Source organism: Actinocatenispora comari (assembly GCF_017312725.1).
Lineage (GTDB): Bacteria > Actinomycetota > Actinomycetes > Mycobacteriales > Micromonosporaceae > Actinocatenispora > Actinocatenispora comari.
Genome location: NZ_BOPO01000127.1, coordinates 1 through 54,891 on the forward strand (window position 1 = coordinate 1; position 54,891 = coordinate 54,891).

General features: G+C 72.2%; 62 protein-coding genes and 1 tRNA gene (1 of these 63 only partly in view). 40 read left to right on the plus strand and 23 right to left on the minus strand.

What is annotated here, in order from left to right; genetic code table 11:
• The 4 genes from NUM_RS30385 to NUM_RS30400 all read left to right on the plus strand — a co-directional run.
• Positions 1–1,020 (plus strand): HAMP domain-containing sensor histidine kinase (locus tag NUM_RS30385; RefSeq protein WP_207128352.1); only part of this gene is annotated, 1,020 nt, incomplete at its 5' end.
• A 173-nt stretch (positions 1,021–1,193) separates the two neighbouring features.
• Positions 1,194–1,739 (plus strand): hypothetical protein, encoded by a 546-nt coding sequence (locus NUM_RS30390; protein WP_207128353.1) that lies wholly within the window; start codon positions 1,194–1,196, stop codon positions 1,737–1,739.
• Between the two features lie 157 nt (positions 1,740–1,896).
• Entirely contained in the window at positions 1,897–2,490 is a 594-nt protein-coding gene (locus tag NUM_RS30395) for a hypothetical protein (RefSeq protein WP_207128354.1), read from the plus strand.
• Between the two features lie 135 nt (positions 2,491–2,625).
• Positions 2,626–3,456: a hypothetical protein gene (locus NUM_RS30400; protein ID WP_207128355.1), complete on the plus strand. Its 831-nt coding sequence runs from the start codon at positions 2,626–2,628 to the stop codon at positions 3,454–3,456.
• 36 nt (positions 3,457–3,492) lie between these two features.
• Here NUM_RS30400 and NUM_RS30405 read toward each other — a convergent pair whose 3' ends face one another.
• A complete protein-coding gene (locus NUM_RS30405) occupies positions 3,493–4,065 on the minus strand; it encodes a GNAT family N-acetyltransferase (protein WP_207128356.1) in 573 nt (190 codons plus the stop codon).
• Positions 4,066–4,210: 145 nt separating this feature from the next.
• On the opposite strand from NUM_RS30405, the gene NUM_RS30410 reads away from it, so the two are divergent.
• From NUM_RS30410 to def, 7 genes are all read left to right on the plus strand, one after another.
• The gene (locus NUM_RS30410; protein ID WP_207128357.1) at positions 4,211–7,627 is read left to right on the plus strand and encodes a UvrD-helicase domain-containing protein; all 3,417 of its coding nucleotides are present in this window, start codon (positions 4,211–4,213) and stop codon (positions 7,625–7,627) included.
• A 265-nt stretch (positions 7,628–7,892) separates the two neighbouring features.
• Positions 7,893–8,825, plus strand: coding sequence for an LppU/SCO3897 family protein (locus NUM_RS30415; RefSeq protein WP_207128358.1), 933 nt, complete (start codon positions 7,893–7,895; stop codon positions 8,823–8,825).
• Positions 8,826–8,980: 155 nt separating this feature from the next.
• The gene (locus NUM_RS30420) at positions 8,981–9,817 is read left to right on the plus strand and encodes an LppU/SCO3897 family protein (RefSeq protein ID WP_207128359.1); all 837 of its coding nucleotides are present in this window, start codon (positions 8,981–8,983) and stop codon (positions 9,815–9,817) included.
• Positions 9,818–9,904: 87 nt separating this feature from the next.
• Positions 9,905–11,164, plus strand: coding sequence for an MFS transporter (locus tag NUM_RS30425; protein WP_207128360.1), 1,260 nt, complete (start codon positions 9,905–9,907; stop codon positions 11,162–11,164).
• A gap of 42 nt (positions 11,165–11,206) precedes the next feature.
• On the plus strand, positions 11,207–11,641 hold the full coding sequence (locus tag NUM_RS30430) for a DUF6314 family protein (RefSeq protein ID WP_207128361.1): 435 nt from the start codon (positions 11,207–11,209) through the stop codon (positions 11,639–11,641).
• 48 nt (positions 11,642–11,689) lie between these two features.
• Positions 11,690–12,253 carry a winged helix-turn-helix domain-containing protein gene (locus tag NUM_RS30435; RefSeq protein ID WP_207128362.1) on the plus strand — a complete coding sequence of 188 codons (564 nt, stop codon included), beginning with the start codon at positions 11,690–11,692 and terminating at the stop codon, positions 12,251–12,253.
• Positions 12,254–12,311: 58 nt separating this feature from the next.
• Positions 12,312–12,851, plus strand: coding sequence for a peptide deformylase (gene def / locus NUM_RS30440; RefSeq protein ID WP_207128363.1), 540 nt, complete (start codon positions 12,312–12,314; stop codon positions 12,849–12,851).
• Between the two features lie 116 nt (positions 12,852–12,967).
• On the opposite strand, the gene NUM_RS30445 is transcribed toward def, so the two are convergent.
• Entirely contained in the window at positions 12,968–13,306 is a 339-nt protein-coding gene (locus tag NUM_RS30445) for a hypothetical protein (RefSeq protein ID WP_207128364.1), read from the minus strand.
• A gap of 119 nt (positions 13,307–13,425) precedes the next feature.
• Between NUM_RS30445 and NUM_RS30450 the strand changes: the two genes are divergently transcribed.
• The 5 genes from NUM_RS30450 to NUM_RS30470 are packed head-to-tail and all read left to right on the plus strand — an operon-like array spanning position 13,426 to position 17,223.
• Positions 13,426–14,112 carry a RibD family protein gene (locus NUM_RS30450; protein WP_207128365.1) on the plus strand — a complete coding sequence of 229 codons (687 nt, stop codon included), beginning with the start codon at positions 13,426–13,428 and terminating at the stop codon, positions 14,110–14,112.
• The gene (locus NUM_RS30455; RefSeq protein ID WP_225918947.1) at positions 14,105–14,593 is read left to right on the plus strand and encodes a cytidine/deoxycytidylate deaminase family protein; all 489 of its coding nucleotides are present in this window, start codon (positions 14,105–14,107) and stop codon (positions 14,591–14,593) included. The genes NUM_RS30450 and NUM_RS30455 overlap by 8 nt, the downstream gene beginning before the upstream one ends.
• Positions 14,594–14,625: 32 nt before the next feature.
• Positions 14,626–15,426, plus strand: a complete 801-nt coding sequence (locus NUM_RS30460) for an alpha/beta fold hydrolase (RefSeq protein WP_207128367.1) — start codon at positions 14,626–14,628, stop codon at positions 15,424–15,426.
• A complete protein-coding gene (locus NUM_RS30465; RefSeq protein WP_207128368.1) occupies positions 15,419–15,988 on the plus strand; it encodes a TetR-like C-terminal domain-containing protein in 570 nt (189 codons plus the stop codon). Before NUM_RS30460 ends, NUM_RS30465 begins: the two co-directional genes overlap by 8 nt.
• Before the next feature lie 44 nt (positions 15,989–16,032).
• On the plus strand, positions 16,033–17,223 hold the full coding sequence (locus NUM_RS30470; protein WP_207128369.1) for an ATP-binding protein: 1,191 nt from the start codon (positions 16,033–16,035) through the stop codon (positions 17,221–17,223).
• A 96-nt stretch (positions 17,224–17,319) separates the two neighbouring features.
• Here the strand turns inward: NUM_RS30470 and NUM_RS30475 are convergent, their stop codons facing one another.
• Both NUM_RS30475 and NUM_RS30480 read right to left on the minus strand, forming a co-directional pair.
• Positions 17,320–18,036 carry an alpha/beta hydrolase gene (locus NUM_RS30475; protein WP_207128370.1) on the minus strand — a complete coding sequence of 239 codons (717 nt, stop codon included), beginning with the start codon at positions 18,034–18,036 and terminating at the stop codon, positions 17,320–17,322.
• 71 nt (positions 18,037–18,107) lie between these two features.
• Positions 18,108–18,974, minus strand: coding sequence for a fructosamine kinase family protein (locus tag NUM_RS30480; protein WP_207128371.1), 867 nt, complete (start codon positions 18,972–18,974; stop codon positions 18,108–18,110).
• Between the two features lie 142 nt (positions 18,975–19,116).
• On the opposite strand from NUM_RS30480, the gene NUM_RS30485 reads away from it, so the two are divergent.
• Both NUM_RS30485 and NUM_RS30490 read left to right on the plus strand, forming a co-directional pair.
• The gene (locus tag NUM_RS30485) at positions 19,117–19,650 is read left to right on the plus strand and encodes a GNAT family N-acetyltransferase (RefSeq protein ID WP_084131047.1); all 534 of its coding nucleotides are present in this window, start codon (positions 19,117–19,119) and stop codon (positions 19,648–19,650) included.
• Between the two features lie 166 nt (positions 19,651–19,816).
• Positions 19,817–20,851 carry a DUF4192 domain-containing protein gene (locus tag NUM_RS30490; RefSeq protein ID WP_207128372.1) on the plus strand — a complete coding sequence of 345 codons (1,035 nt, stop codon included), beginning with the start codon at positions 19,817–19,819 and terminating at the stop codon, positions 20,849–20,851.
• Here NUM_RS30490 and fdhD read toward each other — a convergent pair.
• Positions 20,773–21,675: a formate dehydrogenase accessory sulfurtransferase FdhD gene (fdhD, locus tag NUM_RS30495; RefSeq protein ID WP_370467086.1), complete on the minus strand. Its 903-nt coding sequence runs from the start codon at positions 21,673–21,675 to the stop codon at positions 20,773–20,775. The genes NUM_RS30490 and fdhD overlap by 79 nt on opposite strands.
• 690 nt (positions 21,676–22,365) lie before the next feature.
• Between fdhD and mobA the strand changes: the two genes are divergently transcribed.
• The 3 genes from mobA to NUM_RS30510 all read left to right on the plus strand — a co-directional run bounded on the left by mobA (position 22,366) and on the right by NUM_RS30510 (position 24,866).
• Complete coding sequence (mobA, locus tag NUM_RS30500; RefSeq protein ID WP_207128373.1) at positions 22,366–23,049, plus strand: molybdenum cofactor guanylyltransferase; 684 nt, start codon at positions 22,366–22,368, stop codon at positions 23,047–23,049.
• 45 nt (positions 23,050–23,094) lie between these two features.
• The gene (locus NUM_RS30505; protein ID WP_370467087.1) at positions 23,095–23,481 is read left to right on the plus strand and encodes a DUF6457 domain-containing protein; all 387 of its coding nucleotides are present in this window, start codon (positions 23,095–23,097) and stop codon (positions 23,479–23,481) included.
• A gap of 341 nt (positions 23,482–23,822) precedes the next feature.
• Positions 23,823–24,866, plus strand: coding sequence for a YbjN domain-containing protein (locus NUM_RS30510; RefSeq protein ID WP_225918948.1), 1,044 nt, complete (start codon positions 23,823–23,825; stop codon positions 24,864–24,866).
• A 287-nt stretch (positions 24,867–25,153) separates the two neighbouring features.
• Here the strand turns inward: NUM_RS30510 and NUM_RS30515 are convergent, their stop codons facing one another.
• Complete coding sequence (locus NUM_RS30515) at positions 25,154–25,771, minus strand: superoxide dismutase (RefSeq protein ID WP_207128374.1); 618 nt, start codon at positions 25,769–25,771, stop codon at positions 25,154–25,156.
• Positions 25,772–25,864: 93 nt separating this feature from the next.
• Entirely contained in the window at positions 25,865–26,323 is a 459-nt protein-coding gene (locus NUM_RS30520; protein WP_207128375.1) for an Lrp/AsnC family transcriptional regulator, read from the minus strand.
• Positions 26,324–26,423: 100 nt separating this feature from the next.
• On the opposite strand from NUM_RS30520, the gene ddaH reads away from it, so the two are divergent.
• Positions 26,424–27,293 (plus strand): dimethylargininase, encoded by an 870-nt coding sequence (ddaH, locus tag NUM_RS30525; protein WP_370467091.1) that lies wholly within the window; start codon positions 26,424–26,426, stop codon positions 27,291–27,293.
• 69 nt (positions 27,294–27,362) lie between these two features.
• On the opposite strand, the gene NUM_RS30530 is transcribed toward ddaH, so the two are convergent.
• Complete coding sequence (locus tag NUM_RS30530; protein WP_207128376.1) at positions 27,363–28,112, minus strand: Crp/Fnr family transcriptional regulator; 750 nt, start codon at positions 28,110–28,112, stop codon at positions 27,363–27,365.
• 22 nt (positions 28,113–28,134) lie between these two features.
• On the opposite strand from NUM_RS30530, the gene NUM_RS30535 reads away from it, so the two are divergent.
• From NUM_RS30535 to NUM_RS30545, 3 genes are all read left to right on the plus strand, one after another.
• Positions 28,135–28,395, plus strand: a complete 261-nt coding sequence (locus NUM_RS30535) for a YciI family protein (protein WP_207128377.1) — start codon at positions 28,135–28,137, stop codon at positions 28,393–28,395.
• 98 nt (positions 28,396–28,493) lie between these two features.
• The gene (locus tag NUM_RS30540; protein ID WP_207128378.1) at positions 28,494–28,991 is read left to right on the plus strand and encodes an NUDIX hydrolase; all 498 of its coding nucleotides are present in this window, start codon (positions 28,494–28,496) and stop codon (positions 28,989–28,991) included.
• Between the two features lie 121 nt (positions 28,992–29,112).
• The gene (locus NUM_RS30545) at positions 29,113–29,670 is read left to right on the plus strand and encodes a GNAT family N-acetyltransferase (RefSeq protein ID WP_207128379.1); all 558 of its coding nucleotides are present in this window, start codon (positions 29,113–29,115) and stop codon (positions 29,668–29,670) included.
• A 2-nt stretch (positions 29,671–29,672) separates the two neighbouring features.
• Here NUM_RS30545 and NUM_RS30550 read toward each other — a convergent pair whose 3' ends face one another.
• On the minus strand, positions 29,673–30,071 hold the full coding sequence (locus NUM_RS30550; RefSeq protein ID WP_207128450.1) for an NUDIX hydrolase: 399 nt from the start codon (positions 30,069–30,071) through the stop codon (positions 29,673–29,675).
• A 169-nt stretch (positions 30,072–30,240) separates the two neighbouring features.
• Here NUM_RS30550 and NUM_RS30555 point away from each other — a divergent pair, with 169 nt between their 5' ends.
• Positions 30,241–30,615 carry a hypothetical protein gene (locus NUM_RS30555; RefSeq protein WP_207128380.1) on the plus strand — a complete coding sequence of 125 codons (375 nt, stop codon included), beginning with the start codon at positions 30,241–30,243 and terminating at the stop codon, positions 30,613–30,615.
• Between the two features lie 4 nt (positions 30,616–30,619).
• Here NUM_RS30555 and NUM_RS30560 read toward each other — a convergent pair whose 3' ends face one another.
• On the minus strand, positions 30,620–31,174 hold the full coding sequence (locus tag NUM_RS30560; RefSeq protein WP_207128381.1) for a histidine phosphatase family protein: 555 nt from the start codon (positions 31,172–31,174) through the stop codon (positions 30,620–30,622).
• A 61-nt stretch (positions 31,175–31,235) separates the two neighbouring features.
• Here NUM_RS30560 and NUM_RS30565 point away from each other — a divergent pair, with 61 nt between their 5' ends.
• From NUM_RS30565 to NUM_RS37490, 7 genes are all read left to right on the plus strand, one after another.
• Positions 31,236–31,835: a hypothetical protein gene (locus tag NUM_RS30565; RefSeq protein ID WP_207128382.1), complete on the plus strand. Its 600-nt coding sequence runs from the start codon at positions 31,236–31,238 to the stop codon at positions 31,833–31,835.
• Positions 31,836–31,860: 25 nt separating this feature from the next.
• The gene (locus tag NUM_RS30570) at positions 31,861–32,412 is read left to right on the plus strand and encodes a YciI family protein (protein WP_207128383.1); all 552 of its coding nucleotides are present in this window, start codon (positions 31,861–31,863) and stop codon (positions 32,410–32,412) included.
• A 74-nt stretch (positions 32,413–32,486) separates the two neighbouring features.
• The gene (locus tag NUM_RS30575; protein ID WP_207128384.1) at positions 32,487–33,044 is read left to right on the plus strand and encodes a hypothetical protein; all 558 of its coding nucleotides are present in this window, start codon (positions 32,487–32,489) and stop codon (positions 33,042–33,044) included.
• A 100-nt stretch (positions 33,045–33,144) separates the two neighbouring features.
• Positions 33,145–33,804 carry a hypothetical protein gene (locus tag NUM_RS30580; RefSeq protein ID WP_207128385.1) on the plus strand — a complete coding sequence of 220 codons (660 nt, stop codon included), beginning with the start codon at positions 33,145–33,147 and terminating at the stop codon, positions 33,802–33,804.
• Between the two features lie 190 nt (positions 33,805–33,994).
• The gene (locus tag NUM_RS30585) at positions 33,995–34,804 is read left to right on the plus strand and encodes a class I SAM-dependent methyltransferase (protein ID WP_207128386.1); all 810 of its coding nucleotides are present in this window, start codon (positions 33,995–33,997) and stop codon (positions 34,802–34,804) included.
• A 61-nt stretch (positions 34,805–34,865) separates the two neighbouring features.
• Complete coding sequence (locus NUM_RS37485) at positions 34,866–35,213, plus strand: hypothetical protein (protein WP_225918949.1); 348 nt, start codon at positions 34,866–34,868, stop codon at positions 35,211–35,213.
• Positions 35,150–35,440, plus strand: a complete 291-nt coding sequence (locus NUM_RS37490) for a sensor domain-containing protein (RefSeq protein WP_263975157.1) — start codon at positions 35,150–35,152, stop codon at positions 35,438–35,440. Before NUM_RS37485 ends, NUM_RS37490 begins: the two co-directional genes overlap by 64 nt.
• Positions 35,441–35,447: 7 nt before the next feature.
• Here the strand turns inward: NUM_RS37490 and NUM_RS30595 are convergent, their stop codons facing one another.
• Positions 35,448–36,437, minus strand: a complete 990-nt coding sequence (locus tag NUM_RS30595; RefSeq protein ID WP_207128388.1) for an aldo/keto reductase — start codon at positions 36,435–36,437, stop codon at positions 35,448–35,450.
• A 100-nt stretch (positions 36,438–36,537) separates the two neighbouring features.
• Here NUM_RS30595 and NUM_RS30600 point away from each other — a divergent pair, with 100 nt between their 5' ends.
• A complete protein-coding gene (locus tag NUM_RS30600; RefSeq protein WP_225918951.1) occupies positions 36,538–37,383 on the plus strand; it encodes a helix-turn-helix transcriptional regulator in 846 nt (281 codons plus the stop codon).
• A 256-nt stretch (positions 37,384–37,639) separates the two neighbouring features.
• Here the strand turns inward: NUM_RS30600 and NUM_RS30605 are convergent, their stop codons facing one another.
• Positions 37,640–38,566 carry a phosphotransferase gene (locus tag NUM_RS30605; RefSeq protein WP_225918952.1) on the minus strand — a complete coding sequence of 309 codons (927 nt, stop codon included), beginning with the start codon at positions 38,564–38,566 and terminating at the stop codon, positions 37,640–37,642.
• A 72-nt stretch (positions 38,567–38,638) separates the two neighbouring features.
• Here NUM_RS30605 and NUM_RS30610 point away from each other — a divergent pair, with 72 nt between their 5' ends.
• Positions 38,639–39,568 carry an aminoglycoside phosphotransferase family protein gene (locus NUM_RS30610; protein ID WP_207128389.1) on the plus strand — a complete coding sequence of 310 codons (930 nt, stop codon included), beginning with the start codon at positions 38,639–38,641 and terminating at the stop codon, positions 39,566–39,568.
• Positions 39,569–39,678: 110 nt separating this feature from the next.
• Here NUM_RS30610 and NUM_RS30615 read toward each other — a convergent pair whose 3' ends face one another.
• The 3 genes from NUM_RS30615 to NUM_RS30625 form a co-directional block, all read right to left on the minus strand.
• Positions 39,679–40,272, minus strand: coding sequence for a DUF2625 family protein (locus tag NUM_RS30615; RefSeq protein WP_207128390.1), 594 nt, complete (start codon positions 40,270–40,272; stop codon positions 39,679–39,681).
• Between the two features lie 113 nt (positions 40,273–40,385).
• Positions 40,386–40,892 carry an NUDIX hydrolase gene (locus tag NUM_RS30620; RefSeq protein WP_207128391.1) on the minus strand — a complete coding sequence of 169 codons (507 nt, stop codon included), beginning with the start codon at positions 40,890–40,892 and terminating at the stop codon, positions 40,386–40,388.
• A 757-nt stretch (positions 40,893–41,649) separates the two neighbouring features.
• Positions 41,650–42,276 (minus strand): NYN domain-containing protein, encoded by a 627-nt coding sequence (locus NUM_RS30625; RefSeq protein ID WP_207128392.1) that lies wholly within the window; start codon positions 42,274–42,276, stop codon positions 41,650–41,652.
• Positions 42,277–43,075: 799 nt separating this feature from the next.
• On the opposite strand from NUM_RS30625, the gene NUM_RS30630 reads away from it, so the two are divergent.
• From NUM_RS30630 to NUM_RS30640, 3 genes are all read left to right on the plus strand, one after another.
• Positions 43,076–43,603 carry a hypothetical protein gene (locus NUM_RS30630; protein WP_207128393.1) on the plus strand — a complete coding sequence of 176 codons (528 nt, stop codon included), beginning with the start codon at positions 43,076–43,078 and terminating at the stop codon, positions 43,601–43,603.
• 64 nt (positions 43,604–43,667) lie between these two features.
• Positions 43,668–45,926: a hypothetical protein gene (locus NUM_RS30635; protein ID WP_207128394.1), complete on the plus strand. Its 2,259-nt coding sequence runs from the start codon at positions 43,668–43,670 to the stop codon at positions 45,924–45,926.
• A gap of 329 nt (positions 45,927–46,255) precedes the next feature.
• The gene (locus NUM_RS30640) at positions 46,256–46,648 is read left to right on the plus strand and encodes a hypothetical protein (protein ID WP_207128395.1); all 393 of its coding nucleotides are present in this window, start codon (positions 46,256–46,258) and stop codon (positions 46,646–46,648) included.
• 15 nt (positions 46,649–46,663) lie between these two features.
• Here NUM_RS30640 and NUM_RS30645 read toward each other — a convergent pair whose 3' ends face one another.
• Both NUM_RS30645 and NUM_RS30650 read right to left on the minus strand, forming a co-directional pair.
• Positions 46,664–47,140 carry an NUDIX domain-containing protein gene (locus NUM_RS30645; protein ID WP_225918953.1) on the minus strand — a complete coding sequence of 159 codons (477 nt, stop codon included), beginning with the start codon at positions 47,138–47,140 and terminating at the stop codon, positions 46,664–46,666.
• 19 nt (positions 47,141–47,159) lie between these two features.
• Positions 47,160–48,557 carry a helix-turn-helix domain-containing protein gene (locus NUM_RS30650; RefSeq protein WP_225918954.1) on the minus strand — a complete coding sequence of 466 codons (1,398 nt, stop codon included), beginning with the start codon at positions 48,555–48,557 and terminating at the stop codon, positions 47,160–47,162.
• Between the two features lie 87 nt (positions 48,558–48,644).
• On the opposite strand from NUM_RS30650, the gene NUM_RS30655 reads away from it, so the two are divergent.
• Positions 48,645–48,947 carry a hypothetical protein gene (locus tag NUM_RS30655; RefSeq protein WP_207128396.1) on the plus strand — a complete coding sequence of 101 codons (303 nt, stop codon included), beginning with the start codon at positions 48,645–48,647 and terminating at the stop codon, positions 48,945–48,947.
• A 626-nt stretch (positions 48,948–49,573) separates the two neighbouring features.
• Here NUM_RS30655 and NUM_RS30660 read toward each other — a convergent pair.
• The 3 genes from NUM_RS30660 to NUM_RS30670 all read right to left on the minus strand — a co-directional run bounded on the left by NUM_RS30660 (position 49,574) and on the right by NUM_RS30670 (position 50,852).
• Positions 49,574–49,644: transfer RNA gene (locus tag NUM_RS30660), tRNA-Gly, on the minus strand.
• Positions 49,645–49,752: 108 nt separating this feature from the next.
• The gene (locus NUM_RS30665) at positions 49,753–50,274 is read right to left on the minus strand and encodes a hypothetical protein (protein ID WP_207128397.1); all 522 of its coding nucleotides are present in this window, start codon (positions 50,272–50,274) and stop codon (positions 49,753–49,755) included.
• Positions 50,271–50,852, minus strand: a complete 582-nt coding sequence (locus NUM_RS30670) for a pyridoxamine 5'-phosphate oxidase family protein (RefSeq protein WP_207128455.1) — start codon at positions 50,850–50,852, stop codon at positions 50,271–50,273. Before NUM_RS30670 ends, NUM_RS30665 begins: the two co-directional genes overlap by 4 nt.
• A 228-nt stretch (positions 50,853–51,080) precedes the next feature.
• On the opposite strand from NUM_RS30670, the gene NUM_RS30675 reads away from it, so the two are divergent.
• Positions 51,081–52,298, plus strand: a complete 1,218-nt coding sequence (locus NUM_RS30675) for an alpha-hydroxy-acid oxidizing protein (protein WP_225918955.1) — start codon at positions 51,081–51,083, stop codon at positions 52,296–52,298.
• A gap of 21 nt (positions 52,299–52,319) precedes the next feature.
• Here the strand turns inward: NUM_RS30675 and NUM_RS30680 are convergent, their stop codons facing one another.
• From NUM_RS30680 to NUM_RS30690, 3 genes are all read right to left on the minus strand, one after another.
• Positions 52,320–52,712, minus strand: a complete 393-nt coding sequence (locus NUM_RS30680; protein ID WP_207128398.1) for a VOC family protein — start codon at positions 52,710–52,712, stop codon at positions 52,320–52,322.
• Between the two features lie 451 nt (positions 52,713–53,163).
• Positions 53,164–54,438 (minus strand): MFS transporter, encoded by a 1,275-nt coding sequence (locus NUM_RS30685; protein ID WP_207128399.1) that lies wholly within the window; start codon positions 54,436–54,438, stop codon positions 53,164–53,166.
• A protein-coding gene (locus NUM_RS30690) for an ArsR/SmtB family transcription factor (RefSeq protein WP_207128400.1) crosses the window boundary here: on the minus strand, positions 54,435–54,891 show its 3' portion. The gene runs 122 nt beyond the window's last position; only the last 457 of its 579 coding nucleotides appear in the window; the start codon falls outside the window, past its right edge; the stop codon is at positions 54,435–54,437. The genes NUM_RS30685 and NUM_RS30690 overlap by 4 nt, the downstream gene beginning before the upstream one ends.

Below are 54,891 nucleotides of genomic sequence, written 5' to 3' on the forward strand. Positions count from 1 at the left end.
GGCGGGCGGCGGGTGCTGCTCGCCGGCCGGCCCACCGGCACCGGTGACGGCGTCGTGCTGGCTCAGCCGGTACCGCGGCTGCTGCCGGCGGCGGCAGTGCTGCCGCTGGCGTTGGCGCTGGTCGCCGGGCTGATCGCCGGCCTGCTCGCCGGGGTGTTGCTGGCCCGCCGGCTGTCCGGCCCGATCCGACGGGCGGCCGGTGCGGCGCGGCGGATGTCCGCCGGGGACCGGAGCGTACGGCTGCCGGTGGAGGATCCGGCCGAGGTGGCGGAGCTGTCGTCGGCGCTGAACCAGCTGGCCGGCGCGCTGACCGAGAGTGAGGGCCGGCAGCGCGAGTTCCTGCTGTCGGTGTCGCACGAGCTGCGTACCCCGCTGACCGCGATCCGCGGCTACGGCGAGGCGCTCGCCGACGGCGTACTGCCGGACGAGGCCGCGGTGCGTTCCGCCGGCGCCACCGTGCTCGCCGAGTCGGCCCGGCTGGACCGGCTGGTGACCGACCTGCTCGCGCTGGCCCGGCTGGCCGCGCAGGACTTCCCGATCGAGCTGGTCGACGTCGACCTGGTCGACCTGATCACCGCGGCGTCGACCGCCTGGGCCGCGCGGTGCCGGACCAGCGGCCTGGTGCTGCGCACCGAGGTACCGCCGGGTCCGGTCGGCGTGCGCACCGACCCGGGCCGGCTGCGGCAGGTGCTGGACGGCCTGGTGGAGAACGCGTTCCGGGTGGTACCGCCCGGCGGGCCGGTGGTGCTCGCGGTGCGCACCGACGGCCGGCAGGCGGTGCTGGAGGTACGCGACGGCGGGCCGGGGTTGTCCGACGACGACCTGGCGACCGCGTTCGAGCGGGGCCGGCTGTACCGCAAGTACCGCGGGGTCCGCCGGGTCGGCACCGGGCTGGGGCTCGCGCTCGCGGCCCGGCTGGTGGACCGGCTTGGCGGCCGGATCACCGCCGGCCACGCCCCCGAGGGCGGTGCCGCCTTCACTGTGACCCTGCCGGTCACCGCGCCACCCGCGGCACGGTGACGCAGCCCTTCCCCGCGCCGGGTGTGCGGCGCCGCCACCGCCCCGGCCGATCCTTACCTGATCCGAACATTCGCCTGACGCCAGCCGCGTCCGCGGGCGGCAGGCTGTCGCTGTCGTGTTCGGCTACGAGGTGTCGACAGCCCTTCCTGTCGGCGCCCGGCGAAGGAGGAACGGTGCGGGACAGGAATCGTACGGGTCGGCGCTGGGCACTCGCCGCGACCGCGGGCGTGGCCGGGTTGGTCGTCCTCACCGGCTGCGGTGCGGCCGCGACCACCGCCGGCGACGTGGACTCGGTGGACCAGCAGGCGATGTCCGCGCTCGGCATCTCGACGACGGACACCTCGGACGTGTCCACCACGACGAGCCCCAGCGCGTCCGCCACTCCGGGCGGCCAGCAGGCCCGGCACAAGCATCCGCGGCTGCGCCGGTACCTGCGGAAGCACACCCTGCACGGCAGCGTCACGGTGCAGACCAAGAAGGGCCCGCAGACGGTCGCGGTACAGCGCGGCACCGTGGTGTCGGTGACCTCGACGGAACTGACCGTCAAGTCCTCCGACGGCTTCACCGAGACCTGGCGGCTGACCGACAAGACCCGGGTACGCGCCCACCAGCAGCGCACCGCGGCGTCCGCGGTGAAGCCGAACGAGCAGATCGGCGTCGCCGGCCGGGAGCAGGGCAAGACCGACACCGCCCGCCTGGTCGTGGTGGTCGACAAGTAGACCACCGGTCGCCCGACCGGCCACCGCCGGCGGGTACGACGGGGGCTCGGGGCCGAGCCGGTGTCGGCGACGTTGGTGGACGCCCACAGCGCGATCGGAGATTTCTTATCCGGCTCCGTCTCCGTCGGTGCCGGGCATGCCGCGGGACAATCGGTCGATGAGCCGCCCGACCGGCGCGAAGGCACGAGACCCGGCCAAACCGGATCCGACGATCACCGGTGCCAAGATCGCGCTGGTCGGCGCCATCGCGGCGGCCCTGATCGGGGCGGCGAGCACGATCACCGTGGCGCTGGTGCAGCGGCGCGGCTCCGACGCCGCGCCGGGGGCCGTCGACGCGGCGCCGTCCGGCCGGTCGACGGCGCCCCGGACGCCGACGGCCGGGACGACGCGTGCCGCACCCGCCGACCCGCACGGAGCGTCACCATCGGCAACCGGGACGGCCCCCGACGGCGTGACCTACCGCTGCACCGGCTCGGCGCCGGCCGGAATCGACATCTCCTACGGGCCGTCCACCGGAGGATCGCAGGCGGCCAGCCTCCCCTTCACCGCGCGCGAGCGGCTCACGGTGTCGGCGCGGTACTACTCGATCACCGCGCAACTGAACGGCAGTGGCCACGTCAGCTGCACGATCACCCTGACCGACGCCGGCCGTACCGTGTCCGCCAGCGGTACCGCCCGGGGCGGCTTCAACAGCGCGCGCCCACAGATCTGCTCCGGCTTCGACGAGCACCGCTGGAACACCTGCGGCTGACCCACGGTGCGGGGTACGTCGGGCCGCGCCGGATTCGGCTTCCCGAGGCCCCGACGGAACGGCGTGGGGACCTCTTATCCGAATGAGATCGGTGCGGTCTTTTCGGTTCGGCGTGGATTGCGGTACACACAGGGCATGGCAGGCGGAGTCCGGCGGGCGGCACTGTGCGCGGTGTCGCTCGGCGCCGTGCTGTTCGCCGCCGCCGGCTGCGTCCGTACCTACCTGCCCGAGGCGCCGGTCGTCAGCAAGTCACCCACGCCGGTGGGCAGCAGCTGCAGCGCGTCATCGACCGGCCTGCCCGGTCTCGGAGTCACCCCCGACGGCTCGACCCCCGGGGCGTACGGCGGACTGCCGACGGCCGGGGCGCAGCCGGGTGCCGGTGCGCCGACGACCGGGGCGCCCGGCGCCGGCGGCGGGGAAACCGACGGACCGGTGCCGCCGACCGCCACCGCCCCGCCGTACCCGACCGGCACCTACCGGCCGCCGGGCGGGGCCACCGGAACGCCCGGCACCGGGCCGCCCACCGGCGGCATCGGCACCCCCAACCCCGGCGTGCCCGGCGAGACCGGCTGCCCGAGCACCTCGCCGGCGCCCAGCCAGCCCGGTACGGGCCTGCCACCCGGCCCGGGGACCACGGTCCCGCTGCCCACCGGTACCGGACCGATCGGCGGTGCGCCGGCGCCCGCGGTGACGGCGTGCCCGGCGTACGCGCCGAGCGACCGGACGATCCTCACCCTCGCCGCGCTGAAGGCGACGGACGGGCTGCCCACCGGTACCACGGTGGCGGCCCGGCGCTGCGCCGACGAGTACCTGGTCGCGGACCTGTCCGCGCCGAAGGTGGGCACCATCCGGGCGGTGCTCCAGCACGGCACCGGCGGCTGGCACGCGGTGGCGGTCGGCTCGTACCCGTGTCACGCGCTGAGCACCGCCCCACCCGCCGCCCGCAACCTCCTCGACTGCACCTGACCCGTCGAACGCCGTCGCCGGCGGCGGTCGGATCGATCAGGACGGGGCGGCGTAGGAGTGGCGGTCGGCGACCATGAGCCACTCGTCGCGGGCGACGCCCTCGTGCACTTCGGCGTCGGGTACCAGGCGGACCCGGCGGAAGCCGGCCTTCTGGTAGGCGCGCTGCGCCCGGTAGTTGTGTGACATCGCGGACAGTGCCACGCGCCGGGCGCCGAGGGTGCCGAACAGGTGGTCGAGGGTGAGCCGGAGCATCCGGGTCCCGAGGCCGGCGCCCCAGAGCTCGGGCCGGCCGACGAACAGATCCATCCCGTACGGGTTGTCCAAAGTGGACAGTCGCAGCACCGCGGCGTCCGCGGCGAAGTCGCGCCAGCGGTAGAACTGCAGGTAGCCCACCGGCATCCCGTGGTACTCGGCGATCAGGCAGTGGATCGGCACCGTGCCGGCGAGCCGCGGTGTGTACTTCGCGGTGACGTCGAGCAGTGACATCGGGCGATCCCGGCCGCCGAACCAGCTCAGCACGCGCGGGTCCGACAGCCAGCCGGCCATCGTGGCGAAGTCGCCCTCGCCCATCGGCCGCACCGCCAGGTCCCCGTCCACCAGCACATCCACCCCACCCATGCTCTCGTACCGGCACCACGCCGCCGGCAGCCACCCGCGGGTGTCCCGGTCCGGTACCGGGGGAAACGAGCGTCCGGCCGGGCCGGCCGCGCCCTACCGGCGAGCCCCGGTAGGTGACGCAGAGTTTCATGGCAGGATGCCGGGCGTGCCGCACGACAGCGCCCCACCCTCTGGTCGTCAGGGCTCTTCGGAGCGCTGTCGGTTCCATGCTGATCTGCACGTGCATTCGAAGTACTCGCGGGCGTGCAGCCGGGACTGCGATCTGGAGCACCTGGCGTGGTGGGCACGGCGCAAGGGCGTCGCCGTCGTCGGTACCGGTGACTTCACCCACCCGGCGTGGCACGCGGCGCTGACCGAGCAGCTCGTCGAGGCCGAACCCGGCCTGTACCGGCTGCGGCCGGAGCTGGAGCGCGCGGTTGACCAGAAGCTCGCGCCGTCCTGCCGGGGCGCCACCCGGTTCATGCTGAGCGTGGAGATCTCCACGATCTACAAGCGGGACGGCGCCACCCGCAAGGTGCACCACCTGGTGTACCTGCCGGATCTGGCCGCGGTGGCCCGGTTCAACGCGGCGCTGGGCCGGATCGGCAACCTCGGCTCGGACGGCCGGCCGATCCTCGGCCTGGACTCGCGCGACCTGCTGGAGATCACGCTGGCGGCGTCGCCGGACGGCTACCTGGTGCCGGCGCACGTGTGGACGCCGTGGTTCGCCGCGCTCGGTTCGAAGTCCGGGTTCGACGCGATCGCCGACTGCTACGCCGATCTGGCCGACCACATCTTCGCGATCGAGACCGGGCTGTCGTCGGACCCGCCGATGAACTGGCGGGTGTCCGCGCTGGACCGGTACGCGCTGGTGTCGAACTCGGACGCGCACTCGCCGCCGGCGCTGGGCCGGGAGGCGACGGTCTTCCACACGCCGTACGACTTCTTCGCGATGCGCGACGCGCTGCGCACCCGGGACGGGCTCGCCGGCACGATCGAGTTCTTCCCCGAGGAGGGCAAGTACCACCTCGACGGGCACCGCAAGTGCGCGGTACGGCTGGAGCCGGAGCAGACCCGCAAGCTCGACGGCCGCTGCCCGACCTGCGACAAGCCGCTGACCGTCGGCGTACTGCACCGGGTCGAGGCGCTCGCCGACCGGCCCGACGGGCACCGGCCGGAGCGGGCCGCGCCGTTCCGCAACCTGGTACCGCTGCCGGAGATCCTCGGTGAGATCCACGGCGTCGGGCCGAAGAGCAAGACCGTGGACGGCAAGGTCGTGTCGCTGGTCGCCGAGCTGGGCTCGGAGCTGTCCATCCTCACCGAGGTGCCGATCGACGAGGTGACCCGGGTCGGCGGCGCCGAGCTGGGCGAGGCGGTGGCCCGGCTGCGCCGCGGCGAGGTGCGCCGCGAGGGCGGGTACGACGGGGAGTACGGCAGGGTGAAGCTGTTCGAACCGGGCGAGCTGACCGACGGGTCCGCGGGCGCGCTGTTCGACCTGGCGCCGGACCCGAACGCGGTGCCGCGCAAGCGGTCCGCCGGTGGTACGAAGGCGCGTCCGGTGCCACGGCAGCGCGCGGTGCCGGCACAGGACGAGCTGCTCGCCGCGGACGGGACGGCGCCGCCGGAGGCGCTCGCCGGGCTCGACCACGTGGAACCGGTGATCACCGGGATGGAGCGGCTCGGTACCGGGCTGCTCGACCTGCTCGACCCGGACCAGAAGGCCGCCGCGCAGGTCACCGACGGCCCGGTGCTGATCATCGCCGGCCCCGGTACCGGCAAGACCCGGACGCTGATCCAGCGGCTCGGTCACCTGATCGCCGAGTGCGGGGTGCCGGCCGAGCGGTGCCTGGCGATCACGTTCACCCGGCGGGCCGCGGACGAGATGCGGGAGCGGCTGCGGTTCCTGCTGGCGGCGGCGCAGCCGGAACCGCGCGACGCGGCCACCGGTGCCGGCGCGACGGTCAGTACGTTCCACGCGCTCGGCCTGTCGATCGTGCGGGAACACGCGGGCCGGTTCGGGCTGACCGCCGGGTTCCGGATCGCGGATGCGGACGAGCAACTCGACGCGGTCGGTGAGGCGGCCGGCCTGCCGGACGACGAGACCGCGCAGGCCCGGCGGCTGCTTCGGCAGTTGCAGGAGTTCCGCCGTACCTCCGGCCGGCTCCGCGTCGATGCGCGCGACGCGGCACCGAGCGACGGCCGGCCCGACCCGGTCGCGGTCGACGCCGGCGGCGACCGTCCCGAGCCCGCCGACGACCTGACCGACCTGGTCAAGGACTACACCGCGGCGCTGCGCGCTCGCGATCTGGTCGATCTGGACGAGCTGGTCCGGCTGCCGGTGCAGCTGCTCGGCAAGGACGCCGGGCTGGCCGCCGCCTACCGGCAGCGGTACACGCACGTGTTCGTGGACGAGTACCAGGACGTCGACGACACCCAGTACGCGCTGCTGCGGCTGCTGTGCCCGCCGGACGGCAACCTGTGCGCGATCGGCGACCCGGACCAGTCGATCTACTCGTTCCGCGGCGCCGAGGTCGGCTACTTCCTGCGGTTCGCGGAGGACTTCCCGACCGCGACCGTGGTCCGGCTGACCCGCAACTACCGGTCCACCGCGCCGATCCTGGCCGCGGCGGTACAGGCGATCGCGCCGGACACCCTGGTCGCCGGGCGCAGCCTGGCGCCGGCCCGGCGCGGTGCGATCAACGGTGCCCGGATCACCCGGTACTCGGCGTCGTCACCGGCGGACGAGGCCGATTTCGTCGCCCGTACCGTGGACGCGCTGGTCGGCGGGTCGTCGTTCCACGCGCTCGACTCCGGGCGGGTCGACTCGCGCGAGCACGGGCCGCTCGGCGGCGTGTCGTTCGCCGACATCGCGGTGCTGTACCGCACCGACGCGCAGGCCGGTCCGATCATCGACGCGCTGTCCCGCTCCGGCGTACCGGTACAGAAGCGCTCGCACGACCGGCTGCTGGACCGCCCCGGGGTCGCCGCCATCGTCGACGAGATGCGGTACGCGACGGGCATCGACGGCGCGATCGCGGCCCGGGTCCGGCTGACCGCGCAGGTACTCGTCGGTCGCGGTGACCGGCCCGACGAGAACCTGACCGACGCGGACATCCACACCGCGGTCGAGCTGCTGATGCCGCTCGCCGCCCGCTGCGGCGCCGACCTGGAGACGTTCCTGGCCGAGCTGGCCACCGGCGCCGAGGTGGACACCTGGGACCCGCGCGCCGACCGGGTCACGCTGCTGACCCTGCACGCCAGCAAGGGGCTGGAGTTCCCGGTGGTGTTCCTGGTCGGCTGCGAGGACGGGCTGCTGCCGCACCGGCTGCCCGGCCGGCCGCCGACCGACGAGCAGCTCGCCGAGGAACGCCGGCTGCTGTTCGTCGGGATCACCCGGGCGAAGGACCGGCTCTACCTCTCGCACGCGGCCCGGCGGCAGCGCCGCGGTGACACCGAACCGCGACCGGTGGCCGACTCGCCGTTCCTGGCCGCGATCGACCACCGGCTGTACGACCGGCTCGGCGACGTGCCGGAGCCGGCGAAGCCGCGGGCCCGTCAGCTCCGGCTCATCTGAGCAACGGCCGGCGCCACCAGCCGAAGCCGGAACGGGGTGTGGTTGAGCGCACCGTCGACCGCGGTGACGACGCGGTGGCCGGTCGATGCAGCCCATCCTGCCCACGGTGCGTAGCCGGAAACGGTTCGGGTTGCGCCGCCCGTACGGCTGGGGCGCGTTCTCCGGTTACCGTGACGGGGACAACGGTCGCACGCCTCGCGCTGGTGACGACCGACGCGGGGTGCGGCGGGGTGCCTCGGGCCGGCGACCGTGGCGAGGAGGAACGATGTCGAACTACGGACCGCCCGGCGGCTACCCGGGAGCGCCGCAGGACCCGTGGCAGCAGGGTGGCGGCCAACCCGGCGGTTCCTCGCCGTACGGGCCGCCCGATCCCGCGGCGAACCCGCCCGGCCAGCCGCCGTACGGGCAGCCGAACGGCCCCGGTTACGGGGGTCAGCCGAGCGGCCCCGGTTACGGGGGTCAGCCGAGCGGCCCCGGTTACGGCGGCCAGCCGAGCGGGCCTGGGTACGGGGGTCAGCCGAGCGGGCCACCCGGGTACGGCCAGGATCCGTCCAGCGGCGCCGGCTACGGCCAGCCCAGCGGGCCGGGATACGGGCAGCCCGGTCCATACGGCCAGGATCCGTACGGGCAGACCACGCCGATGCCGCCGGGGCCGGGCGGTCCCGGCATGCCGCCCGGTGGCGGACCGCCGCCGTACGGCGGGGGTGGCGGCTGGGGGCCCGGCGGTTTCAACCAGCCGCCGAAAAAGAGCAAGGGCCCGATGATCGCGATCATCGTGGTGGTCGCGGTGGTGCTGCTCGGGGTGGTCGGCGTCGGTGTCTGGGCGATCGCCGGGCGCGGTGGCGGCCCCGACCCGAACCCGACCCCGACCGCGCGGCCCACCAGCGCGAGCCCGTCGCCGACGTCGGAGAGCCCCAGCCCGTCCGAGTCACCGACGCCGTCGGCGACGCTGCCGGGTGGCGACGCGTACTCGGTCCAGGAGGGTCAGTGCGTCAAGAACGAGGGCACCGACTCGAAGCCGAACCTGAAGATCGTCGACTGCGCCAAGGGCACGTACAAGGTGCTGAAGAAGTACCGCGGCACCCACGACACGGACAAGTGCAAGAACGTGGCCGGCTCGGACAGCAGCTACTACCAGAAGTTCGGCAGCGACCTGTCCAGCCTGGACTTCGTGCTCTGCCTGCAGAAGCAGGACTGACCGGCATCACACGCTGAAGAGCGACACCGTCACCGTCCGTCGAGCATCGTTCCCGACGGGCGGTGCGGTGTGCGTACCGGCACCGGGGGACCTGACAGCGCCGGTTACCGTTGCTGTCCAGTTCGCGCGGACGCGGATGTAGCCGAGGAGGATCGATGTCGCACTACGGGCCGCCAGGTGGTGACCGGCCGTACGGGCAGCCGGACGGGTCCTGGCCCGGGCCACCCCCCGGCCCGCCGGAGCAGTCCCCGTTCGGTGGGCAGCCCGGTGGCGGTTTCGGCGGTCCCCCGCCGGCCGGCCCGCCCGGGCCGATGCCCGACGAGTCCAACCCGTTCGGCGGTCCGCCGCCCACCCCGCCGCAGGGCGGCTTCGGCGCTCCGCCGCCGGATCCGGGTTTCGGTGCCCCGGCGAACTCCGGTTTCGGTGCGCCGCCGCCGGACGGCGCGTTCGGTGCCCCGCCGCCGGACGGCGGTTTCGGTGCGCCGCCGCCGGACGGCGGGTTCGGCGGCTTCGAGGCGAACCCGGCGGGCCCGCCGTCGTGGGACGGCGGTGGCGCGCCGATGTCGCCGCCGCAGCAGCCCAAGAAGGGCAAGGGTCCGCTGGTCCTGGTCATCGTGCTGATCGTGGTGGTGCTGCTGGGCGGCGGTGGCGCCGGCTGGTACTTCTTCTTCGGCCCCGGCAAGTCGCACTCCAGCACCGAGGCGAAGGGCGGCGACAAGGGCAAGGGCTCGGCGAGCCCGTCCACCAGCCCGAGCGGTGAGGTCAAGGCGGCCGGCGTGCAGAAGGGCGACTGCGTGGTGCCGCCCAAGACCGGCAACAGTGTCACGCCGTCGAAGTGCTCGGCGAAGGGCGCGTTGAAGGTCATCGACCGGATCAACGGCACCACCAACGACGCCAAGTGCCCGAAGCCGGAGACGAACTACACGTACAAGTTCACCTCCTACGCGGACAGCAAGAAGTCGTTCGTGCTGTGCCTGGCCACCCAGAAGTGACGGCCACCCAGAAGTGATCGCCACTCAGAAGTGACCGCCACGTAATCGGATGGTGCTCCCCCGGCGGGCGGCTTAGCCTTGCGCCCCATGGGGGAGCCCGGGTCGACACGTGGTCCCGGGTCGACGCGCAGCCCTGGGCCGCTGCGCAGCACCGGGTTCCGGCGCTACCTCGGTGCCCGGCTGGTGTCGGTGCTCGGCAGCGGGTTCGCCACCATCGCGCTCGCGTTCGCGGTCCTCGACCTGACCGGCTCGTCCGCCGACCTCGGCCTGGTGCTCGCCGCACGCAGCGTCCCGCTGGTGGTGTTCCTGCTGCTGGGTGGCGTGTTCGCGGACCGGCTGCCGCGGCACCTGGTGATGGTCGCGGCCAACCTCGTCTCGTTCGCCACCCAGGCCGTCGCCGCGGCCCTGGTGCTCACCGGCGTGGCGCAGATCTGGCAGCTCGCGGTGATCGAGGCGGTCAACGGTACGGCGGTCGCGTTCATCATGCCGGCGATGACCGGGGTGCTGCCCCAGCTGGTACCGCGGGAGCAGTTGCAGCAGGCCAGCGCGCTCGGCGGGTTCGCCCGCAACGGCGGCAGCATCGCCGGTGCCGCGCTCGGTGGCATCGCGGTGGCCGCGTTCGGTTCCGGCTGGGGGCTCGCCGTCGACGCCGCCTCGTTCGCGGTCAGCGCGGCGCTGCTGGTCGGCCTGCGGTTGCCGGCAGCGGACCGGGCCGAGGCCACCTCGGTACTGCGCGACCTGCGGGACGGCTGGCGCGAGTTCGCCTCCCGCACCTGGCTGTGGGTGGTGGTACTGGCGTTCGGCGTGATCAACGCGGTCGAGGCCGGCGCCTGGACCACGCTCGGCCCGGTGATCGCGGACGAGACGTTCGGTCGCAAGGTGTGGGGGCTCGCGGTCTCCGCACAGTCGGCCGGCCTGCTCGTCGCGATGGTGGTGCTGCTCCGGTACCGGCCGCGCCGGCCGCTGCTGGTCGGCATGGCCGGGGTGTTCGGGCTGGTACCGGCCATGGCGGCGCTGGGGCTCTGGCCGCACGGCTGGCCGTTGCTGCTGGTGCTGGCGCTGGCCGGCGGGTTCGGGATCGGGCTGTTCTCGGTCACCTGGGAGACGTCGCTCGCCACTCACGTGCCGCTGGACGCGCTGTCCCGGGTCTCCTCGTACGACGCGCTCGGCTCGTTCGTGGCACTGCCACTGGGGCAGGTGGCGGCCGGCTGGCTCGGCGCCGCGTTCCCGGCCCGGGCGGTGGCCGGGCTCGGCGCGGTGGTGGTCGCCGTGACGGTGGCGGCCGGACTGCTGAGCCGGTCGGTACGGGACCTGCCGGCGGCGCCGCCCGCCGTGCCGGGCCGGTGAGCCGAGCTCGGTGGCGGCCGGGCCGGATGCGACGCTGGAGCGGTGAACGACGTGCGTTACCCGGTGCCGGACACGATCGCCTACCTGGCCGGCCGGTGGCGGCTGGACCGCGGGCTCACCGACGCGCGCGCCGGCCAGACCGGCACGTTCACCGGGTTCGGCGAGTTCGTGCCGGTGCCCGGCGGCCTCGACTACACCGAACGCGGCGAGTTGACGTTCGGCCCGCACCGGGGCCCGGCCTGGCGGCGGCTGCGGTACCGCGGCGACGGCGCGCTGGTCCGGGTCGAGTTCGAGGACGGCCGGTTCTTCCACGACCTCGATCTGCGCGGCGGCGCCTGGTCGGTGACGCACCCGTGCCGTGCGGACGGGTACGCCGGCGGGTTCCGGGTGACGTCGGCCGACTCGTTCGTGCAGGACTGGACGGTCACCGGGCCGGCGAAGGACCTGCACCTGCTGACCACGTTCGACCGGGTCTGACCGCCCCTCGTCGAGCGGTTCTTTGCAAAGCTGGTAGCTTTGCAAAGCATGACGGAGGAGGAGCGGGCCCGACGCGTCGAAGGCGCAGCGCTCCGCCATCCCATCCGGGCCCAACTGCTCGACCTGGTGCGCGAGCTCGGCACGGTGACCTCGACCGAGGCGGCCCGCCGGCTCGGCCACAGCAGCGGCCTCTGCTCGTTCCACCTGCGCCAGCTCGCCCGGTACGGCTACCTCGAACCGGCGCCGGCTCGCGGCCGGGTGCGGCCCTGGCGGTTGCGCGGGGTGGAGCCGGCGGCCGAAACGGCCCCGGTGACCGGGCTCGGCGAGCTGTCCCGCGAGCTGGAGGACGAGGGGTACCGGCGCTGGTTGGCGCAGCGCGCCGACGCACCGCCGGAGTGGCAGGCCGACGCCGCCGACAGCGCGGTCCTCTACCTGACCCCGGCCGAGCTGCAGGCCCTGGCCGGGGAGATCCGTGGCGTGCTGCACCGGTACGCGGGCCGGGAGCACGACCCGAGCGCCCGCCCCGCCGGAGCCGGACCGGTCGGCGCGGTCCTGCGGCTGTTCCCGCTGCTGCCCGAGACACCACTGCCCGAGACGAAGGATCGACCATGAGCGAGCGTGCGAATCGCCGGGGTTGCCCGGTGGCCGTTCCGACGAAGGAGGAGCGGTCGTGAGCATCCAGGAGTTGCGGCACTTCGGTGACCCGGTGCTGAAGACGATCTGCGACCCGGTCACCGACTTCGGCCCGCGGACCGCGGAGCTCGTCACCGACCTGCTGGAGACGGTGGAACTGCCGGGCCGGGCCGGCCTCGCCGCGAACCAGATCGGCGTGAGCCTGCGCGCGTTCAGCTACAACGTCGACGACCAGTTCGGGTACGTGCTGAACCCGGAGATCGTCGAGCTGTCCGAGGAGCGGCGGGAGATCGACGAGGGCTGCCTGTCGGTACCGGAGCTGTGGTTCCCGACCGTGCGTGCGGTGCGGGCGGTGTGCCGCGGCGTCGACCTGCGCAACGAGCCGGTGGTGGTCAGCGGTACCGGCGTGCTCGCGCAGTGCCTGCAGCACGAGACGGACCACCTGGACGGCCTGCTCTACCTGGACCGGTTGGACGTGACCGAGCGGCGCAAGGCCATGCGGGCGGTGCGGGAGTCGTCCTGGTTCCTGCCCGCCAGTCGCCGGGAGCCGGCCGGCGCTCCCTGGCGCCTCGGCTGACGCCGCGCCCGATGCTCCTGACCCGCTGAGCGTCGATCATGGCGCGGTACCGAACGGAAAGCGATTTCCGTCCGCCCCGCGCCATGATCGACGACGGTCGGCCCCGGGCCGAGGGGTCACTGCCCCGGGAGCTCGGGGTAGCCGCGGCCGTCGAGGAACTTCTTCCTGGTCTTCTGCAGCGACGTGGCCGCCGCGTAGCCGCTGCCGGCGCCGATCAGCAGGCCGACGATGTCGGCGAACGCGCCGCCGCCGGTGAAGGCGAGGCCGATCAGCGCGCCGACGGTGGCGAGCACGGCGATCGGCCAGCGACCCCGAACGAACCGGGCCACCGGCTCACCGCCGGCCCGCTTCTTCGCGGCAGAACCGAGCAGCAGCAGGTAACCGTCGTGGCCGAGCGCGACGAGCAGTCCGACAACGGCAACGACCGTGGCGATGAGGTCGATGATGGTACCCATGACTCCAGTGTGCGTGCTCGGGGCGGCTTCGCCATGGTGCTGGCACCCTGAATCGACCCCGAGTTTGTCGGGGGTCCGACGCGGCGCGCCGGCGTCGGCGGCCGTCGGGAGGCGGCGGGATGCCTGATTCACGGCCGTACGTGATCCTGAGCGCGGCGATGTCGGTCGACGGCTTCCTGGACGACCCCAGCGACGAACGGCTCATCCTGTCCGGTCCGGCCGATCTGGACCGGGTCGACGCGGTGCGGGCCGAATGCGACGCGATCCTGGTCGGCGCCGGTACGGTGCGGGCCGACGACCCGCGCCTGGTCGTCGGCGCGGTACGGGCCGAGCACCGCACCGCCGACGGGCGCCCCGCGCAACCGGTCAAGGTGACCCTGACCAGCACCGGTGACCTGCCGGCGGAGTCCCGGTTCTTCACCTTCGGCCCGGCCTCCAAGCTGGTGTACGCGCCGAGCGGGGCCGCCGCCGCGCTCGCCGACCGGCTGCACGGATCGACCACGGTGATCGACACCGGTGCGTCGGTCGAGCTGCCGGCGCTGCTCGCCGACCTGTCCGACCGCGGCATCGGCCGGCTGCTGGTCGAGGGCGGCGGCGAGGTGCACACGGCGTTCCTGACCGCCGGGCTGGCGGACGAGCTGCAGCTGGTGGTGGCGCCGCTGTTCGTCGGCGCCGAGTCGGCGCCACGGTTCGCCGGCCCGGGCCGGTACCGCTGGGATGCCGGGCACCGGATGCGGCTCGCGGAGGTGCGCCAGCTCGACGACGTGGTACTGCTGCGCTACCTGCTGGGAGACGACGGTGACTGATCGGGACTGGCTGGCCGCGGCGATCGAGGAGTCGCGGCGCTGCCCGCCGTCGGCGACCGCGTTCTCGGTGGGCGCGATCGTGGTCGGTCCGGACGGCGCGGAGCTGGCCCGCGGGTACTCGCGGGAGGGTGACGAGAAGGTGCACGCGGAGGAGTCGGCGCTGGCGAAGCTCGCCGACGCCGACCCGGCGGCCGCGGTGCAGCTGTCCGGTGGCCAGCGGGTCGGCCGGGTGCCACCGGGGAGCACCGTCTTCAGCTCGCTGGAGCCGTGTTCGCAGCGGGCGTCCCGGCCGCACACCTGCGCCGAGCTGATCCGTACCGCCGGGGTGGCGCGGGTGGTGTTCGCCTGGCGGGAGCCGGTGATCTTCGTCGCCGGCGACGGTGCCCGGGTGCTGGCCGACGCCGGCGTGACGGTGCTCCAGTTGCCGGAGCTCGCGGCCGAGGTGGCCGACATCAACGTGCACCTGCTAACCCACGGTTGACAAGTGAAGCTAATAGCATTAGCTTACTGGCTATGGCGAACACAGAGTTTCTTGACGTGCCGGGTGGACAGCTGGCGTACGAGGTGGTCGGGCCGGTCGACGGCCCGCTGGTGATCGCCCTGCCGGGGACGGGCGACCTGCGGCAGAGCTACCGGTTCCTCGCCCCGCGGCTGGCCGAGGCCGGCTACCGGGTGGCCAGCGTCGACCTGCGCGGCCAGGGTGAGTCGAGTACCGGGTGGGACAGCTACCGGCCCGAGGCGGTCGGCGCCGACGTGCTGGCGCTGATCGAGCACCTCGGCGGGCCGGCTGTGCTGGTCGCGACGTCGTTCTCGCCCAGCGCGGCGGCCTGGGCGGCCGTGCAGGCGCCGGTGCAGGTCGCCGGGCTGGTGCTGCTCAGCATGTTCACCGACAACCCGACGATGAACCCGGTGATGCGGCTGGTCAGCGGGCAGGTGATGGGCCGCCGCGCGCTGTGGCTGCCGTACTGGAAGTCGCTGTTCGCGACGCTGCCGGCCGACTTCGCCGCCAACCGCGAGCTGGTCAAGCGCAGCTTCGGTCGTACCGGCATGACGGCGGTCCGGGCGATGGGCGACGCGGACAAGACCGAGGCGAACAAGGCGCTGGCCGAGGTGCGGGTGCCGACCCTGGTCATGTACGGGTCGAAGGATCCCGACTTTCCGGATCCGGCCGCGCAGGCCGAGCGGGCCCAGGGACTGCTCCCGCACGCCACCGTGCAGCTCGTCGACGGCGTCAAGCACTACCCGGCCACCGAGGCGCCCGACGTCGTGGCGCCGGCCACGTTGGCGCTGCTGAAGGAGGCGTTCGGTGCCTAGGGCCGGCCTCAACCCCGCCGCGGTCGTCGACGCCGCGCTGGCCGTACTCGACGAGGCCGGCGTCGAGGGGCTGACCCTGGCCGCCGTCGCCGCGCACGCCGGCGTCGCCACCCCGTCGCTGTACAAGCACGTCAAGGGGCTCGGCGCGCTCCGCGACCTGGTCGGCGTCCGGGTACTGGACGAGCTCGCCGCGAGCTGCGAGCAGGCGGCGATGGGCCGCAGCACCGACGACGCGCTGGCCGCCGTGCTGCACGCGTACCGGCGGTACGGGCAGGAGCACCCGCACCGCTACGCCGCCCTGCCGCAGCAGCCGGCGGACGATGCGGAGCTGACCCGGGCCGGTGACCGCGCGGTGGCGGTCTTCCTCGCCGTGCTCCGCGGGTACGGGCTGGACGGCGCCGACGCGATCCACGTGACGCGGGGGCTGCGGGCCGCCGCGCACGGGTTCGTCCTGCTGGAGATCGGCGGCGGGTTCGGGCTGCCGGAGAAGCTCGACGACAGCTACCGGGTCCTGATCGACACGTTCGTCGCCGGGCTGCACGAGATGCATAGGTCCGTCTAGGAGAATCTAGTGTCAGAGCTAGACGGTGCGATACGGTGCGAGACGTGGATCCGATCCGGAACCCGTACGCACCGGGTGCCGGCCAGCGACCGCCCGAACTCGCCGGCCGGGACACCGAGGTCACCGCGTTCGACGTGGTGCTGGAGCGGGTCGCGCGCGGCCGGCCGGAGCGCAGCCTGGTGCTGACCGGGCTGCGCGGCGTCGGCAAGACCGTCCTGCTCAACGCGCTGCGCAGCCAGGCGATCGGCCGGCTCTGGGGCACCGGCAAGATCGAGGCCCGGCCCGACCAGCCGCTGCGCCGGCCGCTGTCCGCCGCGATGCACATGGCCGTCCGCGAGCTCGCCCCGCGGCACCGCGCGCCGGACCGCATCGACGAGTTCCTCGGCGTGCTCAAGGCGTTCGCGCTCCGGTCCAACCCCGCCAACGCGAAGCTGCGGGACCGCTGGCAACCCGGCATCGACGTACCGGCCGCGACCGGTCGGGCCGACTCCGGCGACATCGAGATCGACCTGGTCGAGCTGTTCACCGACGCGGCGGCGATCGCGACCGACGTCGGTACCGGGATCGCGCTGTTCATCGACGAGATGCAGGACGTCGGGCCGGCCGACGCGTCCGCGCTGTGCGCCGCCTGCCACGAGCTGTCCCAGCTGGGCGCGCCGCTGATCGTGGTCGGCGCCGGGCTGCCGCACCTGCCCGCCGTGCTGTCCGCCTCGAAGTCGTACTCCGAGCGGCTGTTCCGGTACACCCGGATCGACCGGCTGGAGCGGGACGCCGCCGACCGCGCGCTGACCGCACCGGCCGACCGGGAGGGCGTCGACTTCGAGCCCGCCGCGCTGGCGGAGCTGTACCAGCTGTCCGGCGGCTACCCGTACTTCGTTCAGGCGTACGGGAAGGCCACCTGGGACCACGCGCCGACCTCGCCGATCACCGCGGCCGACGTTCGGGTCGCCGGGCCTGCGGCGGAGGCGGAACTCGCCGTCGGCTTCTTCGGCTCCCGGTACGACCGGGCCACCCCGGCCGAGCGGGAGTACATGCGCGGGATGGCCGAGCTCGCCGACGCGGACGCGCCGGTGGCCACCGCCGAGATCGCGAAGTCGTTGGGGCGCAAGCCGTCCAGCCTGTCCCCGGCGCGCGACTCGCTGATCAAGAAGGGGCTGATCTACTCCGGCGAGCGCGGCACGGTCGCGTTCACCGTCCCGCACTTCGCCCGCTACCTGCGCACCCAGCCCGGCTGACCCCCGGTGCTGCCGGCCGCCCTGCGCGCGGGGCACCCACGCCCGCCAGACGGCCGGGCCAGCCCCCGGGGCACCCACGCCAGCCGAGCTGCCGGATCAGCCGCCCGGGGCGTACCGGTCGAGGAACGACGAGATGGTCCGCAGCACCGGCTTCGGCGCGTCGTAGGTGGCCATGTCGATGCCGTGCCGGGACCCGTCGGTGAGCACCTGGTGCCGGTACCGGGCGGGCACCGCGGCGGCGATCGCCTTCGCGTCGGCGGCCGGCACCCAGCTGTCCTGCCGCGCCGACGCGATCAACGTCGGTACCCGCAGCTTCGGCACCGCGGCCATGACGTAGTCGCGGCGCTCCGGCGAGAGCGCGATCACCGCGTCCACCCGCGGCGTGATCTTCGTGGCGGCCACCAGCGAGTCCCGCGCGCCCGCCGAGGCACCCACCACCACGACGTGCTTCGCGCCGCGCCGCCGGAGCTCGGCGACCGCGTTGCCGATGTCGGCGACGGTACCGGCCTTGGCGGTGTCGAAGCCCAGGTACATCCGGCCCTTGCCGGCGATCGCCTTCGGCAGCGGGAACCAGCCGCACCAGTCCCGGTCGCTCTGGTTGACCAGGACCACGCCGCTGCTGCCCGACCCGTACAGCGGGCCGGTGGCGTGGTCGGCGCCGAAGCTGATCCGTCGGCCACCCGCCTCCGGACAGCTCACCGTCGGGCTCGGTACCGCCCGCGGCGACCGACTCGCTCCCCTGCTGCCGGCGGCCGTACCGCAGCCGGCGAGCACCGCGACCGCGACCAGCAGAATCCCCGTGAATCTGCGCATGCGTCACGATAGGTACGCGAAGGTGGCCCACCGATCACGCCCCGGCAACGAACCCGCCACGCGGCGGGCCGCTACAGGAGCGTGGTGGCGGCGGCGAGGACCTCGTCCCGGTACGCCGCGCCGAACAGTGCGGTGTGCGCGAGCAGCAGGTACAGCTGGTGCAGCGGCACGCGCTCGGCGGCGCCCGCGGCCAGCGGAAACACCTCCTGGTAGGCGGCGAGCACCCGATCGAGGTGCGGCAGGCCGCCCCACAGCCCCAGCAGCGCGAGATCGGTCTCCCGGTGCCCGCCGTGCGCGGCCGGATCGACCAACCAGGCCCGGTCGGTCGACCACAGCACGTTGCCGGGCCACAGGTCGCCGTGCAGCCGGGCCGGCGGCTCCGGCGGGCCGGCGAGCGTCTCGATGCGGTCCAGTACCGCGTCGATCCGGCCCGCGTCGGTGCCGTCCAGCGCGCCGTTGTCGACCGACCGCCGCAGGTACGGGCGGAGCCGGTGCTCGGCGAACCACGCCGGCCAGGCGCTGCCGGTGGTGTTGTCCAGCGGCAGGGTGCCCAGGTAGCCGTCCCGCTCGGCGCCGAACGACGGCGCCCCGGACCGGTGCGTCGCGGCGAGTTCCCGGCCGAACCGGTCCGCCGCCGCCGGGGTGGGCTCGGCCGGCTGGACCCAGGTCAGTACCAGCATGTCCGGGGTGCTGGCGAGGACCTCCGGGACCGGCGCGCCGGCGGCGTCGCGCAGCCAGCGCAGCCCGGCCGCCTCGACGGCGAAGAAGTCGTCGGGTGCGCCGGGCCGGCTCTTCGCGAACACGTCCGTACCGTCGTCGAGGGTGAGCCGTTCGGCCTGGCAGATCGAGCCGCCGGCGACCGGCGTGGTGCGGATGCGCTGGTGCTTGAGGAACGTGGCGAGCTGGTTCGGGTGCTCGCGCAGGTAACCGAGGTCCACGCCGGAAGGGTACCCAGGAATCCCGTTCGCCCTGCTGTGTCGCCGGAATTCGCTACCTGGCCCGGGCCGGCTCCGGCTGGTCCTGCCCGGCCCCGGCCGGCAACAACAGGCGGGAACGGCGCCGGGAGAGTATGCAGAAGTAATGGCAGAGACCGCGACGGGAACCCCGATCAACGCGCAGACCACGATCCGGTCCTTCCGCCCGCTGGACCATCGGGCCTGCCGTGACCTGTGGGCCGAACTGACCGACGACGACCGGCGCCGCTACGACGCGCCCCGCCAGGACGACCCGGGCGCCGGGTTCGAACACTTCATGGCGCGGCTGGAACTGTCCGGGATGTGGGTCGCCGACCATGCCGAGGCGGGTGTCATCGGCTTCACCGGCCTGATCCTGCACGGCCGGCGCGGTGAGGTCGACCCGATCGTGGTGGCCGGCCCGTACCGGGGGGCCGGGGTGGGGCGTGCGCTGCTGGACCGGGTCGCCGCCGAGGCGCGCCGGCGCCGGCTGAGCGAGCTGTCCATCTCGCCGTCGACCCGCAACCTGGACGCGATCCGTTCCTTTCACCGCGCCGGGTACGACGTGCTCGCACACCTGACGCTGACCCTGGACCTGACCGAGTCCGGCCGGGCCTGGCGCGACGGTATCGACCTGCACGACCTGCGCTTCCGGTACTGACCGTCCACAGTGGACGATCGAGGTCACGACCGACGGTAGCTGGCTGCGCCGTTCCACGCTGGCGTAGCGGTAACCACGGTCACGGACGGTGCGTCCTGTGGACGGTTCGTCCACAGGACGCGGTGGTTGCTGGCCGGCGCCGCGCCGCGGCCGGACGCTGGGCCGCATGACCCGCGCACCCGACACCACTCCACCCGGCGCCCCGCACCCCACGCCGGCCATCCGCCTCGCCGGGCCGGCCGACCTGCTCGCGGTCCTCCCCTACCTGCTGGGCTTCCACCCCACCGACAGCCTGGTCGTGGTCGGCCTGCGGGAAGGCAGGATCGCGTTCTGCTTCCGCGCCGACCTCGCCGATCCGCCGGCGACAGACCGGATCGTCGCGATGCTCTCGGCCCAGTCGCTGACCGGCGTCATCCTCGTCGGGTACGGGCCCGCCGAGCGGGTCGACCCGATCAGCGCACCGGTCGCCGCCGCGCTCGGCGCTGCCGGTCGACCGGTGCTGGACCGACTGCGTACCGAGGCGGGGCGGTTCTGGTCCGAGTCCTGTCGCCGGGCCGACTGCTGCCCACCGGACGGGCAGCCGCTCGGCCCGCCGTCCCGGGTCGCCGCCGAGGCCACCGTCGCCGGCCTCGTCGCCCTGCCCTCCCGGGACGAGCTGGCCGCCCAGCTCGCGCCGGTCACCGGCCCCGCCCGGGTGGCGATGGAGCGCGCCACCCACCGCGCCGAGCTGCGCCTGCAGGCGCTGCTGGACAACGCGCCCACCCCCGCCGCCGCGGCCGAACGGATGCTCGCCGACGGGTTGGCCGCGGTGCGCGACGCCGCCCGGCGGTACGGCGCGGATCCGGCCACCCGGCTCACCGACGACGAGGTCGCCTGGCTCGGCATCGTGCTCGCCGCCACTCAGGTTCGAGACGAGGCGTGGCTGCTCGCCGAGGCCGACCTGGCCGGCCACCGGGCACTGTGGACGGACGTGCTGCGCCGGGTCACCGACGAGTACCTGGCGGCGCCGGCCGCGCTGACCGGGTTCGTGTGCTGGCAGCAGGGCGACGGCGCGGTCGGCATGATGGCGCTCGGCCGGGCGCTCGCGGTGGATCCGGGCTACTCGATGGCGCTGCTGCTGGCTCAAGCACTGGCCGGCGGGCTGCCGCCGACCGCCTGGCGGCCCACGCCGACCTCCGCCGCCGACGGGGCCGAGTCGTGACCGGCCACCACCCGTTCGGCGCCGGTGTAGACGTTCATCCGGTTGCCCCGCAGGAAGCCCACCAGGGTCATGCCGACCTCGGCGGCGAGATCGACCGCCAGCGTGCTCGGTGCGGACACCGCGGCGAGCATCGGAATCCCCGCCATCGACGCCTTCTGCACCAGCTCGAAGCTGGCCCGCCCGCTCACCAACAGCACGCTGCCGCGCAGCGGCAACCGGTCGTTGCGCAGCGCCCAACCGATCACCTTGTCGACCGCGTTGTGCCGACCGACATCCTCCCGCACGCACCACGCGGTGCCGTCCGGGGCGAACAGACCGGCCGCGTGCAGGCCGCCGGTGCGATCGAAGATCCGCTGCGCCCCGCGCAGCCGGTCCGGCAGCGCGGCGACCGTCTCCACCGGTACCCGCAGATCGTCGTCCGCGACGGGATAGACCGTGCGGGTGCGCACCGCGTCGATGCTCGCCTTGCCGCACAGCCCGCAGCTGCTCGTGGTGTAGAAGTTCCGGGTCGGATCGACGCTCGGCGTCGGGGTGCCGGGAGCGAGCGCCACGTCCAGCACGTTGCCGGCGTTCGCCTCGCCGACGACATTGCCCGCGCAGTGCCGCGCCGTGCGCACGTCGTCCCTGCTTCGCACCACACCTTCGGTGCACAGGAAACCGACCGCGAGATCGATGTCGTCCCCTGGGGTGCGCATGGTGACCGCGAGCGGGCTCCCGTCCACCCTAATCTCCAGCGGTTCCTCGACCACCAGCGTGTCCGGTCGGTGCGACGCCCGATCGTCGACGACCCGCACGGTCGGCCGCCGGTCCGTCATCCTGCCCACCCACCAGACGCTAGACCGCATCGCGACGGCCTGCCACCTCTCACCCGCACACCGCTCAGGACGCCCGAGGTGTCGACATCGGCGTGGTGCAGCCGGGGGAGGTACCGGCGAGCTCACCTCGGATCGGACAGCACGCCTGAGCGTGCTGTCCGGTTGGACCGGCGGCGCCTCTGAGGGCCCTGTCCGGTTCGCACCAGCCCCGACGCCGAGGGTCGTCCCCCGCGATCCCGCACACCCGACCCTCGGCGTCGGCCCCTCCCACCCCTCCACCCGCCCACCCCGATGGCCCGAGCACCCGAGCGCCGAGAGTGCCGGAGGAGTCGCGAGCACCCGAGCAGCCGCGAGCACCCGAGCGCCGCGAGCACCCGAGTGCCGCGAGTGCCGCGAGTGCCCGAGCGCCCCGAGTGCCCGAGCGGCTCGAGCGGCTCGAGCGGCCCGAGCGCCGAGTGTCCTGAGCGCGCCGAGTGCCAAGTGCCCGCCGAGCACCCCGAGTGTCCGGAGTGCCGAGTGCCCCGAGCGCGGAGTGCCCCGAGCGCGGAGTGCCCCGAGCGCGGAGTGCCCCGAGCGCGGAGTGCCCGGAGCGACTGAGTGCCCTGAGCGCGGAGCGCCCCGATGCGACCGAGCGCTCCGATCGGCCTGGCTGCTCGCCGAGAGCCGACGTGCCAGCAGGACGGGCCATAGGCTCGGGGCGTGGGTCCGGACCTTGCGGCCATCGTGCTTGCCGGTGGCGCCTCGCGGCGGTGGGGTGGCCGGCACAAGCCGGCGATCCCGGTGGCCGGCACCCCGATGCTCGACCGGGTGCTGGCCGCGGTGCCGCAGGCCTGGCCTCGGGTCGTGGTCGGGCCCGACCAGAAGGTCCCCGACGACGTCGTGGTGGTGCGGGAAGACCCGCCCCTCGGTGGCCCGGCAGCGGCGATCGCCGCCGGTGTCGGCGCGGTGCTGTCCGTGGCCCGCCACAGCGCCGGCACCGGCCGCTCGGGCGGCGGGCCGTCCTGCGTCGCGGTGCTCGCGGGTGACCAGCCGCTGCTCTCGGTCGAGACGGTCGCCGTGCTGGTCGACGCGGTACGGGCGGCGCCGGGCGACGTCGCGGGCGCGGTCTACGTCGACGGCGGACGCGCGCAGCTGTTGTGCGGCGTGTGGCGACTGCCGGCGTTGACCCGACGCTGCGTCGAGGCCGCCGGAGCGGACGGGAAAGCGTTTGCTGGAAGCTCGGTCCGGGCACTGTTGGCCCCGCTGCGCCACGTGCCGGTGGTTGCCTCCGCCGACCCCCCGCCCTGGTATGACTGCGACACCCCCGCCGCCGCCGCCCATGCCGCGGCGACGCTGCGCGGTACCCGGCCCGACCGGCCCGGAGCAGCCGGGCCGAACCGGTGATCCGAACCCGCTCTGGCGGCGGCACCGATGGCGAATCATGGCGGCATGACCGATGACCACGACACGACCCACGGCCACACCACGACGCACGGCCACGACACGGACCACGGCCATAACGCGGCCCATGGGCGCCGCGCGGCCGACGACCGCACCATGGCCGACCGACCAGGCGCGACGGACGACCGCAACACGCTCGACGCCTGGACCGACACCGTCTGCCGGGAGCTCGGTATCGCGGGGCCGGTCGACCGGGCGGCGATCCTCGACCTGACGAAGGACGTGGCGCGCGGCGTGGCCCGGCCTGCTGCGCCGCTCACCGCGTACCTGGTCGGGCTCGCGGTCGGTGCCGGCGGAGACCCGGCCGACGTGGCCGAGCGGGTCGGTCGGCTCGCCGGTTCCTGGCCCACCTCGCGCACTGCGCCCGAGCACTGATCACCGGCCCGGCGGCTTACGGCGCCCGAGCGCTGGCCACGGGCCCGGCGGCGCCCCACGCCGGAGCGCTGGCCACGGGCCCGGCGGCGCACCACGCCGGAGCGCTGGCCACGGGCCGGGCGGCGTATCGCGCCCGAGCGCTGACCGCCAGCCCGCCGGCGCACCGCGCCGAGCGCGGACGCGCGCCGGGCCATCGGCTTGGCCGTACCGGGCGTCCGATATCGCCTTGGTCGTCCGGGTGGCACCGACCCGACTGCGGGGCGGACGGGAGTGGATAGGGTGGGCGCGTGAGGCCCGCCGGCGGCGCTCGATGGCGGGTCGGCCCGGGGAGGGGAGACCACGTGAGCGAGCGGCCCGAAGCTGCGCGCGCGGAGCGCGCGACGCTGACCCAGCGCACGGTGATCGGCGATCCGGCCACCGTCGACCTGCGAGGCAAGGTCGACGGCGCCTGGTCCGACTTCCGTACCGCGCTGGAGGCGGCGTTGCCGGCGATGCCGGTCGGCAGTCGGCTCACGGTGACCCTGGACCCGACCGCCACCGGTACCGGCGAGGCGGTGTACGACGTGGTCCTGCGGGTGCTGCCGCAGTCGACGGTGCACGCCGACGCGGTGGGCAACGCGGGCCTGCCGGAGGAGTACCGGCTGGATCGGGTCGCGGTGGGTGACCTGGTGGCGCTCGGCTGGTCGCCGCCCGGTGTGGTCGAGGAGACCGCGGACCGGTTCGGCCTGCGGGTGCCGATGGACGAGGCGCCCGGGGTCGCCAGCGTGGTCACCCGCACCCTGCGCGACGTGTACGGGGCGCCGCACCCGGCGTTCCTGACGTACACGGTGAGCGGCGACGACGTGCTGCCCGCGCTGGGGTCGGCCCGGCCGGTCGCCGCTGGTACGGTGCTCGCCGCGCACACCCCGTCCTCGGCGGTGGCGGCGTACGACATTCCGCTGGAGGAGCAGGTTCGCACGGTCGTGGCGAGCCTGTCGAAGACCGACCCGGACGCGCTCAACCCGGACGACGACGGTGAGTTCAGCGTGCGGGCCGGCTCGGCGATGGTGTTCGTGAAGATCAACGACAACCCGCGCCTGGTCGACGTGTACTCGCCGATCCTGACCGAGGTCGAGCCGGACGAGCGGCTCTACGAGCGGCTGTCCCAGCTGACCCAGCGGATGCCGATCGGCCGGCTGTACTGCACCGAGAGCACCGTGTGGGCGTCGGTGCCGGTGTTCGGCCGCGACTTCCAGCCGACCCACCTGCTGCTCGCGCTGCAGGTGATGACCCGGCTGGCGGACGAGTTGGACGACCGGCTGCAGGGCGACTTCGGCGGCAAGCGGTTCTTCGGCGAGGGCGACAAGGGTGTCAGCCGCGCCGAGCGCACCGGCATGTACCTCTGACCCGACCGGCCGATCGCGGGGCCGTGCGTGCCGAAGCGCCCGCCGATCTTGTTGCAAGTATCTGGCAACAACGGGCTAGGCTGGATGTGCCGGTGGCGGGTGCCCGCCGTCGGACCTGGTCGTCGGCGCGGCAGTCGCGGATCAGGTGCCCCGGCCGGCGTTTGGTCACGCCGGCCGGGGCACCCGCGTCACCCCCGCGCAGTGACCCGATCGCGTCGCCGGGAGGTGGCCGGCGCGGTCAGATCACCGGGCCGATCGTGTCACCATGGGTGACCGGGGCGGCCACGTCACCGTGGGGTGAGCAGGATGCCGCGGGCGGCGGTGAAGCGTTCGATCACGTCGGCCCAGTTGACGATGTTCCACCAGGCCGCGACGTAGTCGGCCTTGACGTTGCGGTACTGCAGGTAGAACGCGTGCTCCCACATGTCGAGCAGCAGCAGCGGGTGGAGCCCGGCGGGCAGGTTGCCCTGGTGGTCGTAGAGCTGGCAGATGATCAGCCGCTGGCCGAGGGTGTCCCAGGCCAGGATCGACCAGCCGGAGCCCTGGATGCCGAGCGCGTTGGCGGTGAAGTGGGCCCGGAACGCGTCGAACGAGCCGAAGAACTCGTCGATCGCGGCGCCGAGCTCGCCGTCCGGCTTGTCGCCGCCGTCGGGTGACATGTTGGGCCAGAACACCGAGTGGTTGACGTGGCCGGCCAGGTTGAACGCGAGGTTCTTCTCCAGCAGATTGACGGTGCGGCCGATCGATCCGGTGTCTCGCGCCTCGGCGAGCTGGTCGATCGCCTCGTTGGCGCCCTTGACGTACGCCTGGTGGTGCTTGGCGTGGTGCAGCTCCATGATCGAGCCCGAGATGTGCGGTTCCAGGGCGCCGTAGTCGTAGGGCAGGTCTGGCAGTGCGTAGGACATGGCTCGCCTCTCGCCTATGAATAGTTATTGCAAACCATAGGCAACAAGGTCGGGTCAGGGGCAACCCCGGGGTGATCGACACCATTGCCGCGGTCAGGACGGCGTGAGCCCCGAGGCCGGTCGGTCCACCAGCCGGGACAGCACGATCATCGACCGCGTCTGGGTCACGAACGGCTCGGCACGCAGCCGCTCCAGCGCCTGCTCCAGGTGGCTGATGTCGGACGCGCGCAGGTGCACCAGCGCGTCCGCACCGCCGGACACCGTGTACGAGCCGACCACCTCCGGGTGCCGCCGGGTGGCGCGCTCGATCTCCGCCGGCGTGGTGCGCCCGGTGCAGAACAGCTCGACGAACGCCTCGGTCGACCAGCCCAGCGCCGCCGGGTCGACCAGCGCGGTGTACCCGCGGATCACGCCGGTGGCGCGCAGCCGGTCGACCCGCCGCTTCACCGCCGGTGCGGACAGCGCGACCCGGGCGCCGATCTCCGCGTACGAGAAGCGGGCGTCCTCGCAGAGCAGCGCAACGATCCGCCGGTCGAGCTCGTCAAGACGCAACGGAATGCTCCTATCCCGCAACGGAACCGCGTATCCGTGAACCGCCAGCGTATCTACCTTCGTAAGCGTGATCGACACGCCACGTGCCGGCCAGTACGAGGTGGTACCGGCCGACTCTCCCCTCGCCGCGCCGGCGGACGCCGCGCCCCGCCCCGTCCGTACCCGCGAATACCTGATGTGCCCGCCGGAGCACTTCGCGGTGGAGTACGCGATCAATCCGTGGATGCACCCCGAGCAGCCGGTCGACGCCGAGCTCGCGGTCAAGCAGTGGGACGGCCTGCGCGAGACGCTGACCCGGCTGGGCCACCCGGTGCACGTGCTCGATCCGCAGTCCAGCCTGCCGGACATGGTCTACGCGGCGAACGGTGCGTTCGTGGTGGACGGCACGGTCTACGGCGCGCGGTTCCGCTACCAGCAGCGGCGGGCCGAGGCCGGCTACCACCGCGCCTGGTACCTGGCGAACGGCTGGACCGACTTCCACATCCCGGAGCACACCAACGAGGGCGAGGGCGACTTCGCGTACCTGCCCGCAGTGCCCGGGGTCGGCGGGGTCGTGCTCGCCGGGTACGGCTTCCGCACCGCGATCGCCGCGCACGCCGAGGCGCAGGAGGCGCTGGCCCGGCCGGTCGTCTCGCTGCACCTGACGGACCCGCGGTTCTACCACCTGGACACCGCGCTCGCGTCGATCGACGACTCGACCATCGCGTACTACCCGGGTGCGTTCAGCGCCGCCTCGCAGCGGGTGCTGCGGCAGCTGTTCCCGGACGCGCTGCTCGCCGACGAGGCGGATGCGCTCGCGTTCGGCCTGAACCTGGTGAGCGACAACCGGCACGTGGTGCTGAACTCCACCGCGACCGGGATGGTCGCCAAGCTGGCCGCCCGCGGGTACGAGCCGGTGCCGGTGGAGCTGACCGAGCTGCACCGCGGCGGCGGCTCGGTGAAGTGCTGCATCGCCGAACTCCGCCGCTGATCCTGCGTCGCCGCCGCCCTGGCAGCCCGACCGACGCCGCCGGTACGAGGATCGCCGGCGGCGCGGTGGTCAGGCCTCGGCGCGGCGGGCGAGCAGCTCCGGCGCGAGGATCCGGACGGTACCGCCGTCGACGGCGATCAGGCCGTCGCGGCGCAGCCGGGACAGCTCCCGGTTGACGGTGACCCGGGTGACGCCGAGCAGTTCGGCCAGGACCTGCTGGCTGCCCGGCAGCGCGACGACCACGCCCGGCGCCGGACGATCGCCCGGATCGTCCACCGGGGTCCCGGTCCGGCCCGCATCCTCCCTCGGGCCGGCCGGGGTCCCGGCCTCCGTGAGCAGCCAGGCAGCCAGCCGGGCCTGCGCCGAACCTGTCCCGTCCGTCCAGCGTCGTTGCTGGTCCCGGGCCTGCCGGGCGAGCAACCGCAGGACGTGCCGGCGGACCGCCGGGGCGGTGTCGACCAGCGCGAGGAACCTGTCCCGCGGCAGCAGCCGGACCCGGCACGGTGTCTGCGCGACGAACGTCGCGGTGTGCCCGCCGGCATCGATCACGGCGACCTTGTCCAGCGCGCACGGCGCGGCCCATTCGCCAAACCGGAGCGTACGGCCGGCCGCGGTCACGGCCGTCGCGGCGACCCGCCCGGCGAGCAGGATCGCGAGCCGGTCGGCCGCGTCGCCGGCGTGCCACAGCGGCTGACCCGGCCGGTACCGCCGCGGGGTCGAGCCGTCGAGCACCGCCCGCAGCCGCGCGTCGTCGAGCCCGGCGAACAGCGGGACGCCCCGCAGCCGGGTCGGTGTATCGCCTGTTACAGACCCGGTCACGGATCCACCGTACGGTCGGCGGATGGTCGTCGTCGAACTCGCCTTCACCGCCGCCCCCGAACGGCTCGCGGCCCGCCCGGCGCACCGCGCGTACCTGACCAGGCTGCGGGACGAGGGCTTGCTGCTCGCCGCCGGCCCGTGGGCCGACGACTCCGGTGCGCTGCTGGTGTTCACCGCCGACCGGGACGCGGTCGAGCAGGTCCTCCGCACCGACCCGTACTACCGGACCGCCGGCGTCGAGGTCACCGCGGTCCGGGACTGGCGCCCGGTCGTCGAGCGCTGAACCGTCCCGGCCGGGCTGGGCCCGCCGCGGACGGCGGTGTCGCTGCGCCGGCGGTGTCGGTTCGCCGGGCCGCCGGGGCGACCTCGTAGAGTCGTCGGATGGCCGTACCCGAGTTCGTCACCCGCATCCGGTCGAAGCTGGGCCACGACCCGCTGCCGCTGCCCGGGGTCACCGCGGTCGTCCGACACGACGACGGCCGGATCCTGCTGGTACGTCGGGCGGACGACCTCCGGTGGACCCTCGTCACCGGCTGCCTGGAACCACCCGAGCAGCCGGCCACCGCGGTGGTGCGCGAGGTGTGGGAGGAGGCCGGCGTCCTCGCCGAGGTGCAGAGCCTGCTCCGGGTCGAGTCGATGGACCTGATGACCTGCCCGAACAGCGACCAGGTGTACATGCTGGACCTGGCGTTCGGCTGCCGCGCCGTCGGCGGGGAACCGCGGGTCAACGACGACGAGTCGATCGACGTCGGCTGGTTCGAGCTGGACCGGCTGCCCGACATCCCGCCGCGTCACCTCGCCTGCATCACCGCCGCTCTGCACCCCGCCGGTACCTCCTGGTTCGCCCCGCCCGTACCGCTGGTCGCCGAGGTCGACTGACCGCGCCGACCGCTGGTGCCGACCGGCGGCGCGGACGCCCCGGCCCAGGTCGGTCGGGCCGGCGGGTGCGGGGCCGGCAAACGGCTGGCGGCGCCGTCGGCGGCTGCCTACGCTGCGGCGCATGCCCGAACTGATCGAGCCGACGGCCCGGCTGGCCGCGTCCTGGCGAGCCGCTCGCGACGACTGGGGCCGCGGGGTGCACCAGGACGGCAGCGGCCTGCACGACACCGACGACGTGGAGACCGATGCCGGCTTCGCCGCCTGGGTCGAACGGTTGCGCCGGCAGGCGGACGAGTCGGTACCGGTGGCGCCGGACCGGGTGCACGCGAGCTACTGGTGGATCGGGTCGGGCGACGAGATCCTCGGTGCCATCTCGCTGCGGCACGAACTCAACGACTTCCTGCTGCGGGCCGGCGGCCACATCGGGTACGGCGTGCGCCCGTCCGCCCGCCGCCGCGGCCTGGCGAGCTGGGCGCTCGCCGCGGTGCTCGACCGGGCCCGGGGCCGCGGCATGAACCGGGTGCTGGTCACCTGCGCCGACGACAACGTCGCCTCCGCGCGCACCATCGAACGCGCCGGCGGCGTCCTCGACGACGTCCGGGACACCGAGCTCGGCCGCACCCGCCGGTACTGGATCACCTTGTCCGGCCACGAACCCGTTCGGTCCACAACGGACTGAGGTCAGTGGAGCTGGCCGGACGCGTGCAGGTCGGCGAAGATGATCCGGTCCACCGGCGAGACCCGGTCCCGGTCCGCGTAGCCGAGCCAGCGGACCTCCTCGATCTCGCTGCTCGCCGTCGGTGTCCCGACGTGATCGGCGGTGTAGCAGGTCATCCGCACCAGCACGCCCTCGTCGTGGCCGTGCGCCTGCGCCTCGTACGTGCCGGCGTGCACCGCCGTCCCCGCGGCGATGTCGACGGCGAGCTCCTCGGCGATCTCGCGTACCAGGGTCTGCACGTCGCTCTCGCCCGGCTCCCGCTTGCCGCCCGGCAGGTAGTAGGTGTCCTTGCCCTGGGAGCGGGTGCTCAGGATCCGCCCGTCCTGCACCTTCAACCAGGCAATCTTGTCGATCACGCGCACCATCGCAGTCTGCCACCCGCCCCACCCGACCCCGCCAAGCGGAGCAATGAAGGAACCCCTTTTTGCCCTGTCCGGTGGCATCCAGGTACCGGCGGGGTATCAGCGGTTCCTGCTCGCGGCGCTGGACGGTGGGGCGGCGCCGGGTGGGGCGGGCTGGCAGGATCGGCGCATGGCTGAGAGTTGTCCGGAGGCGTGGCGGCGGATCATCGTCGGCGCCGGGAAATCCTGGGTCGTGTTCGCCCAGGGCACCTGCGTCGTGCTGCCGAACCCGGACCCGGCGACCGACCTCGCCGCGGCCGCCACCGCGCTGCTCCGGGAGTACGGCCCGGTGCACGTCGGCAGCCCCGCCGGCGACTTCGACGTCGTGACGCTCGATCCGGGGCCGGGTTGGGCGGTCACCTGCCACCATCCGGACATCCTGACCTACGTCGCCCCCGACGAGGTGCCGGGCGGGGAGGACCTCGTCGTCGGCCTGCACGGCCGCGGCAAGCGCGACCAGGACGCGCACGAGCTGAAGGTCCTGCACGTCGAGGACGCCCGCTGACCTGTCACTCGCCGGATCCGTTGCGGTGAAACGTGATCGCGACGAACCCGGTACCGTCGAAGGCCAGCCGGGCGCCGTCGCACGGAGCCAGCGGCGCACCCCAGGACGCGTGGTCGGCCTGCGGCAGGCAGTGCACCAGGGCCGGTTCGATCGCGCCGCCGTGCGAGACCACCAGTGCGGCGGCCCCGTCCGGTACCGCGCGGGCCGCGTCCGTCCACAGCGCGACGTGCCGGGCCGCGACCGCGCGCAGCTCCGCCGATTCGGCAAGCAATGCGGCGTACCGGGAGTACGGCGCCGGCCAGCGCCACTGGTCGTGATGCGCCACCACGCCGGGCAGATAACCGGACGGCATCTCCATGGTGTCGTCGCAGGCGAACCCCATCGCGAGCGCCGTCTCCACGGTCCGCGGCACGGTGCTCGCCAGCACGTACCCGAACGGTCCGGTGCGCGCGCCGACCGCGCGGGCGAGTCGTACCCCCTCGGCCGACAGCGCGCTGCCCCGGCCCCGCGCGGGGCCCTTCTTCGTCAGGGAGTGTCGCCGTACCTCCAGCCACCGCATTCGGTGCAGCGTACCGACAGGTTCGGTGCGCACGGTGGCGGCGGCAGGTCAGGATGGTGGCATGTCCACCGCTGCCGGCAGAAGCCCGGGCCAGGTCGTCGGGTCGCTGATCGCGATCGCGTTCGGGATGGTGTTCGTCGTTGTCAACAGCGGCGGGCTGGCCACACCCTGGCCGACGGTGGTCCGGCTCGCCGGCGTCGCGGTGGCCGCCGGGCTGCTGATCGCCCTGGTCGTCCGCCGTCCCCGCCCGGCCCCGCGCGCCCGCGAGGCCGGAACACGTGCACGCGACGTGGGAACGCCCGGGTCGACCGAGCGGGCCGGCGCCGGTGCGACGTTCTTCGGGTACCGGCGGTTCTGGGTGATCGTCGCTATCGAGGCGGTGGCGCTGTTCGCCGGGCTGTACGTGATCAACGGGGTGCTCGGCCACTCCGAGGTCGCGGTGGCGTGGGTCGCGGTCGTCGTCGGCGTGCACTTCGTCGGGCTCGGCCGGGCGTTCCGGCTCACCCGGTTCCACGTCCTCGGCGCCGCGATGACCGCGCTGGGGGTGGCCGGCTTCGTGCTCGGCGCGTTCGGCGCCGGCGCGCCCGTCATCGGCCTGGTCTCCGGCGTGCTGTCCGGCGTCGCGCTGTTCGCCACCGCCGGCTACTCGCTGGCCCGCTGACCCGGAGGTCGGCGAGACTGGGCGGATGGAGTTTCTCTGTTATCACCGGGATCGGCCCGGATCCGGGCCGTTGCGGGACGAGCTGGTCGAGACGCACTGGTCCTACATGGACGGGTTCGCGGCCGAGATGATCGCCCGCGGGCCGACCCTCGCCGACGACCTCGACACGGCGACCGGCAGCGTGCACATCCTCGACCTGCCCGACCCGGCCGCGGCGCGCCGGTTCGCGTTCGACGAGCCGAACTACCAGGCCGGCGTCTACCGGGACGTGCTGTTGCGCCGGTGGCGCAACCTGCTGGGCCGCACCATGTGGGAGTTTCCCGGCGGCTACACCGAGCGCAACCACTACCTGGTGTTCGGCCTCGGCGCGGGCGAGCCCGTGGACGATGCGCTGCCCGCCGACCCGGACGAGCTCGTCGCGTACGGTCCGCTGCTGTCCGACGACGGCGCGCACTGGCTGGGTACCGCGGTCGTGCTCCGCGCCCCCGACCCGGACGCCGCGCGCGCCGTCCTCACGGCCGACCGCTACGACGCGATCGAGGTGCACAACTGGCACTTCGGCGGCCGCCCCGAGTAACGGCCGGCGGCTTCGGGGACGCCGGACGCTGCGGCGATCGGCCCGAGGCGGTACCGACGGAAGGGGGCGGTGGCGTGGCCGACGACTCGCTCGTCGACCTCGTTCTGTCCTATCTGGACGACGACGAGGTCGCCCTGATGCCCGGCGACCCGGCCGCCGAGGTGCGGGCGAACACCTGGGGCTACGGCGTACCGGCCGGCGCCGTCGACGTGCCCGCAGTCGGCGCAGCGCTGGAACGGGTCACGAGCGTGTTGCGCGTACGCCTCTCGCGACGTGGCGAGGCCAGCACCTTCTACTCGTGGTACGACGCGCAGGCGGGTCAGCTTCGATGCTCGCTGTCCTCCGCGCCGCCGGACCGGCTCCCGTTCGGTGGCCCGTACCGCCTGGCGGCCCGCGCCACCGAGGTCGTCGCGCTCGCCGCGGCCGACGACCAGCCGGGCCTCGTCGCCTGGTCGGATCTCGCCGACGCCGACGCCGACGCCGAGTCCGAGCCCGACGCCGAGTCCGAGCCCGACGCCGAGTCCGACGACAGTGACGGTGACGACGCCGCCGATGACGGCGGTGACGACGACGCCGGCGACTCGGTGGAACCGGTACCGCCGTTCCCGGTGTGGGCGGTGGCACTGCCCTGATGATGTGCCGTCGTGTCGAGTGTGGGGGATGTGGGTGGGTCCGTGGTCGGCTCGGTGGTGAACCGGGCCGGAGGCCGGGAGTCACCCTACGCTGCGGGCCGTGATCGTTGGGGCGGAAGGGAACGCGCCGGAGCCGGCGCGGCAGTGGCCGGCCAGGCTGTCCGGATCGTTGCTGCTGGGCCAGGGTGCGGTGCTGCTCGTCGCGGCCGGGTGCGCCTGGTGGCAGCTGCGGTCGGCCGGGCAGTGGGTCGCGGCGGCGACGGCGGCACATCCGCTGTCCGCCGCGGACACCCGCGAGGCGACCGCCGCCGTCGCCGCCATCGCCGAGGACGTGGTCGCCTACTCGCTCGCGACGGCACCGCTGTTCCTGCTCGGCGGTGTCTGGCTGCTGCTCGCCCGGAGCCAGCCGTCCCGTACCGTCGCGCTCGTGGTCGTTGCGATCGGCAGCATGTGCTGCATCGCGAACGAGGCCTGCATCGGCTCCACCACGCAGAGCGAGACTGCCGACGCGATCATGGTCGCGGTGCCATCGCAACCGGCGTGGCAGAACTTGATCGGCGCGCTGGCCGACGGCTGGCTGCTGACGCCGCTCGTGTCGCTGGTCGTCGCCGTGCTCGTCGGTGTGCAGCGGTCCTGGGACGGAGACGCGGACGCCCGGATGACCGCCTTCCTGGGCCGCGCCCGGCCCGGGCCGATGGCCGGTGAGTTGGCGCGACACCGACCCGAGACGGGCTGGCCCCGGCCACCGGCCGGCCGGTGAGCTGTCCGACCCCGACCCCGACCCCGGCCCGGGCAAGGGCCGGGCTCGGTCGCAGGCCGCCCGGTGAGCTGCTCGACATCGACCTGGGTCGGAGCCGCCGGGCGGTGAGCTGGCTCGGCCCCGAAAACGGCGGGAGACCGTACCCGACGTCTGGGACACTCGGCGCCTGGCCTTCGGCGAAGGAGCGACGGTGGGTGCGGAGCGGCGGGCTCTCGGGCGGGTGTTCAACGAGGTACCGGAGCTGTACGAGCGGGTCCGCCCAGGCTACCCGGACGAGCTGTTCGCGGACCTCGCCGAGCTCGCCGGCCTGACCGACGGGTCGGCGGTGCTGGAGGTCGGCTGCGGCACCGGCCAGGCGACCCGGTCGCTGGCCGCGCGCGGCTGGCGGGTCACCGCGGTCGAGCCCGGCGCCGAACTGGCGGCGTTGGCGCGCCGACGGCTGCCCGGCGTCGAGGTCGAGACGTCGACGTTCGAGCGGTGGGACGACCGAGGTCGGCGGTACGACGCGCTGGTCGCGGCGTCGTCCTGGCACTGGGTGGATCCCGCGGTGGGCTGGCCCAGGGCGTACCAGGTGCTGCGGCGCGGCGGGTGGGTGGCGCTGCTGGGGCACGTCGTGGTGCGGCGGCCGGGCGAGCCGGAGGTGTACGCGGAGACCGCCGACCTGCACGAACGGTTCTCCCCCGGGAACCCGGACTGGGGTCACCCGCCGAGCGAGGACGAGGTCCGGGCCACCAGCGCGGGGTGGGGCCAGGTCGAGGATCCGGGCCCGCTGTTCGGGCCGACGACGGTCCGCTGGTACCCGACCGTGCAGTGGTTCGACGGCGCCGGCTTCGCCGACCTGCTGCGCTCGATGTCGCCGTACCGGCGACTGCCCGCCGCCGTGCGCGAACCACTGCTGGACGCCGTCGCCGACCGGATCCGTACCCGCCTCGGCGACCGGGCGCCCCGGCGCCACCTCACCGTGCTGCGCGCCGGCCGGCGCAACGTCGTACCTGGGTAGGGGGTGGGGTTGGCTCCGCGCGGTGATGTGCCGGGCCGGCGCCGGCCAGCAGGATGTCGGCATGAGCGAGCTGACGATCGACCGGGCCGACCACCGCTTCCTGCGCCTGCTGTTCGCCCCGCTGCGGGACTGGCGGCGCAACGTCTACGCGCTGACCACGCTGACCGGCGTGGCCTGGTTCGTGCTGTCGATCGGCACGATCACCGGACTGGCCGGCACCCGGCTGGCGGCGCTCGGCGTACCGGTGGCGGTCGGGCTGGCGTTCGCCCTGGCACTGCCCGCGGCCCGGGTGGAACGCCGCCGCCACCGGCTGCTCGGTACCGCCGTCCCCGGCGCCGGCGCGGGCTGCTGCGCGCGGTGGCGCACCTGCTGCTGTCGGTACCGTTGGGCGGCCTCGGCATCGGGCTGATCGTCTTCTGGGCGCTGGTCTCGGTACGGAACCTGATCCTGTTCCCGTTCGTGTACTCCTGGGCGATGGACCTGACCACCTCGTGGGGCGGCCCCACCGCGGCCGGTGCGGTGGCCCTGCACATGGCCGGTGGGCTCGCCGCGTTCCTGGTGATCCCGCACCTGGTCCGCGGCGTCACGACCCTGCACGCCGCCCTCAGCCGGCGCCTCCTCGGCCCCGCCGAGTAGCGCGGGGTCAGCGTTCGCTGTCGAGGTCGGCCATGAACGCGGTCGGGTAGCGGTCGCCGCGGACCGCACCGCGCGGTACCAGTTCGTCGATCCGGGCCAGGTCGTCGGCGTCCAGGACGGTCCGGTCGGCACCGAGCATGGTGGTCACCTGCTCGGGCCGGCGGGCGCCGACGACCGGGACGATGTCGTCGCCCTGCGCCGACACCCAGGCGATCGCGAGCTGGGCGAGGGACACGCCCTTCGCCTCGGCCATCCCCCGCAGTCGGGCGACGAGCGCGTGGTTGTGCTCCCGGTTGCCGTCCTGGAACCGGGGGAACATGGTCCGGGCGTCGCCCCGCACCGGGCCGCCGCCGATCAGCCCCTTGGCCAGCACCCCGTACGCGGTGATGCCGATGCCGAGCTCCCGGCAGGTGGCCAGGATCTCGTCCTCGATGCCGCGGCTGAGCAGCGAGTACTCGATCTGCAGGTCGCTGATGGGCGCGACCGCCGCGGCCCGCCGGATGGTCGCCGCACCGACCTCGCTCAGCCCGATGTGCCGCACGTACCCGGCGTCGACCAGCTCCGCGATCGCGCCGATGGTGTCCTCGATCGGTACGTTCCGGTCCAGCCGCGCCGGCCGGTAGATGTCGACGTGGTCGGTGCCGAGCCGCTGCAGCGAGTAGGCGAGCGAGTTGCGTACCGCGTCCGGGCGCGCGTCGAAACCGCGCATCCCGCCGCCCGGGGCGAGGATCGCCCCGAACTTGACCGAGAGGACGACGTCGTCCCGGTTCCGGGTGCGCAGGGCCCGGGCGATCAGCTGCTCGTTGTGCCCGGCCGCGTAGAAGTCGCCGGTGTCGAGCAGGGTGCCGCCGGCGTCCAGGTAGTCGTGCACGACGCGGACGCCCTCGTCGTCGTCGACCCGTCCGTACGCGCCGGACAGGCCCATGCAGCCGAGGCCGGGCGTGGAGACGGTGGGGCCGGTCCGGCCCAGGGTGCGGGTGTCGAGTGCTGTGGTCATGCCGCCAGCGTGGGCCGGACCCGGATCGGCAACCAGGCACGGCGCATCCAGGGACCGCCTCTCCCTGGCAGCCGTCCCGGCCGGCGCGCAGACTGGACCGGTGATCGACCGTACCGGCCTGGCCGACTTCCTGCGTCGCCGCCGCGAGACGCTGCGCCCGGCCGACGTCGGCCTGCCGGCCGGTGCCCGGCGGCGTACCCCCGGGCTGCGGCGCGAGGAGGTCGCGCAGCTCGCCGGCGTGTCCACCGACCACTACTCCCGGCTGGAGCAGGCCCGCGGCTCGGCGCCGTCCGACTCGGTGGTGGCGGCCCTCGCCCGCGCGCTGCGCTGCGACATCGACGAGCGCGACCACCTGTTCCACCTGGCCGGGCTGTCCGCGCCGGCCCGGGTGGCCGGCAGCCACGTCCGGCCCGGCCTGATCGACCTCGCCACCCGGCTGGTCGACGTACCGGTCTGCATCAGCACCGACGTGGGCGAGGTGGTGTGGCAGAACGCGCTGTTCGCCGCCGTCGGCGGGCTGGGCGAGCTGCGTCCCGGCCGGGACAGCAACCTGATCTGGCGCTGGTTCACCGAACCGTCCGCGCGGGAGCGGCTGCCGGCGGCCGACTGGGCGCGGCTGTCCGCCACGAGCGTCAGCGACCTGCGCGCCACGTACTCCCGCCGCGCCGGCGACCGTGACGTCACCGAGCTGGTACACGACCTGCTGGAACGCAGCGCCGAGTTCCGCGAGCTGTGGGAACGGCACGAGGTCTCGGTGCGCCGCTCCGACCGGAAGGACTTCCAGCATCCCGAGGTCGGCCTCGTCCACCTGCGCTGCGAGATACTGCTCACCCCGGACGAGGGCGTGCACCTGCTGGTGTTCTTCCCGGTCGACCCGGCCGACGACGGCGCGAAGCTCGACCTGCTCCGCGTCATCGGCACCCAGGACCTGCACACCACCGCCTGACGCGCGCTCGTCGGAACGGGTGCTCGCCGGCGTCGTACCGTCTCCGGGCGGTGCGCGCCGCCGAAGCGCCGGTGACCTCGTACCGCACCTGCTCCGGCGCCGAGGTGGCGCTGGCCCGGGCGGTTCCGGCGGTGAGCCGGTCTTTCCGGCGCCGAGGTGGCGCTGGCCGGGCGGTTCCGGAGGCGAGCCGGTCAGCCAGGCGGTGAGCCGGTCTTTCCGGCGGTGAGCCGGTCAGCCAGGAGGTGAGCCGGTCATCTCAGGCGGTGAGCAGGGCGAGCTCGGCCGTCAGCAGGTCGGTGAGACGGTCGTGGCGGCCGTCGTGGCGCGCGATCCCCCGGCTCGGGCCCTCGGTGATCATCAGTACGTAGAGGTGCAGCCGGTACAGCGAGAGCCGGGTCCGGGCCGCCGCGTCGAACGGCCCCGGCCGGTAGCCGCGCAGGAACGGGTGGTCCGGCTCGTCCTCGATGCGCCGGAACAGCGCCGGGGACACGAGATCCAGCAACGGATCCCCGTACAGGTACCGCTCGCCGTCGACCAGGCCGGCGAGCCCGCCGGCCGGGGACACCAGTACGTTGCCGTCCCACAGGTCGAAGTGCAGCAACGCCGGCCGGGTCACCGCGGCGAGCACACCGCGGTGGCGTTCGAGCACCCCGTCGAGCGGCGGCAGCGGCACGTTCCACTCCGCGGCGTCCGCCCGCAGCGCCGCCACGATCGCGCCGAACGCGGTCGGCCAGTCCGCCCCGGACGGCCGGTCGCCGGAATAACCGAAGTACGGCCCGGAGATGCCGTGCACCGCGGCGATCGCGGCGCCCAGCTCGGTACGCGCCCGCCGCGCGTCCCCGCCGGTCAGCGGCCGACCCGGCAGCAGCGTCGTGATGATCCAGCCGTCGCTCGCCGCCAACACCGACGGCACCGGCACCCCGGGCACCCGCTCGCCGACCAGCCGGAAGTACTCCGCCTCGGCCGGGATCAGCCCCCGCTCGTACCGGAGGAGCCGCGTCCCGGGTGGCGGCCCCACCTTGACCACGACGTCCCGGCCGTCGGCCAACGACACCCGCCAGACGGCGGCGAACGTACCGCCGCTCAACTCCACCGCGTCGACGACGTCGACCGCGCCCAACCCGTCGACCACCATCGCCGCGACCTCGGCCCGCGACAACACCACCTGAGTCGGACTCCGCACCCCCAAACCCTATGCCGCCCATGGCGGCGGGGCTTCCGATCTGGTGTGCGGCCGTCGGTACCGTTGCTTCGCATGACCGACGCCGAGATCGAGGTCACCGCCGAGCTGGTCCGTGAGCTGCTGTGGGAGCAACATCCCGACCTGGCCGGGCTGGCCATCCGCGAGGTGCCGGGCGGCTGGGGCAACCAGATGTGGCGCCTCGGCGACGAGCTGTCCGTGCGCATGCAGCGCATGGACGCCACGCCGGAGTACCAGCTCAAGGAGCGGCGGTGGCTGCCGGTGCTGGCTCCGCGGCTGCCGCTGCCGGTACCGACGCCGGTGCGGTTCGGGGAGCCGTCCGCGCGTTTCCCGAAGCACTGGACCGTGATGACCTGGGTACCCGGCGAGCCGCTGGACGACGGCTCGATCGACCGCGGCGCCCACGCGGCCGACACCCTGGCGGGCTTCCTCCGCGCGCTGCACGTCGAGGCACCCGCCGACGCGCCGGTTGCCACCGACCGCGGTGCCCATCCCCGGGACTGTACGGGCGGCTTCGAGCACTTCCTCCAGGCCGTTGCGGTGGCGTCGATGCCCCGCCGCGGTGACCTCGCGCCCGACGACATCGTCGCCGAGGTCCGATCCGTCTGGGACGACGCCGTCGCGGCGGATCCGTGGGCGGGACCGCCGGTGTGGGTGCACGGCGACCTGCATCCCGCGAACGTCGTCGTCTCGGCCGGAACGCTCGCCGGCGTCGTCGACTTCGGCTCCCTGTTCGCCGGCGACCCGGCCTGGGACCTGGCCGCCGCCTGGCTGCTGCTCCCCGCGGGCACCGCCGCCCGGTTCTTCGACGGGTACGCGGCTGCCGACGAGGCGACGATCCGCCGCGCCCGCGGACTGGCCGCCCTGAAGTGCCTCTTCCTGATGCTGATGGGCCAGAACGGCGTCCGCGGCCTCCCCGGCGGCAAGCCGCACTGGCTCCCCGCCGGCCAGGCCGCCCTCGACCGCGTGCTGGCCGGCGTCTGACCGATGCTCCTTCGATCCGCCGGAGTCGCGAACCGCCAACCCGATCCGCGCTCAAGACCCTGCGCATCCACCTGGCGGGTACCGACGCACCCCGGTTTCGTGCGGGCGCGTCACGGTTGGTCGAGCTGGCGCGCCGTCTCGTGGTGGAAGGCGACGAGCTGGTCGATCGGAATCGGGGTTCGGGACGCGGTGGCGAGGTTCTGGCCCTCGACGGACCAGGGCGGTGGCCAGGTGTGGATACCTTGGTTCGGTTGCAGGGCGGACACCTCGTCCTCCCACCCCGGCCATCGGAGGCTCTCGTAGAAGCGGGTGAGCGAGCCGGCGAGGACGGCACCGAGCCAGTCGGCATACCCGGTACCGAGGTCCTGCCAGCCGAGGTCGTCCGGGCCGAAGTAGTGCACCGTCGGAGCCTCCGCCGGCTGCGCTGGCCGCCAGGCGAACTGCCCACCCAGTACGTCGTGCGCGATCACCAGCGTCCTGGTGGCGGGGTCGGCGACGGTGGTGACGTCGGGCAGCGTGTCGGTACCGCCTCCGTTGACGCGCAGCCAGCCGTGGTCGACGAGCAGCCCACCGCTGTGCCGGGTGAGCGCTCCAAGCCAGGACCGTACGGTGATCCCCAGCGTCGCCAGGCACCGTTCCGCCCGCGCGTCGTTGTTGGGTAACAGGGCGGTCGGGTAGGGCGCTGCTGCGATGGCGGCCCGCACCTCGGGTCAGGCGGAGTCGGTCACGGCAGTGAGCGTGGCACATCCGTTCGCGCACGGCGTCCCGCCGGATGCGGTGCCCGCCGGCCCGACGACCCCGGATGGCCGGGCCGCGCTCACGGCTTGGGCTCGTGGTACTCGCGCCAGGGCAGTTCGCGAGGGTGCGTGGGTCGTTTGCCGGCGATGAGGTCGGCGAGCAGCGGGGCCAGGCCGTGCGGGTACACGAGATCGTTGGTGGTGGCGAGGTCGGTCAGCTGCCACCAGCGGTGGCCGGCGTGTTCGCTGCGCTCGTGCGGTGTCTGGCCGCGGATGTCGACGGTGTGGGTGCGGATGCGGAGGAAGAAGAAGTCGTCGCGGTACAGCCCCGCGACCCCGCCGAGTTCGTCCCGGCCGGCGGTGACGGCGACGGGCTGCCCCAGGTTCGTTGCGGCGGTGGCGAGGCCGATCTCTTCCCGGAGTTCCCGGGCGGCGGCCTGCGGCAGGGTCTCGCCGGGTTCGACACCGCCGCCCGGCGTGACCCATCCGGCGCTGGTCGGTGCCCGGAAGCGCAGGAGCAGGACCCGATCGTTCGCGTCGACCACCAACACGCGCGCCGACCGTCGGGTGTACGGGCCATTTAGCACCCCGCGACCCTACGACGTACCCCCGCCCAGGCCGACCGGTGCCGCCCGGCGCGTGCCGGGCCTCCGCGGCGGCCTCGACGACGTGACGGCGCGGCACGCCGTGGTGACCGAGATCGGAAAGCCGGCGCCGCACGTTGATCGGGAAGCCGCCGCCGCACGGTCACGACCTGCCGCACACGGCCGACACGCTGGCGTCGTCGGAGGCGGGCCTTCAGGCGCCGTTGGCGCGGGAGCGCATGAACGCTGATCTACCAGTACGCGGGTCCGTGAGCGCACCGGGCCATCGCCGAGGCGCTCTCCCGGCGGCGCGGGCGGCAAGCCGCGCGACCCGCCCGCGGGTGCACTGGTGCCGACAGGCTGGCGCAAGACCAATCAAAGGAGGTCGCCAGGGCGAGAGCCCGGCCAGCGGTCTCCTTCCCAGGGCGGAGCGCAGTAGCCGGGTGGAGACACGGAGCGCCGCGTCGTGCCCTTCAGCGATCGCGGGCCACGCGATGGGGGTGCCGGGGGCGGAGCCCGCCGGTGCGGGGTCTGGGGCTGCGCCCCCAGAAGGCGTGGCGAGCGATGAAGGCTCGCGCTTTCCGCAAGCACACGTGCCGAATCGCGAGCGGGTGACGGGAATCGAACCCGCACTGTCAGCTTGGGAACCGCACCACGATCAACGATCAAGCCCCTGACCAGCGCATCCATCTGGCCGCTACCGGCCTGGACTACCCCTCGTTGGCCACCCCGAATGGCACGCCAATGGCACGCGCGGGCATCAGCGCCACTTGGAAGGACGGTGGTACGTCTGGCCGGTCTTAGGGTCGGTCACGACCGCGGGGAGCAGCGAGTTGCGGATGTCGGCCTGGGCGAGGGTGAACGTCGATGCGAGCGTCCTCAACTCGTGGCTCTGGCGCCTGGGCGGGAACGCCGCGATGACTCCGAGGTGATTGCCAAGGTTGGTTGCAACCGTGCGAGCGGTGCGTATGGCGGGGCACAGGTCGGAATCGGCGCTGATGATCAGGGCCATGTCGGAGACGGCCTGGGCGGCGTCGGCGACGAGGGAGACCGCGATGTTGACGTCGGTCTCCTTCTCCTCGTAGCTGGTCCACGTCGCGCCGCATGATCGGCACCGCTGGTTCTTGGACTGGTACCGGCCGCGGACGATCTGGACGTCGGCGCCGTTGTGTGCTTCGAGCGCGGCGAGGTAGGCACGCTGGCGGGCCTCGGCGGGCGGATCGTCACGGACCATGGCAGTGAAGTACCGGACGGCGGTGATGCTGTCTCGTGGCCGGAGCCGTCGCACCAACGCTGGCAGGTCCAGCCAGAGGTAGCGGTGTTGGTAGCGGGCGCGCAGGCCGTGGTACAGGTTGAAGCCGTCGATGTAGGCGGTGACGGTCGCCACTGGTCCTCCGCGATGTCCTCGAACGTCCGATTGGACAAGACGGCACTCTAGACCCTGGCAACGACACGTCGGCGGTGCGCTATGATTAGACCAACTCCGCTGGGGGTCTCGTACCTTCAGCCTGACGGCCCCGCCTCGGCGGGGCCGTCGTTGTATGCGGCCCCGCTCACAGATCGCAGTAGAGCGGTCGGCGAAGTTGACAGCGCCCACAGCATCCGTGCCAAGCTGGCCCTGGGCTTGGGCCGGCTTGGCGTCGATCGCCCGGGAGCACGGATCACGGTGACCGCGCAGGGCGATCGCAGGCGGTGCCCCGATTCGATCCTCTGGTCTTGGCTACCGGACAACGTGATGGGCGGCGGTTCGGCGGCGGCGCTCCGGCCCCGTAGGCGTCAGCCGAAGGGGCCGGGCCTTACCGCCGTCGGGCCGCCGCCGCGCCGCGCTCGCGCGGCGCCTTGATCATGTAGAGAACGAATCGGCAGTACAGCGACTTACAACGGACCTACGCGATTCCCAAGAGGCGTGAGGTCACGTTAAGCCACCACGGATCGTCACCGACGAGATCGGGAACAGGCATCTGGTTGGTCGGACCGTAGCCCTGCGGAGGGCTCCCACGAACCCAACATAGCGACGTGGAGCCATGACAACCAACCATAACGTGGACAACATGTCGGATAGCCGTCAGATGGTGGTGGATGGGATGTCTGCACTGTGAGAGTTAGCGTGTGCCGCCGCCGAGAAGATCGCAGATCAGACAGTTCGCCACTCAGCAATGAAGCTACCAAGCCCGCGGAGAGTCACGATGGATTTAGGCTTTGGCGCCGCGCTTGCGGCAACAATTTCCCCGACGTTTACGTTTCTATATGGGCGCCTTACCGCGCTACTAGATCGGGGCAAACGAGACGCAACAGTCGAGAGCACGCCGGAGGAAATTGATACGCCCGGAGTTCTGGAGGGCCAGCTCGAACCGCTAATTGTTGACGAGGCAATGCTGTCCGAACGGTGGCACGACCTGCAAGTACTCGCCGCCACGCTCGGCAGCTATGAAAGGAATCCGGAACGGATTAGCGCAGATGATGACGACCTGATAGCAAGCCTGAATTCTTTAAGACTGGCTCTTGAAGCAATTTACGAGCAGCGCTTCACATTCCGTGGTGAGTCGCGCGAGAGAAGCGGTACAAAGATCTCTCAGAAAGTCGACAGGATCACTGGAAGCGTAATTGGCAAGTATGGAATCGCCTCCGAAAGCGATCTAGAGGTGCGCCAGTCCTCTAATGAGGTTGGTCCCGGTGGCTCAATGATCGGCGTATGGACTGATCAGCCGCAGTAAATGCGTTGCGATTGAAGTTTGCCTACAGGAGCCATGGGGCACGACCGCACCTTTTGGAGAAACTGTGGACGACGAGATTGGCCCGAATTCCCTTAACGGCACCGCGCGATACCCTGCGGAGGCGGTCGAGTCGACACCCAATCCGCCGCCACAGCCGGTTCCAGATCCGCGTCAAGCAGGAAGATCAAGTACGTATAGTGACCCGGATAAGCGAATAGGATCTGTTTCTGAAACGTCGACCAGTAGTGGCGACCTGAGCGCTGATGCGCTGACTAATCGGTCTAGTAATACACAGCGCATAGGGGCCAATTACGGGTATGCCGCAAACGTCCTCACGATCGTTCGGCGCAGCCTTGATGAGATCTTGCTTCCAAACAGTTATGTTGAACGCAGCGTCCGCTATTTTGTAGAGCCACACGGGTTCGTCGAAGCGAAGCGGATCCTCAACGATCGCCGAGTACTTGTATTGGTGTCTGATCCGGACCGTGGGCGGCACGATGCGGCGTTGAATGCGCTAGATTCTATGGGCGGCCTGGCGATTCGTGAAGTCAAACGTGAGCCAGGCGAGTCGGTGCGGATCACCGAGATCCCAACGCGATCGAATGCTGGATGGATCCTCGATCTTAGGCAGGACGAGACCGTCCCTTCTTCGCTTGGACGTGACCTCGCTTCGCCAGAAACGCGCCAAACGCTAGAGGTCAGCAAATCCTATTTGATAGTCATACTCTCTCCGCGCCTCTGGAACGAATGTAGCGCAGGGGGGAATAGTCTCCAGCACTACTTGAGGCGTCCATCAGCCCTGAGTATCATCCAGCGACGCTTGAACGGACATCTCCCAGAGGATGTTATTCACCGCTGGCTGGGGGATGAGAGAATCCGTCAGCGTCTCGCGGACGCAACGCCAACTGATGCGCTTGAGTGGGTCTCGCGAATCCTAGAAGTGCAGGCCATTCCTAATTCCACGTTGACATTGCCAAAGAGTCTTGAGAGCGATCCGAACGAAGATGACTTCCAAGCCGCAAGAGTACGAACAGCGTTGGAAGCTGCATCGAACTGGCGCACTCATCTACTCGATTGGTACCGAAATAACGAGGATTGTCAGACGAGAGACTACCTCGTAGCTGCCGCCATATTGGAGTGGCACGGTGCGGGAGATATATTCACGGCTGCAGATAGGCTCAGCGCAGCGCTCAAGGGACCGGCGCATAATTCATCCGGGCAACAGGGTCCAGGCGTCCTAGAGCTCATAGACAGAATCGGTGCCGAACATAATGGCACCTATTTAAAATTTGATAAACTAGGATATAGGGAAGCTGTCTTAGATTATGTCTGGGCTGATCGCCCGCACCTACAGACAAACCTTCTGAAATGGATGTGCGACGAGTCATTGAGGGTGCCGGAGGACCCGGCGCTCTCTGATCGCGTGGTTGCGTATGTGCTTCGGTGGACTCTTCGTTCAAAAGATCTGTGTCATCTGAAGGAGGTCGCTTACTCGTGGTCGTCCTACCCTGAGTTGCGGTCGAGAGCTGTAGACCTCTTTACTGCCGCAGCCCTGGACAGCGAGCTGGGAAAGGCCGTTCGCGATCTTTTGTTGGATTGGTCCAAGCCTGAGGCAGACGTCTCGGGTGACCTGCGTGCATTGACGGCTGAGATCTGCGGTGGCCATCTTGCATTGGTCTACAAGAAGATGATGCTTTTCAGGCTCGGGAACTTGGCCTCCATCGAAGATGACAGGATTTCCCAGGCGGCGCAACACAAGATTTCGTCTTTGTGGGATAACGTAAAGTTGCGTTCGGAGATTGTCTCACATGTTTTGCGATGGCTGAGCTCTAAGGACCGAACGATCGAAGCTGGCCGGTCGACATTCACGGTCCTGATGAGTATTAATGAACAGGATACACAGATTCCTGCTATACTTTCGTACGTCTCGACTAATCCCGAACAATTGGATGCGTTGGCTAGAGGGCTTCGCGTCGTGTTGGAATATTCTCCACTAGAAAGAGAAGTTTCTCTGGCATTGTGGTCATGGCTGACTGCCGCGACGAGAAATGTAGAAGTCCGCCAGATTTTCGAAAGCCTCGCAGTTGCGGCTAGTGCACCGCGTGGGCCGAGTGATTACGATGCGCAAGCGCGAATTGCCTTGCTAGATACTGTGATTCTTTGGCTGCATAACTGTCCACACGAGAATCAGGCGGCTGCTGAACAAGTCCATAATACTGTAACTAAGAGGCTGGTAGCGTTTGATCCGTACAGAAACAGGCAGGACGTCACTGGGGCTTCACAAATTAGTTATCAGCAGAATGTGGTTCGGGATGGCCAGTGAGGATCTTACCTTACTGGAGAGTCCATGATGCAATGGTGTATTCGACTACTCTACCGACGCGAATTCCTGGTGTGTCAGTAACTTGCCAGTTTCGCATTACGTGGTCATTCCGTGGACCTAAGCAGCGTCGTGATGCTGGCCGTTCGTGCGCGCGGTCTACGGTAGTCCAAGTCGCCCATAGTTTTTTAGGTCAGGAACTACATGATCTCTCGGCTATAGAAGTGACGGAGTGTCGCTTAAATGAAGTGTTAAGCCGCATTAGTGATACGGTTCATAAGGATACACGTCTAGTCTCCGCACAGGCAAAAATCGCTCTGGACGCTAGGTCGATGGAAACATATAGCTCTTTTCAGAGCGACCTTCGGGCCCAGTACCTTGCTGATTTGCAGCAGCGGCTGGAGATTGCGCGTCTAGATAGATTCAAGGCGCAGGTATTGAATAATGCCGGCAACTTGCTCTCGTATCGACTCATGCGTAACCCGGATCAGAGATTGACTGACGTAAAGAGCTCTGAGGTAAACGACTTCCTTGAAAAGCTTTCCGAGCATGACTCGTCGCTCTTCTGGGTTCGAATCGCCAAAATCCTAGAAAGTCTGTTGAAGAACCTAACTGCTGGTCAGCGTAACGATCTTCTTCAGACGCTAAGCTTCTTTGCTCGGCGGTATGGAGGGTACGAGGAAGGCGCTGAAGTGGAGAGGCTGAAGCGAGAGTTTCTAGATTAGCGGATCTGGCTCGACTCACTCTGCGGGAAGGCTCTGGCCATTTTCGAGATAGGCGAATTTTTCTTCCATGGCGGCCGAGTGGGCGGTCTGTAGCCGCTGCGATAGCCTCGGTATTGTTAGTTCGGGTACCTCAAGAAGGTTCACATATCGGTAATCAGAGAGTTCATCGGCTTGGAGCTTGATGAATTTGTGCTGTTCCGGTGTTAGGTAGCCGCCGTTGAAGATGAAGAGGATTTTGTCGCCATCTCGCTTCGAGGGGGCCCAGTCGGCGACGAGGAGGCGGCCGATGGTGGGGCGGATGCCGAGTTCTTCTTCGACTTCGCGTACGCAGGCTTCGTAGGGGGTCTCGCCGGGCTCAACGTAGCCGCCTGGGATGTCCCAGTAGTCCTTGTAGGTGGGGCGCACCATCATGATGCGGCCCTCGGCGTCGGTGAAGAGGGCTCCGGCTGCTGCCGCTGCGCGGGTGGGGTTGTGCGGTCCGGGTGTCGTCACGTGGTCGAGGGTATGCGGGCTATTCGGCGACCTGCATCCGGCGGGCGAGGCCGGTGAGTTGGTGGCTCGGTGTGCCTCGGCTGCGGCGTACCCACGTGCGGACCAGGTTGCGGCTGGCGGCGTGGTAGCGGATCTGCTCGGGGGCGAACTGCTCGGCGTTGAGTAGCGCGGCCATGGCGTCGTCGGTGCGGTTCCACGCGTTGTACGCGCGAGCGGTCTCGATGGCGTGCCGTGCGCGGCGCTCGGCCGGGAGGCTGGACGTGTCGACTCCCGGGGCAAGGTCCATGGCCACCTGTACGTCGCCGAGTTCGAGTGCGGCCTGCACACGGTGAATGGCGACGTTGGTGGGACCGAACGCGGTCCAGAGGTGGTTGGCGTCTTGGCCGATGCGGCGGGCTGCCGAGTCTGCTTCGGTGAGGAAGGTCTGCGCCGCGGCTCGGTTGTCGCTGCGGGAGGCGGCGACTGATCCAGTGAGGAACAGGGTTCCGTACACCGACAGGTAGGTCGGGGTGGCCTTGCTGAGGCCGGGTTCGAGGAAGTTGGCGGCGTCTTCGACCAGGCGGACGGCGTCGGCGTAGCGGCCGGTGGCGAGCAGCGTGTGCGTGAGCGATCGGAACAGGGAGCCGAGTACGACGGGGTTGCCGGCGTCCTGGGCGAGGTGGAAGCCGCGTTCGGCGGAGATCCATGCGAGGTCGGTTTCGCCGAGCTTGGTTAACAGGGTCGCGGCGGCCTGGTAGGTGAGGGCGAGCGCCTGGCGGGCCTGGTCGCGGTCGTCGCCGGTCGAATTGCGTACCGCGGTCTGCGCGTCGGACAGCACGGCCGGCAGGCGGTTGACGACGTACCCGAACTGCGACTCCTGGTAAGCGGTCCACAGGTCGTCGACGCTGGACTTCAACACCGGTAGCGCAACCGGCTCGTCCTCGGCGGTCGACAGGAACGGGGACAGCTGGCGGTAGTCGAGCAGCGCCTCGCGCAGTGCGGGGACGGTGCGGGTGCCGCTGTCCGGGGACCACTGCATCATCGTCGGCTCGCCGAGCAGATCGCCGACGCTCACGTCCAGGCAGTCGGCAAGCGACCGCAGTACCGAGAGCCGGTCGAGGTGGATCTTGTTGTTCTCGACCTTGCTCAGCCAGTCCTCGGTACGGCCGACGAGACCGGCCAGCACGCCCTGGGACATGCCGCGACGGCGGCGCTTCCACGCGATGCGCTCGCCGATTGTCAACGTGTCTGGCGCGTCCGGCACGCTCCACCGTCCCGCAAGGCTGTCCGGCAACGACCCCGGAAAAGTATTCCGGGTTGTTCCTGCACAGTGACCATACGTTGCCGCTATGACCGAATCCAATGCCTCACGCGGTACCTGCCAGTCCTGTGGCGGTAGGGGCTGGAAGTACGAACGCCCGATGCGGGCCGTGGTCACCGACCGGCTCGGCTCCGAGCAAGCTTCGACGTGGGCGAAGCGCCCGTGCGCCGTCTGCAACGGGACCGGCTCGGCGACGGACGCGCGATGACTGGCCGGTACTGGACCGATACTCCGGCACCGTTCGGGTCGCGGTCCGACTGGTACCGGGTCCGTCGTGCCGTCGACCTGATGCCGACCGGCGTTGCGGTTGCGACCGTCGTTGCCTACCCGGCCGACGCGATGGTGGCGCTACACATGCCGACCGGGTCCATGGCCCGGCTGTCGGCCGGCGATGCGCTGGGTATCGCGGCGTGCCTGTCCGCGGCGGTCGAAGGAAGCATCCCGGCCGCGAACGGTGACGGCCTGGTGCTCGAAGCCGATCTCGGCGACGGCTGGCACCGGATCTGACATGAGGCTCCCGGCCGGCGGCTCATCAGCAGCGGTCATCGCCGACCGGGTACGGGGCAGGACGGGCGCGGCGACACAGCCCTGTCGTACCCAGGGCGCCGAGGGTGCCCCGCGTCCGTCCTGCTCCCGTGACAAGACCGGCACCGGGCCGGGCGCCGGCATCCCCCGTACGCCACTCCCCTGGCGTACCCAAGCCCGCCCGCCCGGTGCCATCCAACGCCAGGAGACACGGATGGCAGCGCCCGTCGCCTCATTCGTCGCCGTTCGCGGTCAGCGGTCTACCTGAGCCACAAGGCATCCGCGCGGATCGGTGGCTGACCAAGGCGATTACCGATCTCGAAGGAGCCGGGTTATCCGCGCATGGGCCAGTCGGGGCCACACCGTGATCACCCGCCGACGAGTCCTGTCACGTCCGGCGAGGCGAGACGGTCACAGCCTCGGACGGGTTTGTGACGACGACGGATGGTGCCACGAAGCCACGGCGTTGTGTCTGTGCCCGATGGCGGGCCACCTGCCGGGGTGTCGGGGGCGGAGCCCGCCGGTGCGGGGTCTGGGGGCTGCGCCCCCAGGAGGTGTGGCGAGCGATGAAGGCTTGCGCTTTCCGCAAGCACACGTGCCGAATCGCGAGCGGGTGACGGGAATCGAACCCGCACTGTCAGCTTGGGAAGCTGAAGTTCTGCCATTGAACTACACCCGCGTGCTCGCTCGACCGGGTCGAGTGAACCGCTCACACTCTACAGGGCCGAGGCGGGGGCGCCCGGCCCACCCCGGGGGAGGGTGGGCCGGGCGGGGGCGAGGAGTGAGGTCAGTGGTGGGTACGGCGGTGCCGGCCCTGCGGTCCGTCGATGAGGCGGCGGATCGAACCGGTCAGGCCGCGGCGCCCGGGACGCCGGTCCTGGTCGGGACGGTCGGAACGGCGCGGGTCGTCGCCGCTGCGCTGCGGCGGGATGAACGACGCGCCGCCGCCGTCCGCGGCGCGCATGGCGGACGCGAGGAACGCACCGGAGCCCCAACCACCGGCGACACCATCGCCGGCGGCGCCACCGTCGGCCGGGCTGTCGGGCGTGGCGCCGTGGTGCGCGGCGCCGTCCGGGGACGCCGTCGGGTGGCCGGCGGTATCGGCCGACGGCGCGCCGGGGCGGCCGTGGTCGCCGGCGGGGCCCGGGTCGGATCGGACGGTGCGGAACGCGCCGGTCGGGCCGACGGTGACGCCGAGCCAGCGGACCGACATGCTGGACAGGTCGGATCCGCTGCGGGAGTCGAGGTCGACGATCTCGCCGACCAGGGTGATGCCGGCGCCGGTTGCGGATGCGGCGAAGCTGGTCACGGAGCCTCCATGATCGTGGACGGTGCGCCTGGCGCGATGGAACGGTGGGGCGTGGTGGAACCGCGCGGCGCGGTTCGGCTGGGCGGCGCGGTCGGGCCGCACAGTGTGTTGGGTGCATGCCAGACGGTGATGTGGGCGGAACCGGCGCCCGGGCGACCGGGCGTGACGGCTGGGCGGTCGCGGCGACCGACCATCGCGGCATCGATGAGGAACTCGAACAGGCGCCAGTCGACCGTGCCGGCGGCGCGGCCGAGCTGGGCGAGCCGGGCCAGCCGACCGCGGTCTCGAACCGGGATCGCGGTGCCGGCCAGGTATGCCTCGTCGTCGCGGTCGTCGGCCGGGAACGAGTGCAGCGCGTAGCGCCCGTCACGCTCGAGGTCGTGCCGCTTCGGCGAGTCGATCAGGAAGCAGAACAGCCCGTCATCGGTGATCACCGGGCTGACCGGATGGACCCGCGGCCCGCCGTCGCGGCGGACCGTGGCGAGGAAGCCGAAACCCTGCCCGAACTGGTGCACGAGGTCGCGGATGGCCTCGGCCAGCTCGGGTGCCGCATCGGCGAACTCTGCCCAGGTGACCATGGGTCTGATTCTATCGAACATATGTTCGAACAACCACTGTTTTGGCACCCCCGATCGGACGATTCGAGCCGGCCCCGACGCCACACCCGGCGGGGACTCCGCACCGCGGCGAACCCGTGGCGGTCCACCGGCGCACACCGAACGGTGGAACGGCGGTACCGGGTGCGGGGTCGGCCGGCGGTTCGCCGGTGTGGAGATCGCCTGCCGGGCGGCGGTGTGGACGCTGAGATGGCAGAGTCTCGCTGCGACGGGAGCGACGAGTGCGACGAGGAGGAGACCGCGATGCCCGCATTCGGCGACTACCAGAACGAGCTCTACTTCCAGGCGCTGTTCGGCACTCTGCCGGACCTGCCGATGGCGTACGCCGAGCTGGCCGCTCGGGCCGAGCAGGCGCTGCCGTCGTCGGTCTGGTCGTACGTGGCGGGCGGCGCGGGTGACGAGCACACCCAGCGGGCGAACGTCGCCGCGTTCGAGCGGTGGGGGCTGGTGCCGCGGATGTTCGTCGGCGCCGCGCAGCGCGATCTGTCGGTACGGCTGTTCGACCTGGAACTGCCGGCGCCGGTGTTCCTGGCCCCGATCGGCGTGCTCGGGCTGTGCAGCCAGGACGGGCACGGTGACCTGGCGGCGGCGCGGGCCGCGGCGCAGACCGGCGTACCGATGGTCGCGTCGACGTTGAGCGAGGACCCGCTGGAGGACGTGGCCGGCGCGTTGGACGCGACGCCGGGGCTGTTCCAGCTGTACACGCCGACCGACCGGGAGCTCGCCGCGAGCCTGGTGGGCCGGGCCGAGGCCGCCGGGTACCAGGGGATCGTGGTCACGCTGGACACCTGGGTCACCGGCTGGCGGCCGCGCGATCTCGCGACCGGCAACTTCCCGCAGCTGCGCGGGAAGTGCCTGGCCAACTACACGTCCGACCCGGTGTTCCGGCGGCTGCTCGGGCAACCGCCGGAGCAGGACCCGCGGGCCACCGTGCTGAAGTGGGTGCAGCTTTTCGGTAACCCGCTGACCTGGGACGACCTGCCGTGGCTGCGGTCGCTGACCACGTTGCCGCTGGTCGTGAAGGGCATCTGCCACCCGGACGACGCGCGCCGCGCCCTGGACGGCGGCGCCGACGCCATCTACTGCTCCAACCACGGTGGGCGGCAGGCGAACGGCGGGCTGCCGACCCTGGACGTACTGCCGGAGATCGTCGCGGCGAGCGACGGCAAACCGGTGCTGTTCGACTCGGGCATCAGGTCGGGCGCGGACATCGCGAAGGCGCTCGCGTTCGGCGCCACCGCGGTCGGCGTCGGCCGGCCCTACGCGTACGGGCTGGCGTTGCGCGGCACCGCCGGCGCGGTGCACGTGCTGCGCTCGCTGCTCGCCGAGCTGGACCTGATCATGGCGGTCGACGGCTACCCGACCCTCGCCGACCTCACCCCCGACGCCCTCCGCCGCACCGGCTGACGCGGCCGCTGGCGCCCGCCGCTACTCGATCTCCTTGTGTACCGCCTCGATGTTGTTGCCGTCGGGGTCGCTGACGAACGCGCAGTAGGCGCGGTACTCGGGCCAGAAGCGCGGGGCGTGCCGGGAGGTACCGCCGGCCGACACCGCGACGGCATGGAAGGTGTCGACCGCGTCCCGGTCGTCCGCGGCGAACGCGAGGTGCATCCCGCGGGTGGCGTCCCGCGCCCTCTCCGCGGTCTCCAGCGACAGCGACGGCGTGTCCCGCTCCGGATGCCAGTACTCGGCCACCGTCTCGGTCCGGTACCCGGCGACGATGCCGAGCGTCTCCAGCGCGGCGGTGTAGAACCGCTCGCTCGCCTCGAAGTCCGACGCGAACACGCCCAGGTGATGAATGAAGGACGTCGATGCTTCCATGGCGGCGCAGCCTACCGAAGCGCTCCGACACCCACCGATGATCGCGTCCGCGACCACGCCCCGCCGGTCACCACAAGACGCCCGCAACGCCATGACGCGCCCACCGCCACGCGCCGCCCCGCCGGGCACAAGCGCCCCACCGCGGCACAAGCGCCCCGCCGCGGTGCAAGGAACCGCCGGGCACAAGGAACCCGTCGGCACAAGGAACCGCCGGGCACCGGGAGCTTGCCGGGCGCAGCGAGCCCGCCAGGCACAGCGAGCCTGCCGGGCGCAGTGAGTACGCCGGGCACGGGGAGCCCGCGGGGCACAGCGAGCCGGGCACAGCGAGCCCGCACCCGCGACGCCGCTGCCGACGACCCGGCCAGCACGAGGTGCCCGGCACGACGAGGTGCCCGGCACGACGAGGTTCCGCCACCGCGAGGTCCGCCACGGGACGATCGGGCCGCCACTGCTACCCGGTCGTACCGGCGGGGTGCAGTTCGGCCCGGCGGAGGGCGCGGGCGGCGAGGCCGACGGCGGCGGCGACCAGGCAGATCGCGGCGCAGCCGGTGAAGAACACGGCCGGTCCCCACGCGGCGACGGTGAGGCCGACCGCGGGGAACAGGATCGGCGCGAGCCCCAGCGTGCCGAGCGTGGTGACGGCGATGATCCGGCCGAGGTGGCCGGGGTCCGCCTCGGTCTGCACCAGCGCGCTGGTCAGGGTGCTGGTGACGCCGCTGGTCAACCCCATCGACCCGCCCAGCAGTACGGCCAGCGGCAGGCTCGGCGCGAACCCGATCCCGGCCGTACCGGCGGCGGTGGCGAGCAGTGCGCCGGTGGCGACGAGCCCGGCCCGCGGGATCCGGCTGCGCGCCGCGACCAGCAGCGCGGCCGCGGCGCCGCCGACGCTGAAGGCGCTGGCGATCCAGCCCATCCCGGCGGCGCCCCAGCCGCGCTCGTCGGCGAGCAGCACCAGGCCGAGCGCGACCGGGCCGCTGAAGCACATCTCGCTCAGGCCGACGACCACGACGAGCGGCGCCAGTACCCGGTGGCCGCGCAGGTAGCGCAGGCCCTCACCGAGCCCGCGCCAGGCCGGTACCCGGGTGGCGGCCGGGGCCGGGGTGGTGCGCACCGCCAGCAGCAAGACCAGGGAGATCGCGAACAGCGCGCTGGCCGTGCCGAAGGCCGCCGGTGCGTCGCCCGCGGCGAGGACGACGCCGGCCAGCGCCGGGCCGACCGCGTTGCTGAGCCGGATGGACAGCCCGCGCAGGCCCTGCAGCCGGGCGAGCTGACCGGTCGTGGTGATGCGTGGCGGGAGAGCGCCGACGGCCGGCATGAACAGCGCGTCGACCACGCCGAAGACGATCGCGGCGGCGATCAGCAGGCCGATCCCGGGCGAGGTCAGCAGGATGGTCGCGGCGACCGCGCCGATCACCAGGCAGCGGGTGGTGTCGCTGGCGACCGCGATCCGGCGCGGGCCGAACCGGTCGGCGACCACGCCACCGGCGAGCATGAGTACGGCTCGGGGCACCGCACCGCACGCCACCACCAGCCCGACGTACGAGGGGCCGGCGATGCGGGTGGCCGCCCAGGACAGCGCGAGGAAGTAGACCACGTCCCCGGTCACCGACGCGGTGTACGCGGTGAGCCAGCGCAGCACGTTCGGGTCGCGGTGCGCCGGCCGGGCGACCGCCGTCCCGGGAGCTCCGCCGCGGTGGGACTGCTGACGCGCCGCGGCCCCGCTCATGCCGGGTCCGCGTCGAGGGGCACGGTGCCCGGCACCGGGAACGCCTGGACCTGCACCGACACCGGCGCGCCGCCCTCGGTGGCGGGCTCGTCCCGGTACCGGCGGATCACGTCGAACAGCTCGGCGCGCAGCCGGGCCACCTCGGCCGGGGTGAGCGTCAGGGTGAAGTCGCCGTACGTGCTGACGTCGGCCCACTCCCGGGGCAGCAGCGGGACCTCCTGCGCGGCCCGGCGCAGCTGCTCGATCCGGGCCAGCACGAGCGCGTGGGTGTACGAGCGTCCCGCCGCGCGCTGGTCCGCCGGCCCGGCCGACGGGTCGTGGATCGACTGCCGGTGCGCCGCCTTCCACCAGCGGTCTCGCCCGCTGCCGAGCTCCTCGTCCTCGATGATCAGTCCGCCGGCGGCGAGCCGGCGGAGGTGGTAGCTGGCCGCGCCCGGGTTGATGCCCAGCTCG

What these genes read in the sequence shown, in the direction of transcription:
- NUM_RS30505 (WP_370467087.1), top strand. Translation starts at nt 23,095, where the DNA reads ATGACCGATGACCACGACACGACCCACGGCCACACCACGACGCACGGC.
- NUM_RS30475 (WP_207128370.1), bottom strand. Translation starts at nt 18,036, where the DNA reads ATGCGCAGATTCACGGGGATTCTGCTGGTCGCGGTCGCGGTGCTCGCC.
- NUM_RS30420 (WP_207128359.1), top strand. Translation starts at nt 8,981, where the DNA reads ATGTCGCACTACGGGCCGCCAGGTGGTGACCGGCCGTACGGGCAGCCG.
- NUM_RS30595 (WP_207128388.1), bottom strand. Translation starts at nt 36,437, where the DNA reads ATGACCACAGCACTCGACACCCGCACCCTGGGCCGGACCGGCCCCACC.
- NUM_RS30425 (WP_207128360.1), top strand. Translation starts at nt 9,905, where the DNA reads ATGGGGGAGCCCGGGTCGACACGTGGTCCCGGGTCGACGCGCAGCCCT.
- NUM_RS30395 (WP_207128354.1), top strand. Translation starts at nt 1,897, where the DNA reads ATGAGCCGCCCGACCGGCGCGAAGGCACGAGACCCGGCCAAACCGGAT.
- NUM_RS30610 (WP_207128389.1), top strand. Translation starts at nt 38,639, where the DNA reads ATGACCGACGCCGAGATCGAGGTCACCGCCGAGCTGGTCCGTGAGCTG.
- NUM_RS30410 (WP_207128357.1), top strand. Translation starts at nt 4,211, where the DNA reads ATGCCGGGCGTGCCGCACGACAGCGCCCCACCCTCTGGTCGTCAGGGC.
- NUM_RS30560 (WP_207128381.1), bottom strand. Translation starts at nt 31,174, where the DNA reads ATGCGGTGGCTGGAGGTACGGCGACACTCCCTGACGAAGAAGGGCCCC.
- NUM_RS30570 (WP_207128383.1), top strand. Translation starts at nt 31,861, where the DNA reads ATGGAGTTTCTCTGTTATCACCGGGATCGGCCCGGATCCGGGCCGTTG.
- NUM_RS30485 (WP_084131047.1), top strand. Translation starts at nt 19,117, where the DNA reads ATGGCAGAGACCGCGACGGGAACCCCGATCAACGCGCAGACCACGATC.
- NUM_RS30515 (WP_207128374.1), bottom strand. Translation starts at nt 25,771, where the DNA reads ATGTCCTACGCACTGCCAGACCTGCCCTACGACTACGGCGCCCTGGAA.
- NUM_RS37485 (WP_225918949.1), top strand. Translation starts at nt 34,866, where the DNA reads ATGAGCGAGCTGACGATCGACCGGGCCGACCACCGCTTCCTGCGCCTG.
- NUM_RS30400 (WP_207128355.1), top strand. Translation starts at nt 2,626, where the DNA reads ATGGCAGGCGGAGTCCGGCGGGCGGCACTGTGCGCGGTGTCGCTCGGC.
- NUM_RS30435 (WP_207128362.1), top strand. Translation starts at nt 11,690, where the DNA reads ATGACGGAGGAGGAGCGGGCCCGACGCGTCGAAGGCGCAGCGCTCCGC.
- NUM_RS30680 (WP_207128398.1), bottom strand. Translation starts at nt 52,712, where the DNA reads ATGGAAGCATCGACGTCCTTCATTCATCACCTGGGCGTGTTCGCGTCG.
- NUM_RS30640 (WP_207128395.1), top strand. Translation starts at nt 46,256, where the DNA reads ATGGAAACATATAGCTCTTTTCAGAGCGACCTTCGGGCCCAGTACCTT.
- NUM_RS30535 (WP_207128377.1), top strand. Translation starts at nt 28,135, where the DNA reads ATGGTCGTCGTCGAACTCGCCTTCACCGCCGCCCCCGAACGGCTCGCG.
- NUM_RS30415 (WP_207128358.1), top strand. Translation starts at nt 7,893, where the DNA reads ATGTCGAACTACGGACCGCCCGGCGGCTACCCGGGAGCGCCGCAGGAC.
- NUM_RS30460 (WP_207128367.1), top strand. Translation starts at nt 14,626, where the DNA reads ATGGCGAACACAGAGTTTCTTGACGTGCCGGGTGGACAGCTGGCGTAC.
- NUM_RS30490 (WP_207128372.1), top strand. Translation starts at nt 19,817, where the DNA reads ATGACCCGCGCACCCGACACCACTCCACCCGGCGCCCCGCACCCCACG.
- NUM_RS30445 (WP_207128364.1), bottom strand. Translation starts at nt 13,306, where the DNA reads ATGGGTACCATCATCGACCTCATCGCCACGGTCGTTGCCGTTGTCGGA.
- NUM_RS30450 (WP_207128365.1), top strand. Translation starts at nt 13,426, where the DNA reads ATGCCTGATTCACGGCCGTACGTGATCCTGAGCGCGGCGATGTCGGTC.
- NUM_RS30545 (WP_207128379.1), top strand. Translation starts at nt 29,113, where the DNA reads ATGCCCGAACTGATCGAGCCGACGGCCCGGCTGGCCGCGTCCTGGCGA.
- NUM_RS30670 (WP_207128455.1), bottom strand. Translation starts at nt 50,852, where the DNA reads ATGGTCACCTGGGCAGAGTTCGCCGATGCGGCACCCGAGCTGGCCGAG.
- NUM_RS30675 (WP_225918955.1), top strand. Translation starts at nt 51,081, where the DNA reads ATGGCAGAGTCTCGCTGCGACGGGAGCGACGAGTGCGACGAGGAGGAG.
- NUM_RS30555 (WP_207128380.1), top strand. Translation starts at nt 30,241, where the DNA reads ATGGCTGAGAGTTGTCCGGAGGCGTGGCGGCGGATCATCGTCGGCGCC.
- NUM_RS30630 (WP_207128393.1), top strand. Translation starts at nt 43,076, where the DNA reads ATGGATTTAGGCTTTGGCGCCGCGCTTGCGGCAACAATTTCCCCGACG.
- NUM_RS30540 (WP_207128378.1), top strand. Translation starts at nt 28,494, where the DNA reads ATGGCCGTACCCGAGTTCGTCACCCGCATCCGGTCGAAGCTGGGCCAC.
- NUM_RS30565 (WP_207128382.1), top strand. Translation starts at nt 31,236, where the DNA reads ATGTCCACCGCTGCCGGCAGAAGCCCGGGCCAGGTCGTCGGGTCGCTG.
- NUM_RS30655 (WP_207128396.1), top strand. Translation starts at nt 48,645, where the DNA reads ATGACTGGCCGGTACTGGACCGATACTCCGGCACCGTTCGGGTCGCGG.
- NUM_RS30685 (WP_207128399.1), bottom strand. Translation starts at nt 54,438, where the DNA reads ATGAGCGGGGCCGCGGCGCGTCAGCAGTCCCACCGCGGCGGAGCTCCC.